At 51.7% G+C, this 42,369-nt stretch carries 27 protein-coding genes, 1 tRNA gene, 1 pseudogene and 1 riboswitch; of the genes and pseudogenes, 15 read left to right on the forward strand and 14 right to left on the reverse strand.

What is annotated here, in order from left to right:
* Positions 1-206 precede the first annotated feature (206 nt).
* Positions 207-1,457, reverse strand: a complete 1,251-nt coding sequence (locus GEI7105_RS31345) for a tetratricopeptide repeat protein (protein WP_017662021.1) — start codon at positions 1,455-1,457, stop codon at positions 207-209.
* Between the two features lie 16 nt (positions 1,458-1,473).
* Here GEI7105_RS31345 and GEI7105_RS0119030 point away from each other — a divergent pair, with 16 nt between their 5' ends.
* From GEI7105_RS0119030 to GEI7105_RS0119055, 5 genes are all read left to right on the forward strand, one after another.
* Positions 1,474-2,697 (forward strand): esterase-like activity of phytase family protein, encoded by a 1,224-nt coding sequence (locus tag GEI7105_RS0119030; RefSeq protein ID WP_144053871.1) that lies wholly within the window; start codon positions 1,474-1,476, stop codon positions 2,695-2,697.
* A 213-nt stretch (positions 2,698-2,910) separates the two neighbouring features.
* The gene (locus tag GEI7105_RS0119035) at positions 2,911-3,513 is read left to right on the forward strand and encodes a chromophore lyase CpcT/CpeT (RefSeq protein WP_026097785.1); all 603 of its coding nucleotides are present in this window, start codon (positions 2,911-2,913) and stop codon (positions 3,511-3,513) included.
* A 149-nt stretch (positions 3,514-3,662) separates the two neighbouring features.
* Positions 3,663-4,814, forward strand: a complete 1,152-nt coding sequence (locus GEI7105_RS0119040) for an NAD-dependent epimerase/dehydratase family protein (protein ID WP_017662024.1) — start codon at positions 3,663-3,665, stop codon at positions 4,812-4,814.
* 90 nt (positions 4,815-4,904) lie between these two features.
* Entirely contained in the window at positions 4,905-6,038 is a 1,134-nt protein-coding gene (locus tag GEI7105_RS0119045) for a glycosyltransferase (protein ID WP_017662025.1), read from the forward strand.
* Between the two features lie 415 nt (positions 6,039-6,453).
* On the forward strand, positions 6,454-8,478 hold the full coding sequence (locus GEI7105_RS0119055; protein WP_017662027.1) for an elongation factor G: 2,025 nt from the start codon (positions 6,454-6,456) through the stop codon (positions 8,476-8,478).
* Positions 8,479-8,603: 125 nt separating this feature from the next.
* Here the strand turns inward: GEI7105_RS0119055 and GEI7105_RS33695 are convergent, their stop codons facing one another.
* Together GEI7105_RS33695 and radA are read right to left on the reverse strand one after the other, a co-directional pair.
* Positions 8,604-15,029, reverse strand: coding sequence for a PAS domain S-box protein (locus tag GEI7105_RS33695; RefSeq protein WP_144053872.1), 6,426 nt, complete (start codon positions 15,027-15,029; stop codon positions 8,604-8,606).
* A 181-nt stretch (positions 15,030-15,210) separates the two neighbouring features.
* Positions 15,211-16,926, reverse strand: coding sequence for a DNA repair protein RadA (gene radA / locus GEI7105_RS0119065; protein ID WP_017662028.1), 1,716 nt, complete (start codon positions 16,924-16,926; stop codon positions 15,211-15,213).
* 155 nt (positions 16,927-17,081) lie between these two features.
* Between radA and rpaB the strand changes: the two genes are divergently transcribed.
* The 5 genes from rpaB (at position 17,082) to GEI7105_RS0119090 (ending at position 21,417) form a co-directional block, all read left to right on the forward strand.
* On the forward strand, positions 17,082-17,813 hold the full coding sequence (gene rpaB, locus GEI7105_RS0119070) for a response regulator transcription factor RpaB (RefSeq protein WP_017662029.1): 732 nt from the start codon (positions 17,082-17,084) through the stop codon (positions 17,811-17,813).
* Positions 17,814-18,055: 242 nt separating this feature from the next.
* Entirely contained in the window at positions 18,056-18,715 is a 660-nt protein-coding gene (locus GEI7105_RS0119075) for a cofactor assembly of complex C subunit B (RefSeq protein WP_017662030.1), read from the forward strand.
* Complete coding sequence (locus GEI7105_RS0119080; protein WP_017662031.1) at positions 18,716-20,380, forward strand: glycosyltransferase family 39 protein; 1,665 nt, start codon at positions 18,716-18,718, stop codon at positions 20,378-20,380.
* Positions 20,381-20,526: 146 nt separating this feature from the next.
* Positions 20,527-21,114 carry a hypothetical protein gene (locus GEI7105_RS0119085; protein WP_017662032.1) on the forward strand — a complete coding sequence of 196 codons (588 nt, stop codon included), beginning with the start codon at positions 20,527-20,529 and terminating at the stop codon, positions 21,112-21,114.
* 221 nt (positions 21,115-21,335) lie between these two features.
* A tRNA-Leu gene (locus tag GEI7105_RS0119090) sits at positions 21,336-21,417 on the forward strand.
* Positions 21,418-21,667: 250 nt separating this feature from the next.
* On the opposite strand, the gene GEI7105_RS0119095 is transcribed toward GEI7105_RS0119090, so the two are convergent.
* The gene (locus GEI7105_RS0119095; RefSeq protein WP_017662033.1) at positions 21,668-23,467 is read right to left on the reverse strand and encodes a M3 family oligoendopeptidase; all 1,800 of its coding nucleotides are present in this window, start codon (positions 23,465-23,467) and stop codon (positions 21,668-21,670) included.
* A 656-nt stretch (positions 23,468-24,123) separates the two neighbouring features.
* On the opposite strand from GEI7105_RS0119095, the gene GEI7105_RS38640 reads away from it, so the two are divergent.
* Positions 24,124-24,273, forward strand: coding sequence for a hypothetical protein (locus GEI7105_RS38640; RefSeq protein WP_017662034.1), 150 nt, complete (start codon positions 24,124-24,126; stop codon positions 24,271-24,273).
* A gap of 154 nt (positions 24,274-24,427) precedes the next feature.
* On the opposite strand, the gene GEI7105_RS0119105 is transcribed toward GEI7105_RS38640, so the two are convergent.
* Complete coding sequence (locus tag GEI7105_RS0119105) at positions 24,428-25,891, reverse strand: tetratricopeptide repeat protein (RefSeq protein ID WP_017662035.1); 1,464 nt, start codon at positions 25,889-25,891, stop codon at positions 24,428-24,430.
* A gap of 770 nt (positions 25,892-26,661) precedes the next feature.
* On the opposite strand from GEI7105_RS0119105, the gene GEI7105_RS31355 reads away from it, so the two are divergent.
* On the forward strand, positions 26,662-28,476 hold the full coding sequence (locus GEI7105_RS31355) for a sensor histidine kinase (RefSeq protein WP_017662037.1): 1,815 nt from the start codon (positions 26,662-26,664) through the stop codon (positions 28,474-28,476).
* Positions 28,477-28,654: 178 nt separating this feature from the next.
* On the opposite strand, the gene GEI7105_RS31360 is transcribed toward GEI7105_RS31355, so the two are convergent.
* The 4 genes and pseudogenes from GEI7105_RS31360 to GEI7105_RS41290 form a co-directional block, all read right to left on the reverse strand.
* A protein-coding gene (locus GEI7105_RS31360; RefSeq protein WP_375339026.1) for an IS5 family transposase occupies positions 28,655-30,138 on the reverse strand; the annotation gives its coding sequence in 2 pieces (ribosomal slippage) (positions 28,655-29,520 and positions 29,520-30,138; 1,485 coding nt in all).
* A 438-nt stretch (positions 30,139-30,576) separates the two neighbouring features.
* Positions 30,577-32,484, reverse strand: a complete 1,908-nt coding sequence (locus tag GEI7105_RS31365) for a response regulator (RefSeq protein ID WP_017662038.1) — start codon at positions 32,482-32,484, stop codon at positions 30,577-30,579.
* A gap of 89 nt (positions 32,485-32,573) precedes the next feature.
* On the reverse strand, positions 32,574-33,722 hold the full coding sequence (locus GEI7105_RS0119130; protein WP_445958304.1) for an adenylate/guanylate cyclase domain-containing protein: 1,149 nt from the start codon (positions 33,720-33,722) through the stop codon (positions 32,574-32,576).
* Positions 33,720-34,088, reverse strand: a pseudogene (locus tag GEI7105_RS41290) (response regulator); the annotation flags it as partial. The pseudogene GEI7105_RS41290 and the gene GEI7105_RS0119130, both read right to left, overlap by 3 nt.
* A gap of 879 nt (positions 34,089-34,967) precedes the next feature.
* On the opposite strand from GEI7105_RS41290, the gene GEI7105_RS31370 reads away from it, so the two are divergent.
* Positions 34,968-35,465 carry a hypothetical protein gene (locus GEI7105_RS31370; protein ID WP_144053874.1) on the forward strand — a complete coding sequence of 166 codons (498 nt, stop codon included), beginning with the start codon at positions 34,968-34,970 and terminating at the stop codon, positions 35,463-35,465.
* A gap of 333 nt (positions 35,466-35,798) precedes the next feature.
* Here GEI7105_RS31370 and GEI7105_RS0119140 read toward each other — a convergent pair whose 3' ends face one another.
* The 4 genes from GEI7105_RS0119140 to GEI7105_RS0119155 all read right to left on the reverse strand — a co-directional run bounded on the left by GEI7105_RS0119140 (position 35,799) and on the right by GEI7105_RS0119155 (position 38,550).
* Positions 35,799-36,620 carry an energy-coupling factor ABC transporter ATP-binding protein gene (locus GEI7105_RS0119140; protein ID WP_017662041.1) on the reverse strand — a complete coding sequence of 274 codons (822 nt, stop codon included), beginning with the start codon at positions 36,618-36,620 and terminating at the stop codon, positions 35,799-35,801.
* The gene (gene cbiQ / locus GEI7105_RS0119145; RefSeq protein ID WP_017662042.1) at positions 36,610-37,407 is read right to left on the reverse strand and encodes a cobalt ECF transporter T component CbiQ; all 798 of its coding nucleotides are present in this window, start codon (positions 37,405-37,407) and stop codon (positions 36,610-36,612) included. Before cbiQ ends, GEI7105_RS0119140 begins: the two co-directional genes overlap by 11 nt.
* Before the next feature lie 69 nt (positions 37,408-37,476).
* On the reverse strand, positions 37,477-37,791 hold the full coding sequence (locus GEI7105_RS0119150; protein ID WP_017662043.1) for an energy-coupling factor ABC transporter substrate-binding protein: 315 nt from the start codon (positions 37,789-37,791) through the stop codon (positions 37,477-37,479).
* 3 nt (positions 37,792-37,794) lie between these two features.
* Positions 37,795-38,550 (reverse strand): energy-coupling factor ABC transporter permease, encoded by a 756-nt coding sequence (locus GEI7105_RS0119155; RefSeq protein ID WP_017662044.1) that lies wholly within the window; start codon positions 38,548-38,550, stop codon positions 37,795-37,797.
* Positions 38,551-38,915: 365 nt separating this feature from the next.
* Positions 38,916-39,135, reverse strand: a riboswitch (cobalamin riboswitch).
* A gap of 523 nt (positions 39,136-39,658) precedes the next feature.
* Between GEI7105_RS0119155 and GEI7105_RS33700 the strand changes: the two genes are divergently transcribed.
* Together GEI7105_RS33700 and GEI7105_RS31385 are read left to right on the forward strand one after the other, a co-directional pair.
* Positions 39,659-40,861, forward strand: coding sequence for a pentapeptide repeat-containing protein (locus GEI7105_RS33700; protein ID WP_017662045.1), 1,203 nt, complete (start codon positions 39,659-39,661; stop codon positions 40,859-40,861).
* A gap of 123 nt (positions 40,862-40,984) precedes the next feature.
* Positions 40,985-41,440, forward strand: coding sequence for a pentapeptide repeat-containing protein (locus GEI7105_RS31385; RefSeq protein WP_017662046.1), 456 nt, complete (start codon positions 40,985-40,987; stop codon positions 41,438-41,440).
* Between the two features lie 209 nt (positions 41,441-41,649).
* On the opposite strand, the gene GEI7105_RS40015 is transcribed toward GEI7105_RS31385, so the two are convergent.
* The coding region (locus tag GEI7105_RS40015) for an ISL3 family transposase (protein ID WP_017662047.1) at positions 41,650-42,369 on the reverse strand (720 nt) is incomplete at its 5' end.

Here is a 42,369-nt window from a genome sequence, read left to right on the forward strand (position 1 = left end):
AAGTCACGCACCCTACGGACTGTTGGCGGTGTACATTGGCGGTGCGTGACGAGCGCTCGGTCTCAGGATTTACACCCGATTTTTCAAGTCACGCACCCTTGTCTGTTGGCGGTGTACATTGGCGGTGCGTGACGAGCGCTCGGTCTCAGGATTTACACCCGATTTTTCAAGTCACGCACCCTACGGACTGTTGACTGCTTCGCGGTTTACTGTAAATTTGGGGCGGACATTTCTTGCATGACGGTTTCGATGTTCACTTGAAAATAGGCTTCTCGATTGCCCAGTTGTCGCGCCAGTTCTAGGCCGCGTCGGAAGGCTTCTAAGGCGGGGCCGTAGTTTTGGCGTCGCTGTTGCAGTTTGCCGATGCGATCGTACGTAACCATCAAGCCGTAGGTGTCTCGCGCCAGTTGGTGGACGTCAAGTTGGGTGCGATAGACCTGAAGTGCCGCGTCGAATTCGTTATACCGTTCGTAGAGCAAAGCTAGGCGATCGAGGGCTTCTTGGGCGCGGTAGAACTGCAAGGCTTCCCAGGCCAGGCGATAGGCGTCTTGAAACTGCGTCACGGCGGCGTTTAACTGTCCGATCGCAGCATAATCGTCGCCGATCGCGAGCTTTAATGCCGTGACTTTGGCAATATCGTTGAGAGTGCGGTAGTAGGTTTCTAATTCCTGTTTGACGGCGATCGCGTCTTCGTATCGGCGGAGTTGGTCGTAAATATAAGCCAACTGCGTTAAATAATAGGCTTCTGACAAGCGATCGCCCCGAGAAACCGCCATCTCCCGCAGTTCGCGATAAGCCGCCGCCGCTTCCTCGTAATCCAAATCCTGCAAAGCGATACGGGCGATTTGCCGCAGGGTTTCTTCCTCCGTGATGGGATCGTTGCGATCGCGGGCGATCGCTAACACCCGTTCGAGTAAGTCCAAGGCTGCCTGACGGGCCCCGACTTCTTCGTAGGCTTGGGCTAAACGCTGCAACACCTCCACGTTGGGGGTTTCCCGTTCCTCGAGCTGTTCGGCTTGCAGTTGGCGCAACCGCTGCGTCATCACTTGCGCTTGATAGAAGTTTTCCTGCTGCCATGCGATACTACCGACGCGAAGCAGAGCTTCCAACTCCGCTGAAGTCCCTAAAAACCGCCGCAAGCGGATTTCGCGGTTCCACAACTCGAAGGCGGTGGCGGCGTCTCCTTGCGCTAAAGCCGCTTGTGCGCGAGCGTTGAGGGTATCGAGAGCGCGATCGAGCTGGCGTCGTTCCTCCGGTTTCAGTTCCGTTGCTCCCTCCCACACCGCTTCAGGAATCAGGGGATCGGGTTCCGTCAGTTCTAGGGGACTGGGGGGAAAACTGTTTTCGGGTTCGGCGCGAACCCCAAGCGCAAACGTCAAACTCCCGAGGAGCGTCGCCACAGCGAGGACGTTGGCTGATACAGTAAGAAACCGAAATCGCAAATGCAAAAAAGCCATTGATGTGGGGTCGATCGTGCTTGTAAATCAGTTATTGACCGTGCTGCGCGTCCGACGCCGCGCCTTGTTCCGAGTTGTCGGACTGTTCTGTGTTGCCGTTGCTGCGAGTTCCCTCGTCGGATGTAGTTTGCCGCAAGTCCAAGCCGAAAATCGGCTGTTTCTCGATCTGTCGGTGGATTATCTCGACGACTCCCAACTGAGCGAGATCGAGTTCGAGGGAACGCCAGTCGGCGGACTGTCCGCCCTGACCTACGATCGCCAACAGGGAGTATTTTATGCCCTCTCAGACGATCGCGGGATGTTAGCTCCGGCTCGATTTTATACTTTAACCTTGACCCTCGACAGCAGCGACCCGAACTCGCCCGAGATTGCCGACTTGTCCGTGACAGATGTTACCGAACTGACAGACGCATCCGGGGAACCGTTTGCTCCCGGTGCGATCGATCCCGAAGGATTGGCGTTGTCTCCCGACGGAACCCTGTTCGTATCTAGCGAAGGCGTCGCCAGCGAGGGCATCGCGCCGTTTGTTGCCGAGTTCGATCGCTCCGGTCAGCTAATTCGCCAACTCCCCTTACCCGAGTATTTTATTCCCGACAGTGTCGGTGAGGCGCAGGAACTGGGCGTTCGGGACAACCTAGGATTCGAGGCATTAACCGTCGGCGGTTTGGGAAGTGGGGAACCCTATCGGGTGTTCGCCGCCACCGAATCGGCACTGCAACAAGATTTCGATCCCGACACCGACAGCATCGAGACGATTAACTGTCGTCTGTTACATTACGTCGTTATCGCAGAGCGATCGCAAATCGTCGCCGAACACCTGTATCGCCTCGATCCGCCCCCGTCTTCCCTGACGATTAGCCACGGCTTAGTCGAACTGCTGTCTCTCGACGGTGCGAGCGCTTTAAACCTCAATGGAAGCGGCTATTTTCTGGCGTTAGAACGTAGTTTCGGCGCGTCTGGGTTTGGGGCAAAACTGTTTCAAGCTAACATTGGCAGTGCCACCGACGTTTCGACGCTCACTTATTTACGGGGCGATCTCGACGGCATCGATCCCTTAGCCAAACGGTTGCTACTGGATTTAAACGAGTTAGACTTCGATCTCGACAACCTCGAAGGGATGACCTTCGGTCCTCGTTTACCAGACGGTTCCCAGAGTTTGTTGTTCGTTAGCGACAATAACTTTCGCGACGAACAGAAAACAGAGATCTTGCTATTTCGGTTGCGTAAAACGCCGTCATAATTGACAATTGACAACGTTTTTTACAGTCACCAGTCCGTAGGGTGCGTGACTTGAAAAATCGGGTGTAAATCCTGAGACCGATCGCTCGTCACGCACCGCCAATGTAGCCGAAGTCAGGTCAATACTTCTCCCCTTCTCCCCTTCTCCCCTTCTCCCCCTCTCCCCCTCTCCCCCTCTCCCTTACTCCCTTACTCCCCCTCGACTTATTTGCCCATGACACATTCGACAGATTTAAAAACTTTAGCGAGTTGGATGGCTTCAGATTTCAGCAACCGCCAACAAGCCTTTGAGAACCCACCCTTGTTCGCCCAAGTCCGGGCTTGTATGCGTCCGCTCCCGCCGGACGTCTTGTCGGGGGTGAGTTTTTATTTAGAACAAGCTTACGAATACGCCCTCAACCGTCCCTATCGAACACGAGTGTTGAATCTCCAAGTCGTTGGCGACGGAGACGAGAAAAAAATCGTCATTACTAATTACGCGATCGCCAACGCCGAAGAATTTTTCGGAGCCTCCCGAGAGCCACAGCGGTTGAGTTCTTTAACGAGCGATCGCCTCACCGCCCTATCGGGTTGTAACTTTATCGTAGACTGGACGGGACGAAGTTTTAAAGGAACCGTCGAACCCGGAAAAAGATGTCTCGTCGAGCGAAACGGGAAAACCACCTATCTCGATAGCACCTTTGAAATCTCAGCCACTCACTTTACGACCCTCGATCGCGGTTACGATCCCGATACGGGCGAGCGGGTTTGGGGATCGGTGGCCGGTGCGTTTGAATTCGAGCGTTTGACGAGTTTCGCCAACGAAGTTCGCACGTGAGGAGTCGCCAGAGAGCGCCCGTACCCGAGCTGTAGTTGCCGAGGTCGTCGTGTCGTCTCCCTGTCGGTTTTCCCCCATCGATGAATGTGTCGCAAGGTACACCAAACCTGGTAGATTTAGCGAGTATCGGTAAGCAATCTTGTAACAGCATGAAAGTACTAGTAATTGGCGGTGATGGATATTGCGGTTGGGCAACCGCGCTGTACCTGTCCAATCGCGGACACGACGTAGCGATCTTGGACAACTTAGTACGGCGTCACTGGGACAACCAGCTACAAGTTGAAACCCTGACGCCCATCGCCCCGATTCAGCAGCGGATTCAGCGTTGGTACGAACTCACCGGGAAGACGATCGACCTGTATATCGGCGATATCAACGATTACAGCTTCCTGCTCGAGAGTATGCGCCAATGCGAACCCGAGGCGGTGGTTCACTTCGGCGAACAGCGTTCGGCGCCGTTTTCGATGATCGATCGCGAACACGCCGTCATGACGCAAGCCAACAACGTCCTCGGCAACCTGAACTTGCTGTATGTCATGAAGGACGAGTTCCCCGATTGCCACTTGGTCAAATTGGGAACGATGGGCGAATACGGCACGCCGAACATCGACATCGAAGAAGGCTACATTACCATCGAACACAACGGGCGTAAAGACACCCTCCCCTATCCCAAACAGCCGGGAAGCTTCTACCACCTCAGCAAAGTTCACGACAGCCACAACATCCACTTTGCCTGTAAGATTTGGGGCTTGCGTGCCACGGACTTGAACCAAGGTGTGGTTTACGGCGTGCTAACCGAAGAAACGGGTATGGACGAAATGCTCGTCAACCGTCTCGACTACGACGAAGTGTTTGGAACCGCTCTCAACCGCTTCTGCATCCAAGCCGCGATCGGTCACCCGCTGACGGTGTACGGTAAAGGCGGACAAACCCGAGGCTTCCTCGACATTCGCGACACGGTGCGCTGTATCGAGATTGCCATCAACAATCCCGCCAACGCCGGAGAGTTCCGCGTGTTCAACCAGTTTACGGAAATGTTCAGCGTGGCCGACTTGGCGATGAAGGTGAAACAAGCCGGAATTGCGATGGGATTAAACGTGGAAATCCAAAACCTGGAGAACCCCCGCGTCGAACTCGAAGAACACTACTTCAACGCCAAAAACACCAAGCTCATCGACCTCGGGTTACAGCCGCACTACCTGTCCGACTCGTTGTTAGATTCGTTGCTGAACGTGGCGATGAAGTATAAAGAACGCGTTGACAAGAAAAACATTCTGCCCAAGGTATCTTGGCGTCGATAAGGAGAAAACGGGTGTCCGATACCTCGGTTTGTCCCGTGCTGTCAGGCTGGGGCGATCGATCGCCGAATTTTTGAAAACGACCGGTAGACCATGCGTATTGCCCTATTCACCGAAACATTTTTGCCGAAAGTCGATGGCATCGTCACTCGTCTGCGCCACACCGTCGAACACTTGCAGCGGTTGGGCGACGAGGTCTTGGTGGTTTGTCCCGACGGAGGGTTGACCGAGTATAAAGGGGCGCAAATTCTCGGCGTACCGGGATTTCCCCTGCCTTTGTATCCCGAGTTAAAGTTGGCCGTTCCCAACCCCTCGATTCGTCCGGTGTTAGAGGAGTTCGCGCCGGATTTGATTCACATCGTCAATCCGGCCGTGTTGGGGTTGGGCGGACTGTACTATGCCAAGTCGATGAAAGTGCCGCTGGTGGCGTCGTACCACACCCATTTACCGCAGTATCTCCAGCATTACGGGTTGGGAATGTTTGAAGAGGTGCTTTGGGGATTGCTGCGGGGCGCCCACAACCAAGCTCAGTTGAATTTGTGTACGTCGACGGCGATGGTGGAGGAGTTGAGCGCCCACGGTATCGAACGGGTAGACTTGTGGCAGCGCGGCGTAGATACAGAGATGTTTCAACCGCACTTGGCCAGTCAGAAAATGCGCGATCGCCTGAGCCAAGGTCATCCTGACGCGCCGCTGCTGCTCTACGTCGGTCGGTTGTCGGCGGAAAAAGAGATCGATCGCATCCGCCCCGTGTTAGAAGCCATTCCCAACGCGCGACTGGCGTTAGTGGGAGACGGCCCGCACCGTCAGGCACTCGAGGAACATTTTGCCGAAACGCCGACCAATTTTGTCGGGTACTTGAAAGGATTGGAGTTAGGGGCAGCTTATGCCTCGGCGGATGCCTTTATTTTTCCATCCCGCACAGAAACCCTAGGACTCGTGCTGTTAGAAGCGATGGCGGCGGGTTGTCCGGTGGTGGCGGCGGGAACGGGCGGTATTACTGATATCGTCACGGACGGCTCGAACGGGTATCTGTTCGAGCCCGCCGACGAAGAAGGGGCGATTCGCGCGACGCAACGCCTGCTCGATAACACGCAGGAGCGAGAAACGCTACGAGCCAACGCACGTCGAGAAGCCGAACGTTGGGGTTGGGAAGCAGCAACTCGCAACCTGCAACAGTACTATCGCCGTGTCGTGACGGTCGATCGGCTTCCGTCGGCGGCGTAAGAGATTGAGATCCGAGCGTTTTAACAAAATCGACGTTAATTCTGTCAATTTTTTACTAATTTGGAGTAGAGTGTCTGTTTGGATGCCTCTACTCTATTTTTTTGAGATGCACCTCAAGGAAGATCCTGTTCCCCGTTCCCCCTTCCCTCTCCACGATCGACTGTTTTACAAAGATTATATAAAATTGATTTTCCTCAGCATTCCTTTACACTTCTTGAAGATAGTGTTAAGACAAGCTGCAATCTCGATGAAGTTTCGTCTGAGAGTTAGATAATAAAACTAGAAAAACAGTCAACTGAGATTTAAGGGGATCGTCGAGTAAAACCCGGACTGTATCGAGGGTTGAGTCCTGACGATCGCGGTAATTCTCAGACGAACCAACTATCTCAAACCGATTATATTTGAGGAGAAGGTTATGACCGAAACCGTTCGATCGAATTGGCGAAATATTGCAATTGTCGGTCCCTACTTAAGTGGAAAAACAACGTTACTCGAAAGTCTATTGTTCGTAACGGGGGCAACGACGCGTAAAGGCAGCGTGGCCGAGGGAAACACTGTCGGCGACAGCGCCCCAGAAGCACAACAGCGACAAATGAGCGTGGAAGTGTCCGCCGCCTGCACCGAGTATGGCGGCGTTAACTTTACCTTTCTCAACTGTCCGGGGTCGATCGAGTTCGCCCAAGAAACCGATAACGCCCTCATCGGCGTGGGTTCGGCGGTGGTCGTCTGCGAACCGGACGTCAGCCGCGTTCTAACCCTAGCGCCGCTGTTTAAATTCCTCGACGATTGGGAAATTCCCCATATCGTTTTTATCAACAAAATGGATCGCCCCACCTCCAGCTTTAGCGAGGTGTTAAACGCGTTGCGCGAGGTGTCGTCTCGTCCCCTGGTTCCCCATCAATATCCCATTCGCCAAGGGGAAAACGTCACCGGATTTATCGATCTCGTCAGCGAACAGGCGTTTCAATTCCACGAAGGAGCGCCGTCAGACCCGATTCCGCTGCCGGAAAGCCTTAAAGAAGAAGAACATATCGCGCGGCAGGAAATGCTCGAAAGCCTTGCCGACTTTGACGATCGCCTGCTCGAAGAACTCCTCGAAGACATCGAACCGCCCCAAGAGGAAATCGTCAAAGACCTGAAAATGGAACTCGGTGCCGACCTCATCGTTCCAGTGTTTCTCGGCGTGGCCACCGAAGATTACGGCGTGCGCCACCTGCTCGATGCCTTGCTGCGGGAAACCCCCGAACCCAGTGAAACGGCCAAACGTCGCGGCATCGACGCCAAACCCGATAAACCCATCGCCCAAGTTCTCAAAACCTACTACACTCCTCAAGGGGGCAAACAGTCCCTCGTGCGGGTGTGGAACGGTACGCTCACCGATGGCATGACCCTCGACGGCAGCCGCATCGGAGGGATTTACCGCCTGATGGGAAGCGACCAAAAGAGCTTACAAGAAGCGCAAATCGGCGAAATCGTAGCATTGGGACGGCTCGACACCGCCCAAACGGGAGACACCCTCAGCGACGATGGCAGCGTGGAACTGCCTAAAGCTCAAGCGTTAGCGCCCGTGTTTGCATTGGCGATCGCCCCAGAACGGCGTAAAGACGAAGTGAAAATGAGTTCGGCCCTGTCGAAACTCGTCGAAGAAGATCCCGCCTTGACCTGGGAACAACACGCCGACACCCACGAAATCATTTTATGGGGTCAGGGGGAAATTCATATCAAGGTGGCGCTCGATCGCCTGCGGCGGAAGTACAACCTTCCCATGACGACGCACCTGCCGAAAGTTCAGTACAAAGAGACGATTCGGAAATCGACTTCCTCGATTCACGGACGGTACAAACACCAAAGCGGCGGACACGGACAGTACGGCGACGTATATCTCGACATCAAACCTCTCGAACGGGGATCGGGATTCGAGTTTAACGAAACTATCGTCGGCGGCGTGGTTCCCAAACAGTACATTCCCGGCGTCGAAATGGGGGTTCGGGAGTATCTCGATAAAGGGCCGCTCGGATTCCCCGTCGTGGACGTGGCGGTGACGCTGACGAACGGTTCCTATCACTCCGTCGATAGTTCCGAACAAGCGTTCAAACAGGCGGCGCGCGTGGCAATGCAGGCGGGAATGCCCCAATGTCAGCCCGCGTTACTCGAACCCATCGCCTCCGTGGACATTTCTACACCGAACGAGTTCACCTCGAAGGTGTTACAACTGATTAGCACGCGGCGCGGACAGATTCTCGGCTACGAAGCGATCGCCGGATGGAAAGGCTGGGACAAAGTCTCGGCGTACCTACCGGAGTCGGAAATGCAGGATTTGATCGTCGAACTGCGATCGCTGACAATGGGAGTCGGCTTCTTCAACTGGCAGTACGATCGCTTGCAACAGGTTCCCGAAAAACTGGTCGAACGGATTCTGTCGCAGTTGTCTGACGAGTAGGGAGTAGGGGAGCTTCTTCAGGGAAGAGTGAAGAGTGAAGAGTGAGGAGAGCAAACAGGAAACAGTGTCTCATCATCTCATCCCCTCACTGGTGACTGGTGACTGGTGACTGAAACACTGTTTCCCTATTCCCCGTTCCCTGTTCCCCGTTTCCTGAAAAAGTTCTCCGGCTTTTCCACTCGAAGCTGTTCGAGGGCGACTTTGACGGGTTCGAAGCAGGACATTAAGCGATCGAGGGCTTCAGAAAGCACCTCTAAATTTCCCGAGACAGCTTCGCGCTCGATTTCCGCGCAAATTTCCGAAACCTGAGTTGCGCCGACGGTGGCACTGGTAGATTTGAGGGTGTGGGCGGTGCGTTGGAGGGAAATGGCGTCGTTGGAAGCGATCGCCTCCCGCATCACGTTTGAGAGCTTCGGAACTTCCTTGAGATAGAGATCGATCGCCTCGACGAAAGTTTTAACGTCTTGTTCTCCGAGTAACTCTCGCAAGACCTGCAACGCCTCGCGATCGAGAACCTCTTCGACCTCTGCCGTTTCCGCTGCCGAAGTACGTTTGCGAGTGTCAGTTTCCAGTGCGGGATCGGTCGGCTGTGACGGCACGTCCGAAGGGGCGATCGCACATTGGGCTAAAGCTCGTTCCAACTGATTGGCACGGATCGGTTTGCTGACGTAATCGTCCATTCCCGCCGCCAAACACGCCTCGCGATCGCCTTGCATGGCGTTGGCCGTCATCGCCACGATGCGGGGTCTGGGAAACGGAATCTTCACCGAACCGTTCGTCAGGCGTCGCGTCGTCTCCAACCCGTCCAACTCCGGCATTTGCACGTCCATCAGCACCACATCGTACGGTTGTCGCTGCAAAGCGTCGAGAACCTCCAAACCGTTGGCGGCCACGTCGGCGCGATATCCCATACGTTCCAAAATTCGCAGCGCCACCTTTTGATTGACGGCGTTGTCCTCAGCCAATAACACTCGCAACGGCGATCGCGTCACCTCCGACGACGCTTGCCGCTGGCTCTCCCCCCCAGACGGCTGCAAACGCGCCTGACGGGGTCGAATACTCTGAGGGTGTCCGCCGAGGGCTTTCGTCAGGACGTTATACAACTGCGATTGCTTGATGGGTTTGTTGAGAAAGGCCGTAAAATTCAAATCGACCTCAGCCGAACCGATTTCCGGAAAGCCTATCGAGGTAAACATCACCAAGGGCAAGTCTTTCCCCTGGGGCAGCGATCGAATGGCTCTGGCCAGCGCGACCCCGTCCATCTGGGGCATTTGCATATCCAACACGGCAATATCGAACGTTTCGCCCCGCTCGAGACGTGCCAGCGCGTCTCGTCCCGAAGCAGACGCATAGGGCTGCATTCCCCAACACTGGGTTTGGCGCGTCAAAATTTGGCGGTTCGTGGCGTTGTCGTCTACGATCAACAACCGCTTGTTCGACAGTTGCTCTTGCGGTTGGCTCAAATCCACCCATGTCGAACTCGGAAGCACCACCGCGCGAATCGTAAAGTAGAAAGTCGAACCGACTCCCACCTCGCTCTCGAACCACATTCGACCGCCCATCAACTCACTCAAGCGTCGGCTGATGGCCAGCCCCAACCCCGTTCCGCCGTACTGTCGCGTCGTCGAGGCATCCACTTGAGAAAAGGGTTTGAACAGTCGAGTCATGCGGTCTTGCGGGATGCCGATCCCCGTATCCCGTACCGAGAATTGCAGTTCGACGGTTTCGGGTTGTCCGTGGGGGGTCGGGGTCGTTCTAGGGCGTCTCGACACGGCGACGACCACCTCTCCGACTTCCGTAAACTTCACCGCATTGGCGAGCAAGTTGACTAAAATCTGACGCAGGCGCGTCACGTCGCTCGAGATAACGGTCGGCACGAGGGGATCGATCGAACACACTAGCTCTAACTCTTTCTGAGCCGCTTTCGTCACCAATAAATCGAGAGCGCCTTCGACACAACTGCGTAATTCAAAGGGGTGTTCCTCGAGTTCCAAGCGTCCAGACTCGATTTTCGAGAAGTCCAGAATATCGTTGATAATCGTCAGCAGCGCGTCGCCGCTGATGCGGATCGTTTCGACGAAATCCCGTTGGTCGGGGGTCAAATCCATATCCAACAACAGGCCGGTCATGCCGATAACGGCGTTCATGGGCGTGCGGATTTCGTGGCTCATCGTCGCAAGAAACTCGCTCTTGGCGCGGTTGGCGGCTTCGGCGGACTGTCGCGCCTGTTCGAGGGCGGCGTTTTGTTGCGACAGCATTTGTCGCTGTTGTGTTTCGGCTTCTAGCAAGCGAGCTTGAGCCAGGGCGATTCCCACTTGGTCGGCCACGGACTCGACGAGTTCGATTTCGTCGGGCGTCCAATGGCGGAAGCGCACGCACTGGTGCAATCCGATCAGTCCGTTAACCGACCCTTGGTAGGAGGTTCGAATCGCCAACATGGATTTGAGGTTGATTTGGCGACACAGCGGCGCAATGGGTTTGAGAAGGGGGTCTTCGTAAACGTTGGGCGAGGCGAGGGCGCGATCGCTTTCGATCAGTCGCGTCATGTAAGCGTTATCGGCGATCGGCACTTCCAAATGCAAGATCGAGCTACAGCGATGACCGAGATATTCTGCCACAAAGGGCGCTTGAGGGTCGGGATCTTCCCGGTAGGTATGCAGCAGACAGCGATCGACCTCTAGCGCTCGACCCAAGAGCGTACAGGTAATTTGAAAGATTTCTTGAGTATCGAGTTTCGAGCGAATGTCTTGAGTAATTTGTTTGAGTAAAAGCGCCCGTTGAAACGCTCGCTGTAACTTCACGCCGGCCTGGTTGCGTTCGATTTCGCCGCCGACCCACTGCGCCATTAACCGCAGCAGTTCGCGATCGCCGGTCGTAAACGGAACCGTGCGCCCCTCTGGACTCGAAAAGCTAATGGTTCCGTACAGAGCGCCCTCGACGAAAATGGCCGTCCCGATATAGGCTTGCAAGCGGCGGTTTTGGTAGGCAACGGTGTCGCACCAGGGAGACTCGGACATTTGTTCGACGGCGACGACTTCGTTTTGACCGGCTTGCAAGTTGTCGAAGACGATTTCGTCGTAGGTTTGGCGCAAATCTAGGGCGTCTCCTTTCATTGGAGCTAACGCCGCGTTGCTCTCGGGAAGTCGAATCGCTAACAGTTCGTAGCGGTTCGCGTCGATGCGCCCCACCGTCCCGATTTCCATGCCGAATCGCTGACATCCCATTTCCAACATCCGCCCCAAGCGAGCGTCGAAATCCAAGTCGCGATCGGCCGTCACTTCGTACAGGGCGCGAATGGTGGCTTCGCTGTCGCGCAACCGCGCCTCAGCTTGTTCCCGTTCTCGCAGTTCGGTTTGCGCTTGGGCGTACAGTTCCGACTGTTGGATGGCAATGGCCAGTTGAACGCTCAACTGGCGCAACAGTTCGGTTTCCGAGTCTTTCCACTGGCGGGGACTGCGACAGTTGTGGGCGATTAGCAACCCCCACAGTTGCGGGGGAGTTTCGTGGAGGTGAGGGTCGCGATCGACGCTCGGTTGCAGCAGAACGGGAACGACTAAATTCGCCCGAACGTCTAGCTGGCGGAGTAAATCGACGTGACACTGGGGTAACTCGCTCGTCTGAATATCGACGATCGCTCCGATGCGACCCTGTTGGTAAGGGGAGACTTGAGTTTTGCCGAAGCAGGGATCGTGGATGTAGCGTCCCAACAGTTGGGAAATTCCCGGTTCTACGGACTCGACGACGACGCGACCGCCCCAATTTTCATCGAAGCGGTAAATCACCACGCGATCGGTTTCGAGAAAATCGCGAACTTCCTTGACGGCCGTTTGCAAGACGGAGTCTAAATCCAAGGACTGGCGAACGCGCTGGGAGAGGGTCGCTAACAGGCGTTCTCGACGCAGTTGTTGCTCGAGGGCATCTTCGGCGTATTTGCGATCGCTGATATCTTCGGCGATTCCCACGACGCGATAGACAGTTCCGTCGTCGTCGGTTACGGGAAAGGCGCGATCGCGAATCCAGCGCACCCGACCGTCAGGAGGAACGATACGGTATTCCTCGTTGTACGTCCCGAGAGACTGCTTGGCGAACGCCGCCACCACGCGATCGCGATCGTCGGCGTGTATCGCGTCGACGAAGGCTAGCGGACGTGCGTAGACGGTTTCTCGCGCCATCCCCCAAATCTGCTCGTAAGCAGGACTCAAGTACAGCATCTGGTTTTTGCGGGGATCGGTCATCCAGAAGACGCTTTCGATGTTCTCGGCGAACTGGCGGAAGCGTTCTTCGCTTTCCTGTAAGCTTTCTGTGGCGTGACGGGCTTCGGTCACGTCGCGACAGGCACACACGAGAATTCCGTCTTGCGTCAGGGATAACGAAACTTCTTCAAAAAAGCAGGTACCGTCTTGGCGTTTGGCGATCGCCTCTCCCCGCCAGTGTCCCTCGCGCACCAAGATCGGAAACACGTCCCGTTCGAGACGGGCGATCTCGTCGGCATCGTAGACAGTATGCCAGGTTTTCCCTATCAGTTCTTCAGGGTGTTCGTAGCCGAAAATCTTGAGGTGGGCGTCGTTGAGATAGAGATACTCGCCGTCGGCGTTGAGAATCGCGATGCCGTCCATCGCCACTTGGACGGCCAGCAACTGCTGGCGCAGGGTTTCTTCGGTCGTTTTGCGATCGGTAACACTCAAACCCGCCCCGCGAAAGCCGACGATTTCCCCGGTTTCGTCGAGGAGTGGGACGCCGTTGACTTCTTCCCAGACTACGGTTCCTTCGGGGGTCACGTCCCGATGCTCGAATTTGAAGCTGGTTTTGCGTTCGGAGGCGTCTCGGACGATCGCCTGAATGCGAGGGATATCCTCTTCGGGCATAAATTCTAGAGGAGAGCGACCGAGGAGCTGCTCGGGACTGTAGCCTTTGACAGCTTTGACCCGATCGGTGAGGAAGGTATAGATGAGATCGGCATCGACTTCCCAGAGGTATTCTCCTGCTGCGTCGGACACGTCGCGGAACCGTTGTTCGCTTTCTCGCAGGGCCGCTTCCCATTGCAGGCGTTCGGTGACGTCGCGGTTGATGCCGAGAGTACCGATAACGTTGCCGCTGTCGTCGGTGAGGAGAACGACGAGTGTTTCGCACACGCGGGAGGTTCCGTCTTTACACGTGAAGGTGACTCGTCCCGTCCAGCGACCGTTAGCGATCGCCCCGTCGAGCATGGGTCGGACGAAGTCGTCTCCGTCGGGATGGAGTCGGCTGAGGGACGCTCCGAGGATTTCGGATTTGCTGTAGCCGAAGAGGGTCTCGGCGGCAGGGTTCCAATCGACGATCGCCCCTTCGCTATCGGTGAGGACGACGGCGTCGGAGATGTTTTCAAAGGTGAGGGCTTGACGGCGCAGTTGGGTTTCGATTTGTTTGCGATCGCGGATGTCGCGTACGAAGACGCAGTTGAGGGCGCGATCGCCGAATTCGAGATAGTTGAGGCTGACTTCGACGGGGATCGATTCTCCGTCTCGGGTACGGTGGAGGGATTCGAGGGTTAGGGAACCGGTGTGGTGTAGGAATTCCCACCGATCGTTCCAGTCGGATTCTTCGAGGGTTTCGTCGATATCGAAGACGCGCAGGGTTAACAGTTCGGCTTGGGAATACCCCAGAAGGTGACAGGCGGCGTCGTTGGCGTAGACGACACGGGCATCGGCATCGATCCAAAAGATGGGATCGGCGGCGCGATCGACGGTAAACTGCGTTAAGCTCAGGGAGTCTTCCGTTTGCTGGCGTTCGGTAACGTCGCTGAAGCTCCAAACGTATCCAGCGAGGCGATCGTCGATCGAATAGGCTCGAGAGGAACGCTCGAAGACGCGCCCGTCTTTGAGGGTCAGGCGATCGACAGATATCGGGTTGGGATTCGCGTACAGTTCTTCGACCCGAGATTGAAAGCTTTCGACATCCTCGAGAAGTTCGAGAACGTGGTTTAAGGCCCGGCGATCGTCCCCCGCTTGCAAGATGTCGTCGGGGATTCCCCACAGAGCTTGAAACTGAGGGTTGTAGGCGACGATGTGACGGTCGGTATCGACGATGAGAATACCGCCTTCGGTAATGTTGAAGAGGGCTTCGAGGATCGCCTGTTGTTGGTGAAGTTGGCGATGGGTTTCGCTGGGGGGGGTCTCGAGCTGTTGTGAAGTTTCCCGTTCGCGATCGCGCTGCGACCCCGGAACGAGACTTCGCAGCAGGGGGAAGCGGGGGACAGCAGCCCCGAGAACGAACAACAGCATCGAAGCACCGGCGAGGTCGAGGAAACTCGAGAGCCAAACGTCGGGATTTCCAAAGTCCCAAAGGTCGAGCGTTCGGCTCGTTCCCACGAGGGCGAAGACGGCCGCCACCAGCCAGAGGAGAACGGGTCGCGCGGTGTCTCGCCGACTCATGAAGACGGCGATCGCAGCGGCGAGGAGCAGGTAAGAAAGAGCTAACGTCCCGTCGGCTAGACCGTGAAGCCAAGCCCAAGGTTCGCTTGCCAAGACGATGGGATTCGAGGCAGGGAGATCGAACGAACGCAGGACAAGCATAGGGAACTGACTGAAACCGATCGAGAGTAAAAAACTGCGATCGCGAGATCGCGATCGGAATGACAAGGTACTAACGTAGCACTCGGGCGATCGCACGGAGAATCCTGTCTATTTCTATCGTGACATACGCGCTCTCTGAGAGTCGCGGGTACAAATACGGAGAAGTCGGGATCGACGGGGGTTAAAACAGGTCAGTTTCCGCCGAACGGTTGTCCGAGGTCTCTTCCGGGCTGTTTTCGTCGTCGTCCCAATCGTCGTCGATCGCTTCTGCATCTAGCACCATCGGTATAATGTTGCCGTTTTCGGAGCTGCTGTTTTCGGGGCTGCCGTTTGCGCCTTCGGCGTCGGCGTGACTGGGAATGGCTTCTAAAATCGCGTCGAGAACCCGCGCCACGGGAACCAGTTTCAACCCCAAGTCGGGGGGATTTTGACCTCGGGGAACGATCGCCCGTTTGAATCCGAGTTTAGCCGCTTCCCGCAACCGCAATTCTAACTGCGACACTTGACGGACTTGTCCTCCCAAGCCCACTTCGCCGATGAGGACGGTGTGGGGATCGACGACGCGATCGCGAAATCCCGATACCACGGCGATGGCGATGCCTAAATCGGCGGCGGGTTCTTCGACGCGAATGCCGCCGACGGAAGCTACATACGTATCTAACTTCGAGAGGGGAACGCCGACTCGCTTTTCTAACACGGCGAGAATTTGTTGCAGGCGGCTGCTATCGACCCCCGTGGCACTGCGACGGGGCGATCCGAAACTGGCCGGACTCACCAAGGCTTGTAACTCGACGACGAGGGGGCGCGTGCCTTCGCAGGCGACGATGGTGGAGGTTCCCGAGACGCTTTCGTCGCGACTGCCGAGAAATAACTCCGAGGGGTTGGCTACTTCCCGCAAGCCGTTCGACACCATCTCGAACACGCCGATTTCGTGGGTGGCTCCGAAGCGGTTTTTCATCGATCGCAGCAGGCGGTGACTGGCGAAGCGATCGCCCTCGAAAAACAGTACGGTATCGACTAAGTGTTCTAATACCCGAGGACCGGCGATCGAGCCGTCTTTGGTCACGTGGCCGACGATAAATAAGGTAATATTTTCTCGTTTTGCCACCTGCATCAACGCCGAGGTACATTCTCGTACCTGTGCCACGGAACCGGGAGCGGACGTTAGCGAAGCGAAGTAAATGGTCTGAATACTGTCGATAACTGCTAAATCGGGTTTGAGGGATTCTAATTCCCGTAAAATTATCTCTAAGTCGGTTTCGGGAAGTAAGAAAAAATTGGTTTCGACTTCCGAAGACGGGCGATCGTCTGGGGTTTCGTCCCGTTCTGTCCGAGGTTCTATGTTTTTTTCTAACCTTTCAAACGATCGATGCTCCGAGCCGTTCTGCTCCTCTTCCTCTGCCTCGTCTGCGTCTTCTTCCATCGTCGCCACCAGGAGCCGCTGCGCCCGCAACTTGATCTGCTGTCCCGACTCCTCGGCTGAAACGTAGAGAATGCGGGTGGTTCTTGCCAACTGACTGGCCGTTTGCAACAATAGTGTCGATTTCCCGATTCCCGGTTCGCCGCCGATCAGAACCAGAGAGCCGGGGACGATGCCCCCACCGAGGACGCGATCGAGTTCTCCATATCCCGAGGGCGATCGCGTGACGCTGGCGTCGGCAATTTGAGAAAGTAACACCGCCGCTCTCGGCTCTCCGTCCGATTTGTCCGCAGACTTACCCGGCGTCAGATCCCGATTCCACGCCGCCGCACTGACCGGACGACTCGAGGCTAACATTGTCGGCGGCTCGGTTTCGCTCAGAGAGTTCCAGGTGCCGCAATTCGTACAGCGTCCGAAGTACTGAGGAAACTCAGCACCACATTCATTGCAAATATAATACGTTCGAGACTTGGCCATAGTGACGGCGACAGCGTGCCTTCAATCGTTAAAAAACCCTGAAAGATAGCCCAGCAAAGGATTTCAACTGAGATTCGACCGCTCGATAGGGTAGTATCTTAATGTAGAGTAGCAAAATTTAACGATCGATTTGAATTAAAGGGGTTTGAAGGACATTGGATAGTCAAAAAGAAAAAATTCTCGTGGTTGATGACGAAGCGAGCATTCGCCGTATCCTCGAAACGCGCTTGGCCATGATCGGTTACGACGTGGTAACAGCAGCCGACGGTGAAGAGGCGCTCGATACGTTTCGCGATGCCCATCCCGATTTAGTCGTCCTAGACGTGATGATGCCCAAATTGGACGGCTACGGTGTCTGTCAAGAACTTCGCAAAGAATCAGACGTTCCAATTATCATGCTTACCGCACTCGGCGACGTGGCCGATCGCATCACCGGATTAGAATTGGGTGCCGACGATTACGTGGTCAAACCGTTTTCGCCTAAAGAACTCGAAGCTCGGATTCGCTCGGTCTTGCGCCGCGTGGATAAAACCAACAGTTCTGGAATTCCGAGTTCGGGTGTCATTCAAATCAACAGCATTCGCATCGACACCAACAAAAGACAGGTGTACAAAGGCGACGAACGCATTAGGCTCACCGGCATGGAATTTAGCCTGTTAGAGTTGTTAGTGAGTCGTTCGGGCGAACCGTTTTCGCGATCGGAGATCCTTCAGGAAGTGTGGGGATACACCCCAGAACGTCATGTGGATACGCGCGTGGTAGACGTTCATATTTCCCGCTTGCGAGCGAAACTCGAAGACGACCCGAGCAATCCCGAATTGATTTTAACGGCTCGGGGAACGGGATATCTGTTCCAACGCATCATCGAACCGGGCGAGGAAGCGTGAGGAGAGGGGGAGAAGGGGAGAGGGGGAAAACTAATATTCAAATAGCCTTTCGGATTGTTCGTTATCTGTTCCCGATTTGCGTCTGTCTATTTCGATGCCTCAGCTTCCCGTTTGCAGTTGCCCGTTTTTAGTCTCCAAACCCTCCATTTTCCCGGTTGCGATGGTGAAGTCTCCCAAATTCCCAGTCTCAAGTCCATTCGATTTCCTAGTGGTCGTTTCCGAGTCTTCTGTGCCGATTCTCCATGTCTAAATCTGATTCGACGGTAGTATTGCGACGGTTGCCGATCGTCGTCGGTGTGTTGGCGGGAACGCTGCTGTTCGCCAACCGCCTGTTAACGCCAGATGCCGAACTGACGAACTGGCAATCTCGCTCTGATGCGGTGGGGGTCGTTATCAGTGCGCTGTTGGTGTTGACGGGGTTGTTGTGGCAGCGGGTTCAGCCGAAACCTCCCGAAGCCGTCGTTCTCGAAGGTGAAGAAGGGTTTGAGTTGGCGTCGGATTTACCGGATGCCGTCAAAACGGAGTTGGCCTGGGCTTCTCATTTACTGCTGACGAATACCGTCACGAAGTCGATCGTGGTGTGGTACGACGATCGCCTGTTGTTGCGTCGCGGCGTCTTGGGACGCAACGCCCACGTCAAACCCGGCCCGATCGTCGAACGGGTGTTAGACAAGCAAAAACCCGTTTATTTGGTCAAGCTCGATCTCTATCCGGGTAAAGTTGAATTCGATTATTTGCCCAATAACACACAAGGCTTGATTTGTCAACCCCTCGATCGTAAAGGCGTGTTGGTGTTGGGAGCCAACGCCCCGCGCAGCTACACACAGCAAGACGAACGCTGGATCGAAGGCATTGCAGAGAAGTTAGCTGCAACGCTCGATCGCGAACTCACTGTGTCGTAAATGCAGCGTCGTCATTCGACTCACCCAGCCGTGCGAGCGATCGCCGTTTGCCTCGTCCTCGGGGTAGGAGCGGCGTTGCGGTTTTGGAACCTCGATTTCAAACCGCTCTGGCTCGACGAAATTCTCACCGCCGGGTTCAGCTTGGGACGGTCGGGATCGGAGGTTCCCCTCGATCGCTTCCTGCCCGTAACGGAACTGCGGGAGTGGTTTTCCCTCGACCCCGACGCCACCTGTGCCGACATCAGCCGCACCGTCACCACAGAATCGACCCATCCGCCGTTATATTTCTGTTTGACTCATCGCTGGTTGCAGTGGAGTCAGGTGAGTTTTGACAGCTTGACGTGGCAGTTGCGATCGCTCCCGGCGATGTTGGGGGTTTCGGCGATCGCTGCCGCGTACTGGCTCGATCGCCTGGCCTTTTCCTCCCGAACTGGCCTTGTCGCCGCGACGCTGATGGCAGTTTCGCCCTTTGCCGTGTACCTGTCTCAAGAAGCGCGACACTACACCCTACCGCTGTTGCTCGTGACCCTAGCACTGGGGGGACTCATCCAGTTCGTGCGCCATCTCGTCGAGGGCAAGTCACTCCCTTGGGGAACCCGCTGGGGATGGATAGCGGCCAACACCCTCGGCTTGTACGCGCACTATTTCTTTGTCATCGCTTACGCCGCACAGTTCGCCACGCTGGTTAGCGTTGTCATGACCCGACGCCCTGCCAAAACTGCTCGCCTGACGTGGCTGACGAACGGGCTAATTTTTCTAACTCCCCCGTTGCTGTTTCTACCCTGGTTGCCCCAACTGCTGAGTCACGTCGATCGCCCGGAAACGGACTGGTTTCGGCCGTTCGAGCCGAGTTGGACCGATGGCTTTGCCCCCCTGGTTCAAACCCTCGCCAGTTGGGTGGTGATGGCGATCGCGCTTCCGGTGGAAAACCAACCCCTGGCGGTTGCCGTACCGATGGGAGTCGTCATCCTGGGTTTTACCCTGTGGTTGGGGCGCGTGGCGTGGCAAGGATGGCGCGATCGATGGCGACGAGACGACGGACGCTTAGAACTGTTAACGCTGGCCAGTTTCACCGTTTGGACGTTACTGGCCTTCGGCGCGATCGTCTACGGTTTGGGTAAAGATATCACCACCGCCCCGCGATATCACTTCCTTTACTACCCTGGGATCTGTGCCTTACTCGCGGCGGCGTTGACCTCCCGAGGTTCCCCACGTCGCCGAGGGGTGGCGATCGCGATCGTCGGATTGCTCAGTTCGGCGTGCGTCGTCAACAACCTCGCCTTTCACAAACCCTATTATCCCCGTCAAATCGCTCGAAGCTTCAACGTAGACCCCGAGTTACCCACCGTTACCGTCGTCGGATATCAGAACTTACAAGAAATCGCCTTGGGGTTGAGTTTTGCTCTAGAATTGCCGCCGACATCGGAATTCGGCCTGTTCGATCGCGCCTCGGGATACGACGCCCTCTGGCAAACCCTCGCAACCCGTTCTCTCTCGACGGTTCCCCCGTTAGAACTGTGGGTTATCGCGCCGGGACTCCGACAAGCTGAATATCCCGAAAGGTTAAATTTTTCGGAGGTTTTCTGTCAGCGAGATATCGGCGAATATCACCGTCTCGGGATTCCCTACCAACGCTATCGATGTAGCCGCAATTTTCCAGGCTAACTACAATGACTAACAGAGCCGTCAATCTCTACTGAGGCGATCGCACTGTCTCGACTCCTCCTCATTCCCCAATCTTTTCGTCTCACCCGTGCCTCTCTACCGAGTCAACCCTACGATTCCTCGACGCCCTATCTTCAACCGCCATCATGCCTGTTAAAAAATCCCATTACGAAAGCGCCCTCGCTCACTATTGCGAAACTCACGCCGCCGTCGAACTGCTCCGACAACACCGCCCCTATTTTGAAGCGATTCCCAGCTTGCGTCGTCCCGACGAAAGTGCGATCGTCTTGCCCTTTCCGCTAGTGCGTTTGCGGGAACCCATCTCTCAATCGGGATTGAACAGTTTGAACGTTCGAGCCGGTGAAACGGTCTGTCTTCCTTGTGAATTGGGGATGTTCATGTGCGAGCCAGACTGGAAAGTAAAAATCGGCATCGAGATTTTTATCTTCGTTCATCGCCCTCAAGAAGACTTGTCGGATTTGCTGTTGCGTTGGCGACAAACCCAAGTGTTGCTCGATAAGGGCTACGAGTGGGTGATGCCCCACCGCTACCGTCATATTTACGGCGACGCCGCTCAGCGTATTTTTCCCTTGTTCGTGCTGTTTGACGAAACCCCCGAACGGATCGTCAGAGGGTTGAACGGGGCAGCGTTACCCTTCGTTATCGAACGCTCCGACCGGAGCCAAAGCGATCTCGAGGAGGAAGTGTTTTCCGCCGAAAGCCCCTCCCTGTAGCGGCGTGAGAGCCACAACATCTTCTCGCAGCAGACACCTCGACCTCGGGCGATCGCCTTCAAAAACCGTATTGTTTCGAGTGTAGGCTTCGTGCTACAATGAGATAGTGGTGACTGTCAGTCAAACAGCACTGTTGTTTGATTCCGAAAGACAGTTAACTCGAGGCGCAAACGTCTCGGGTTTGGTGTCTCTAGAGCGACAGCGACAGTTAGTCCTCAGACGCGGACGTGGCGGAATTGGTAGACGCGCTAGATTTAGGTTCTAGTACCGCAAGGTGTGAAGGTTCAAGTCCTTTCGTCCGCATTTTAAAAATTTCGATCCAAAATTTCGACCGAATACTGTTAGGGCTTACGCACTTCAGCGTTAACCACACTAAATGTAGCGATCGGTGGGCATTGCCCACCCTACAAATGGTGTAAAGGCGGTCGTTATGACTTCGAGAGTCAGCGTTACAACTGCCTGCAAAAGGCTCTGAAGCTGTCAGATTCCCAGCATCTTTAAGATGCCGGGGATCTTTTAATAACAGGCAGATTTTCTAACAGCTTGCCTCGAATTACAAGGTTTGTTCTAACTGATTCAACAACCCTCGAACGTACTCCAACGCATTTTGAATGGTTGCCGTATCTTCCAAATCCACATCGACAAAATGACGCAGAGCTTCGACCTGGTTCCACTGACTGCCCGAGGCCAACAATTCCAAATAACCTGGAACGAAATCTTTACCCACTTCCCGATATTTTTGATAACAGGCCAAACTGACCAAGGTTGACGCCGTATATTGATAGCAGTAGAAGGGTTTGAAGAAGACGTGGCCGATCCGCGCCCAGTCGTATTGATGTTCGTCGAGGAGTTCTACCGAATCCCCACAGAGCTTGCGATACAAGTCCATCCAGGTGTCGTTGACGAACTGGCGATCGAAACTGCTTTCTTCAGCGCGATCGTGAAGCATCAACTCCAAGCGGCTGATGGTACTTTGCCGGAACAACAAACTCAACTGATCTTCGAGTTGTCGGGTAATCAACGCGCGGCGTAATTTCGCATCGTCTCCAGCTTGGTTTAACAAGTGGTCTAACAATAACAACTCGTTAAACGTCGAGGCGACCTCTGCCAAAACCAGCGGCGGATTGCTGTTGAAATAGGATTGTTGGCGATCGATCCAATCAAAATGCAGCCCGTGACCCATTTCGTGAGCCAACGTAAACAGTGAAGTGTAATCCTCCGTGTAGGACATTAACAAATAACTGTGTTTCCCGTGGAAATAGGCACAGAACGCACCGCCTCGCTTCCCAGGACGCACTTTCGCATCCACCCAATTATTGAGGAAAAATTCTTCGGCCCGCCGTGCGTAGTTGACATCGAATTGTTCTAAGGCTTCCAACAACGTCGTCACGCCCGTTTGATAATCGATGGGGGGTTCGGTTTCCGTCGTCCAAGGGGCATAAATATCGCAAATGCGAATTTTTTGACCCAAGGCTTTGCCTTTTAAACGATAGTAACGATGGAACAAATCGAAGCGACTTTGCATCCCGTCCATAATGGCACGAAAGACGGGTTCGGACACTTCGTCGGCGACGAGTTGCTTGTGCAACGTGGATTTGTACGATCGCATCTGACTTTCGATGCGATGGTCTTGGGTGACGGCGTTGAGGATGTAGCCGTAGAGGGAATTGTGCTGTTTGAGAACCCGACGAACCGACTGATAGGCGTTGAGGCGAGTATCGGCGTCGGGGTGAAACAGCAGGGCACTGAGTTCGGCTTCCGTGTCGGCGGTTTTCCCGTCGGGAGTGGTGACGGGATCGTATTCCTGTTCCCCCAGGTGAACCGATCGCAACTTCACGAAAGCTTCTCGTCCAGTTAGCAGATCGCGGTTGCGGGTTTGTTCGACTTCCTCGGTGAGGGTGTGGGGGCGAACTTCCGCGATGCGATCGAGATAGTGGCGATAGTTCTTCAGTTCCGAGGATTGTTGCAGTTCGTTGAAACTCGTTTCCGCGATCGCTTGCAGTTCGAGATCGAAAAACAACAGTTGGTTGTCAACCTGCGTCAACGCCTCCATCACCTTGTCTTCAAACTGATGGGCTTCGCTGTCGCGGGTGTCGGCGGCGAATTTCAAAGCGGGGAAGGCGTAGAGATAGCCGGATTTCTGGTGAATCGATTCGAGTTCCCGCAGACAGTCGGCGACTTGGACGGGAGACAGTTGCGCCACGTTTCCGCGATACTGTTCCCGAAATGCCGACGCTCGCTGTTGCAAGTTTCGCAAGTCTTCTTCAAACTGAGGATCGTCGAATCCCGCGTATAGATCTCGCAGATCCCATTCTTGCGTGTCGGAAATTTGCTGAATCGAGGATCGAACCAAGGCGGACTCCTTTTGTGGAAAGCGATCCTTTCTATTGTAAAGAGAGATGGGGAGTCGTAGGGTGCTGTGACGCGGGCATTAAAATCTCGCCGAAATCCGGTGAATGGAATTTACCGCGTCACGCACCGCCCCCAACCGGGGAGTGATGAGGAGAGGAGATGAGGAGAACACCACATCACCATCTCACCCTTAGTGGTGCAGAAAAGTCCTGAAACCCTTGTTAGAAAAGATATCGCCGTATTAAAGGTTTGGCCGCAAAATCCCAGATCGGTAAATGGCTGCCGGAGATCCCCGGCATCTCCGAGATGCCGGGGATCTGGCTCGAGGACTAATACAGATCTTATGTGTTTTGTCAATCCCAGATCTCGAAAAGTTTTCTGCACCACTAAGCCATCTCACCTCATCAACCCGATTAGGAATTTTGCCACGAATCATTTAATATTGGTATTGTTTACAGTCTTGTTATTATTTAAAAGCCATCAACTGATATTTCGATATTATTGAATAGCTTTAGATTGTTTAAAATTCAATAAACATAAAAACCAAGCTTGTAAAAGCATATAAATAAATCCAAATTTTTGTAAATAGAGCCAGTATTTAAAAATCGCCTATGATACGCTGAAACCACAATTTATTGATTTTGGTGCAAAACCATCATGGCAGATACAATTAAAATGGCCGAGCCTTTAAGAATGGCTGATGCTGACCCTAGCAAAATCAAATCTGCTAATACGAGCGTTGGCGATGAGTGCCTCAAATCTTCGAGCGCCCTGTACGCCAAGCTGTCTAAATACAACAAAAAATAGATAGCCTTTTCAAGTTTTCACTCACCAGTAAGGATACGATACTATCTATTGGCATTCAGTTTATCCTTGCTTTATTCAAACTCAACACACTAATTTGCTTGCAAATTAGTGTGTTTTTATCAGTGCTTCGATCGCCACTAATGGAGAGTAAACTTTAGCAATTTTGCGAATCGAGATAAGACTGCAAGCGATCGCGAGAGAGTTTATTATTTTGTAAGTCTCTAAAATGCTGCCGGACTCGTTCGGCAGAGGGTGTTGAAAGATTTGGAAAGGGAACGAATCCTCGTGGAACGTTGGCTTCTTGCGTCAAGCCAAACCAATTAATCGGCTCCGTTTTACTCTTTTCGAGTGATTCTCCCGTATAGATTGTAGATAGTGGTCGATCGGCTGCATCGAACGCCGCTAAAACGCGACGTAAATGAGGGCTGTTAAGCTCGCCGATGATGTTGACAAATAAGAGTGGGGAAGTTTGGCGGATGGTTTTGATAAATTCCTGACTCGCAAACGAAGCGGGAAAATCTGCATTGCCCTGGTAAACGTCACATTGAAGGAAGTTAAACCGTCGGCGATTGGCGTTCAAAAACGCGATCGCATCAGCTTGTATAATTTCCAAACGACCCGTATCGATATAATGCTGAACTAACGGAAAGAACGTCAAACACATCCGAATTACCACCGGATCGATTTCTACGACAGTCAAGCGCAACTTGGGAAAGCACGCCAAACTCATCGTGACTCCCGCACCCGCACCGAGTCCTAATACCAATCCCGACGATTCGGGCATTTGACAGCCAACCAAGAGAAAAGCAGAGGCAAAATAACTTTCAGATAACGGCCCCGGACCGCAGCGACAGTTCGCCTCCCATTGGCAAGCCGAGGGAGATTTGGTCGCACTTCCTTGGGACTGTTCGCCGATACATAAAAAGCGCGTTTCCGGCTCGTCCAGAACCCACACCGTACCGAACAATCCTTCTTCTTTGGCTAAAGTGACTGTTTCTTGAGGGTTGAGTTCGCGCCATTTTTCGTAAGTGGCTCCGGCTTCCTGTCGTCGATCGAGCTGCATCAAGATCCGGGCTTTATTTATCAGAGCTTCTGAATCTTCCGGATCGAGTTTTAAAACAGCTTCGTAAGCCGCTAAACTCTCGCGATAGCGATGCTGCTGTGCGTAGAGGACACCCAAATTGTAAAAGGGTAATAAGATTTGAGGAAAGCGATCGCTCAAGTCTCTATTAATCTCGATCGCGCGATCGATATTGCCCTGATGCCGTGCAACCGAGGAGTCAACCAGACCTTCTTCCAACCACGGATCGAGAAGCAATCCGTCTTCTCGCGCTCGCTCGATCGCCTCTTGAGAACTCGGAATCTCGGCGTTTTCCTCAGACCAACAATCGTTTAAAACAATAAAGAATTCATTCAGATAGCCACAGGAACAGGTTTTAGAAACACTTTTAAAAAGAATCGCTCCCACTTGTTGCTGGGGAACGTCGGGGAGGCGATCGCTCTCGATGACAGCCTGACAAGCCGCACAGGGATGATGGTTATAGCAAGAGCGCGCGTCTTCCTCCGAACTCGGTCGATAAGCATTCTGCAAAGACAATCCAGGACGATAAGGAAACATAGGGAGTATCGTGAGTTTTCTGGATATACGATGATTTTCTATTTTTAAATAACACGAAAATCGAAATTTTAGCACTAAAATCCTGAATTTTGTGTCATCTAATCTACATTGATATTACAAACTTAGAATCCCCAAACCCTATCTATGAAATTGTCTGAATTCAACGAGCTTACCCTGAGCGCGATCGAGTATGACTTCAGATTAAACCTCATGCGATCGCAGATTGCCATAACTAACTGGCGATCGTCGCCGCATTGCCGATCGCGTACCCAGATCCCAAATGGGATATCAGGCGATCGAGATCGATAATATCCGTGAAATCCACAGCCTTGCTTACGTGATTTTACTGAACTTTGCTTCCGTTAAATTACAGTTGACTGATATCCTCAATACAATATACGATGACAGATATATTAACAAACAATGAAATAAAAATTAAAAATTGCGAGTTTTTATATATCGCTTAGAAATCATTTACAGTCGATCGTTTCTCGAACGATAGTCGTGTCAGACTACCAAGAGGAGAAAACCAATTCAATCGGTACATCTCAAAAATGTAAATCGATCGGATGTAAGCTTTAGTACTCGATTTAGCTGCTGTTGGGTTGCAGCTTCGCTCGACCCCTGGACGACAGCGTTGCCGAAGTCCAACCTACCCCAGGCTCCTATTTTCACAAAAGTTGAGATGCACCCAATCCAATGGTAGAGAAAGACTCGAGGGGGGGACTGCGATCGACAGAACTCGCGTATGACTCCAAGAAACACGACCCATGAATCGCGATCTCTTATCCCTCAAACAAACTACACCTCTGAACTCCCATCGCACCAACCGAATGGAAGTGGCTTCACAATGGCTCGATCGACTGTTTCGTTCGGCGAGTATTCGTAATAAAATTGTTGCCGGATATCTCGTTGCCATTGTCATCGCTGGATTTTCAACCCTGTCAGCGCGGCTAGTTGAAGAATATGCCAACGAAGTCGTCGAGGAACGTGCCGAAACCGTGGAAGAGCGAGCCGAGACGCTCAACAAACTGAACCTAACTCTCCTCGAGATTCACGACGTTCACTATCGTCTGCTGGCGACGCTCGATCGCCCCGATTCACTCGAGGGCAAAATCGAGCGGCTCATAGCCGATCGACGCATCTTACAGCAACTTCTTCAAGAGACGAGAGAGTGGTCTGATGAGACCGAAAGCGGACTCGACGATCCGTCCCTACATCGCGTGCAACAGCGCTTTTCCCAATGGCTCGACGTCGCCGAACCGACAGTTCGCGACTATACCCAACAACTGTTTGAAAGTGTCTCTCTCCTCGAAGACACTGCGTCAGATCCCGATCGCCTCGAGTCGGGACGACAAGCGTTGATGCGCTTGAACGAAAGTGACATTACGGTTGTTTTCGGCGATCGCCTCGACACTCTGGTTCAAATTACCTACGACTACACGAACGCCAAAGAAGAAGCCGTTCACGAGGCGTACGAAGGCGTTGAAGAACTCGAAAGCCTCATGCTCTCCCTCGGACTGCTCGTCACAGTGGTTAGTGCGGTGGTTTTAGCTCTGTTTATGGGCGCAGCCATCGCTCGTCCCCTCGAACAAACCACCGAGATCGCCAAACGTGCCATTGCCGAGTCGAATTTCAAACTGCAAGCCCCCGTCATCACCGGTGACGAAGCCGGACAACTGACAGTCAGTTTAAACCAGCTCATGCAACACGTCAGCACGATGTTGAGCGAAATTCAAAAAGCACAAGTCCAACTGGTTCAAACTGAAAAAATGTCCAGTCTGGGGCAGCTCGTCGCAGGCATCGCCCACGAAATTAACAATCCTGTCAACTTCATTCACGGAAACATCGTCCATACCCAAGAGTACGCCGAAGACCTGATCGAGCTGATCGCACTGTACCGTCGAGCTTATCCCCAGCCGACGACAGAGATCGAAGCTGCCCTCGATCGCATCGACTTAGACTATCTCATCGCAGACTGGCCGAAACTCCTCAAATCAATGCAGTCTGGAACGGAGCGAATTGACAAAGTTGTTCGCGTCTTGCGAACGTTTTCGCGATTAGACGAATCGGAAGTCAAACCAATCGACCTACATGAAAGTCTCGATAGCACGCTGCTCGTCGTCAACAGTCAACTCAAAGTGACATCGCCGAAATTTCATCTCGAAATTGTCAAGAATTACGGAACGTTACCCAAAGTCGAATGCTACGCAGGGAAGCTCAATCAAGTCTTTCTCAATCTCATCGAAAACGCCATCGACGCACTTCAATCTGACCCCCAAAACGATCGCCCAATTCTAAACATTTCAACAGACTGTCGAGGAGGTAAAGTCTACATCGAAATTCAAGACAACGGCTCGGGAATTCCTCCAGAAATTCAAAACAAAATCTTCGATCCCTTTTTTACGACCAAGCCAGTCGGTCGAGGTACGGGTTTGGGACTATCGACTTGTTACGACATCGTTCGCCAACACCAAGGACAGATCGAAATTAGTTCTCACGTCGATCGAGGCACGGAAGTTACCGTTATTTTGCCAGTGAAACCCGTATTTCTGTCGCCCATGTCAGTTTTAAACATATCTTAATTTAGTTGTATAACAAAATTGATACAAAAAGGAAATCGGGAACAGAGAATCATGTTTTTTCTAGTGTTTTAATTTCTAGTATTTTAATTTTTGATGATTCATTTGGGACTGCTATATAGGGTTTGCTGAAAAAGTTATCAAAAGCTGGGGGTGGAAAATGAACAAGAAGCCGTCTTACTCAAGGTATAAATCTGAATTGACTTAACTCGTCCACTTTATAAGTTACAATAATATTTCTCGACAAAATTATGAAGTTTGGGAAAAATTGACACAAAAAAAGACAGTAAAACTGCCGGCTCAGCTTCACCAGGTTCATCACTAAAAAGGTCAGAGCGATGGAGGTTTCCGAAGTATTAGGCAGTTTAGCCATAACACGACTTAAGCTGAATCTTCTTTTGGCTTGTCCAAATTTCCCCTCGATTGCATTACGAATGCGCTCATCTTCCTGGGCTTGTTTTTTGGCTTCTCGGCTGAGGTTTTTAGGAGGTCTTCCTAAAGGCGGTCCGCTGAGACGAATTCCTCTTTCTTTACACCAAGCTCGATTAGCTCGGGTTCGATAAATTCGATCGGCGTGAACCGATGAGGGGTAAACTCCCATATAGTCTTTGTAAGCTTCGACTTGCGAGATTAAATCTCCACTTTCATTATAATTATCCCAACTAATTTTTTCGAGAAATACATATCCTTCTACACAACTGACTGATAACTTAGCCCCGAATTCCGTAGGACTTGCTGCCTTGCCTCTGACGATTGGACGGAGATGAGGTTGTGTTAAACTGACGATGCGATTTTCGATTTTATTTTTATGATTTGACCACATCCACTGCTGTTGACGGGTAATTTCACTGGAGACTAATAAATTCCTGTATTGCCTTCGGCTTAAGCATTCTAGGCTCGCTCCTTTCTCAATTAATTTCTCAATGTTTTGGAAGTTTCGTTGAAGATATTGGAGTTGTTTTTTGACAGCATTTCTTCTTTCTTTGCGAGAGGGTCTCCTCTTTTTGGCAAATTTGAGATACTCTTTTCGGGCGAGTTTTCGGTGGGTTCAGGTTTTTTAGACAGTTGGCCCTTCAGGGATTTATATAAAATGTCTAGGATGAGTTCGGTGGTTTTCCTCGCTTGATTTAACAGTTCGACATCGGTGGGGTATTTGATATCGGCAGGTGCGACGGTCGCATCGATTAAGAGTTTCCCTCTATTTTCTTTTCTTCTTTCGACTCCTTCTGACTTTTTTGTGCTAGATTCCTCCCGTTGAAATCCTCGAGCTTGTCTGACAATTCTTCGATTTATTTTTTGAAGTAGAGAGCGACCAATCCTTTGCCGAAAATGAACCATCATTGAAGCATCAAAAGGCGCTTCATTTCGATAACTCTTTTCCCCGATAAAATACTGTAGGTAAGGGTTTTCTTTAATTTGTTCGACAGTTTCTCGGTCGCTTATTCCCAATTTTTCTTTAATAATTAAGGCTCCCAGTGCCATCCGAAATGGTTTCGCTGGTGCTCCCATTTCCTCAGAAAAATTCTGGGCATATTCTTCCTCAAATTCTGCCCAGGGAATGAGGTTCGCCAAAATTACCCAACGATTTTCTTCACACAACTTGCCTTCAAAAGGAAGTTCAAAGGCTTCTTCGGGCGCGTCAGGATTTTGTGATTTTCGATACATTTTTTCTTGCCGGATGCACGGGAATTTCCAATTTTACCTCTTTTTCGGGTTCTCGAAGCCACGTCAAGACTCCTCTAAGCCTTACACCGTAAGCTTTTCACTTCTTTTCAGCAAGCCCTATATATTTTATTTCTAACAAAACCTGAATTTGGGATGAGTTGGGGAGAGTGCGAGCTAACGTAATAGACACTCTAGCGATTGCAAAAGCTCGTATCTGGTAAATTAATATTAGTGAGATGCACTCCATTTCAAATACTGATTTTTCCCAATCCGAAAAGCTCTTCCATCCCCCTAACCCCCTTCTCCTTTAGGGGAGCTAAGGAGGGATGTTGTGAAAACTTCTTAAAGCCCCGCGTATCGGTAAAGGAGGGAGTATTAAAGCAAAATTTGGGTCGGTACGATTTTGAACGAGTCAGTCTCAGCCGGATGTTTTGTGCGTTAAGTTCCCGTTTTTTCCTCGTCTTCCGAGAGCGTTTCTTCCTGGGGAACGAGGGCAAAAATCTTATCGAAGCGAAAATCCTCGAGCCAAACCGTCAATCGCTCGGCTAAGGCGGCCGACTCCTCGGGGATTTCATCAATGAGCGAACGAACGATCGCATCGTTGGCGGACATCGCCCCATATCGCAGTCGCATCCGCCACTGAACCGGCATCGACGCCAAATCTTCCGAAGTCAGTTCCAGAGAGGGAAGCACGCTCTCCGACGCCGTGTCCTCTACCATCTCGTACAGGTAGCGTACCCCCAAATGTCGGGCGATTTTCTCGAAGATCTCCTCTTCCCGAAACGGCTTACGAAGGAAATCGTCGCATCCGACAGCTAACACCGACGCTCGTTCCTCCTCAAACGCACTGGCGGTTAAGGCAACGATCGCCGTGGGACTTTTCGCCCCCGTCTTCTTCTGCTGGGCTTTAATCTGTCGCGTCGCCTCGTAACCGTCCATCACGGGCATCCGCACGTCCATCCAAATCAAATCCGGTTGCCACGCCTTCCACTGTGCGATCGCCGCCTGGCCGTCTTCGGCAGAGCGCACCTCGAACCCCGTCACTTCCAACAATTTCACCAAAAACTGACGGCTTTCGCGGCGATCGTCGACGACCAACAATTTAGGAACGGGGCGATCGGCGAGCGGTCTGACGACGCGGCGTTTGGGGGTCTCGGACGAGTCGCCGATCTCGATCGGCTGCGTTTCCACCGGTACGATAATATCGAACTGAGCGATCGTCCCGACCCCGAGAACGCTATCGAGGGTGATGTCTCCCCCCATCAACTGCACCAACTGACGGCTAATCGGCAAGCCTAACCCCGTTCCCTCTTCCGAACGATATCCGGTTTGCGTTTGCACGAACGCCTCGAAAATCGTTTCTAACTCCTCTGGAGCGATACCGGGGCCAGTATCCTCGACCTCGAAATACAAGCGAACGCGATCGCCACTTTGGGGAACCGCCCCCACTCGTAACGCGACGCTTCCAAACTCGGTAAACTTAATGGCGTTACTGAGCAAGTTGATCGCCACTTGCCGCAACTTCCCCTCGTCTGTACGGATGCACGGTGGCACGTCGTCGCTACAGTAAACCTCGAAACTCAACCCTTTCGCTTGCGCTCGCCACGCCAACATATCCGTGACCCCTTGCAAGAGGCGATCGAGACGCACCGGGGCTTCTTTAAGCGTGACTTTTCCCGCCTCGATTTTCGAGAGTTCTAGCACGTCGTTAATCAAGGTCAACAAATGCTCGCCGCTGCGACAGATAATCCGTAAATACTCCCGTTGTTCCTCGGTTAGCGTTTTATCCCGTTCCATCAATTGACTGAACCCCAAGATCGCGTTTAATGGAGTTCGCAGTTCGTGACTCATCTTCGCCAGAAACTGGCTTTTGGCCTGACTGGCACCTTCGGCGTGACGTCGGTTCCGAATTTCTTCCTGTAAGCGGCGGCTGCGATCGGCTAGAGCCTGGGTCAAACGTCGCATTTTCAAATGCAATTGCAAACGCGCCAGCACTTCGTCCCGTTGAAACGGCTTGGTAATGTAATCGACCGCTCCGAGAGACAAGCCTTTGACTTTATCGACGGGATCGGACAACGCACTCATAAAAATCACGGGAATTTCCCGCGTGAGGGGGTTGTTTTTCAAACGACGGCAGGTCTCGAATCCGTCGATTCCCGGCATGAGAATATCGAGTACGATCAGGTCGGGCAGTTGTAAGGCTGCCACTCGTAGCGCACTTTCTCCATCTTGAGCGACGCGCAACGCAAATCCTGCCGCTTCTAAGTGAGCCGACAAAACGCTGAGGTTTGTTGGGTTGTCGTCTACGATAAGGACGACTGCATTGGGTTGGGGTTCGGGAGTCATCGATCGCGCAGAAGAGGAGCAAGGAAGCAGAGAAGAAACAGTTAACAGGTAACTGTTTTCACGGGTGACTGGTGACTGTCTTCATCTTCTCATCTGCGTCCGACGAGCCAATAAGTCGTCATTTCCCCTTTACCTTTGACAGAGACTAAACCCCGCTCTTCAAACATAAAGCGATCGGTGAGGCGATGGTACGTATCTCCCGTGACTTGAATGCGCCCCGGAATTCCCGTCGATTCCATGCGACTGGCGACGTTGACGGTATCTCCCCAGAGGTCGTAAATAAACTTTTTAATGCCGATGACACCGGCGACGACTGCACCGCTGTTGATGCCGATGCGAATTTGAATCGGCGTATCTGAATAGGGTTGAAAGGATTCGATCGCATCGAGCATATCTAAGGCCATGTTCGCGATCGCGTCGGCGTGGTCGTCCCGAGGCACTGGGAGTCCACCGGCGACCATATACGCGTCTCCGATGGTTTTAATTTTTTCGAGGCCGTGTTTTTCGGCCAGGCGATCGAAAATCGAGAAAATTTGATTGAGGAGATTGACGATTTCTACCGGAGACACGCGAGATGACAGTGCGGTAAATCCGACGATATCGGCGAACAACACCGTGGCGTCGTCAAAGCGATCGGCGATCGCACTTTCGAGTTGTTTGAGGCGATCGACAATGGCTCGCGGCAAAATATTGAGCAATAAGTGTTCGGATTTTTGCTTTTCAGCTTTGAGGGCTTCATCGGCCAGTTTCCGTTGCGTAATATCGTCGAGAACCCCTAAAATTCCGATCACTTCCCCTTTTTCGTTATGAATGGGCAGTTTGTTGATGTCGAGCCATACTCGCTTCCCGTCCGGTCCGGTTTTTTGCTTGGTGGCGACGATGTGAAGCTCGGGAGTATCGGAGTCGATAATTTTTCGGTCTTGTTCGCGAAACTGGTCGGCAATGGCGGGATCGGCAAACATATCGTAATCCGTTTTTCCCACCACCTCGTCGGGACTGCTGAGTTGAGCTGCGTCGGCCCAGTTTTGGTTGCAGCCGAGAAAGACTAAATCCGTATCTTTCCAGAAGACCTGTTGCGGAATGTTATCGAGGATCAGCCGCAAGTACTGTTCTTTTTCTCGTAAGGCGGCTTGTGCGCGAGAGCGATCGCGAATTTCTTGCTGGAGCTTGGCATTTTGTTCGGCCAGTTGCTCTTGCAGTCGCTTGAGTTTGAGTTGGTTTTCAATCCGCGCCAGCACTTCAGCAAACTGAAACGGTTTAGTAATATAATCGACCCCCCCCGACGAAAACGCCTTGACTTTGTCCATTACGTTGTCGAGCGCACTGATGAAAATGACCGGAATTCCTTGCGTTTTAGGATTGGCTTTGAGACGGCGACAGACCTCGAACCCGTCGAGTTCCGGCATATTGATATCGAGTAAAATCAAGTCGGGCGGTTCGGTTTCGGCGACCACCAGGGACATCTTCCCCGTCGTTACGCTGCGGGTTTCGTACCCTTTACGGGACAGCATCCGAGAAAGCAACCGTAAATTTTCGGGCCGATCGTCAACGAGTAACAACGTGGCTTTTGGCTCGGTAGGAGAGTCTGGGGAAATGTGGGTCATAGTACCTGACGAAAGAAGCTCGCTCCACTACTGCGATCGATCGCACTTTGTTCTCCACCTTGTCTCGGGGCGTCTTGACGACCGGCCAAGATATCCGAGGAGTCGCACTGTCAATGCAATTAAGGGGTAACACCCTCTAGGGTAGTCTAGAGGAATCGGCCGAGAATATCGATATGGCTAAACTTACCCGCGCCCTTGCAACGGGCGAGCGTCTGAAAAGACATCACGTCTTTCTACATATAACTTAAGGCTTGCAAAACCGTCACGAACGGGCAACGGCGAACGACCTCTGGCTGGGTTGAGGTTCGAGCGAATACCGATGCTGAAAAACGAGTCGAGTTGGGTTCATCTCAATGGATGTAAAAATATGAATCTGGGATAGGTTGGACTTCGGCAACGCTGCCGTCCAGGGGTGGAGCGATCGCGAAACCCAACAACAGCTCAATTCACTGCAAAGACTCCGATCTGATAAATTTACATTTTTGAGATGCGCCCTTCGAGTTGTTTTGTTTAGGGCGGACGCATTGACGCGATTTATCCGACAGGCGCAGTTCCCAGCTTGCTAAATTGTATCGAACTTTAGCTGTTAACACTATCTGTAGCGCAAAGGATACCAATCTTTCTCTATATTTAGTGTGTATGGGCGTTAATTGTGTCAGTTTTGTTAGAGTATAACACGCTCGATTTCATGGGTTCGGTCTGTTTTCAATCTGGTAACGACTGACGAACTCCGATCGCCGTTTGAGAACGCGATCGCATTCTTCTTCTCGCCTCTTGTCAAAGTGAGTTTTCTCGATTAGACTCGACGAAAATTTCAGTTTATTTCTCATCGTTGAGGATAAATTCGTGATAAAAACCCTGAATTGGTTGGCTCTAACAATGTCTATGTTAACAGTCGCCTCGTTCCTGTTAGCAATTGGAACTTGCCCTACACTCTCGCAGCAAGCCCAGGCTGCCGAAATCGATCGAGATAACGATGCGATCGCACAAGGATACGAAGAAGACTTCGACGAAGAGGAATTCAGCGAAGAAGACTTCGACGAAGAGGAATTCAGTGAAGAAGACTTCGACGAAGAGGAATTCAGTGAAGAAGACTTCGACGAAGAGGAATTCAGTGAAGAAGACTTCGACGAGGAAGAGTTTGACGAAGGCTTCGACGAGGAAGAGTTTGACGAAGGCTTCGACGAGGAAGAGTTTGACGAAGAGGAATTCAGCGAAGAAGACTTCGACGAGGAAGAGTTTGAAGAAAGCTTTGACGAGGAGTTTGACGAAGAGGAATTCAGCGAAGAAGACTTCGACGGGGAGTTTGACGAAGAGGAATTCAGTGAAGAAGACTTCGACGAGGAAGAGTTTGAAGAAGAGGAATTCGAGAACTAGAGAACTCTAGAAAATCTACTAAAGCGATAGATTATAACGACTCGGTATCTCTAAAGATACCGGGCTTTTATATTTTTTTATTTCCAGATTTTTCCAAATATAGCAACTCAAAAAATCGTAACTTTAGAAAAACTTCAGAGAATTCTCTTCATGCAAGTATCATATGGAATCCGAACTCAAATACTGGTTTTACCCAACCTGACAAGTCCCTCTATCCCCCCAACCATCCCCCCTTCGCCCCCCTTTCAAAGGGGGGCGAAGGGGGGATAGGGGACTAAGGGGGGATGTGGTGAAGATTTCTTGAAACTTATTCTATCGGTAAAAGATGGAGTATCAATACTCTTCACAACTCGATCGCTTCACGATCTGAGAACGTATCTTGTCCGCTGAAATACCGTTGTCTTCCAACATTGTTAGTAAATCTACCGCTAACGGTAAGCCAAGCCCTAGGGTTCTGAGTTCTTGGTGTCGATCGAACAGGTCTTCAGCGGGGCCTTCAAGAACGATGCGTCCGCAGTCCATTACCATCAGCCAATCCGCCCAAGCATAGATAAAATCCAGGTCGTGAGTAGCGATTAAAGTCGTCGTTCCAGCGACGTGAATGCGTTCGAGGCGGCGAAACAGCGTGCGGGTTTGCGCCGGATCGAGATAAGCCGTCGGTTCGTCCATCAGCAGGAGTTGCGGTTGCAAAACCATCACATCGGCGATCGCCACTCGCTTCTTTTGACCCAAACTCAGATGGTTAATCGGCGTATTCGCCAACTCCAACAAATCGAAATCCTCTAAAGTCCGCTGCACGCGATCGGCAATCTCCGATTCAGGTAATCCCAGATTACACAGACCGTAGGAAATATCCTCTTCCACCGTCGTCGCCACGAGCTGATGTTCCGGGTCTTGGAACACCAAACCCACCTGCTGGCGCAGCGTCCGCAGAGATTTGCGGCTGTAATCTAGCGGTTTTCCCTGCCAGTACAACTTACCGCGATCGGGACGAAACAGACCGTCCGCCAACCGTAACAGCGTACTTTTCCCGCAGCCATTGCGACCGATGAGACCGCAGCGGCGACCGGGAGGAATGCGTAACGAGAGTTCTTGTACGGCGGGTTTTTTGGCGCAGGGATAGGTGTAAGTGACGCGATCGAACTCAATTGGCATAATAGATTCCCGTGGCGATCGCCAACAACAGACACCCCGCCATCGCTTCCGTACTGTAACGCCAACTGGGTTTGTGACGGCGAGCGTGCCAAACCTGCAACTCTCCCGTAAAGTTCCGCGACTGCAACCCGAGAGAGATTTGGCGATAACTATCCAACGTTCGCACCACAAGCTGACTGACTACCAGTCCCAAACTGCGAAGACGAACCCGCCAAGTCAGATATCCCCCACGCGATCGCTGAGCCGTCACCAAGTCCGTGGCCGTTTCCGCCAACATAAAAATAAAACGATACATCAGTGCCAACAATTCCACCATCAAGCTGGGACAGCGAAGTTGGCGCAACACCCGCAAAATCTCCACAAACGGAACTGTCAACAAAATGAAATACAAACAGGAGGTCAGCGTCAAGGCGCGAGCGAACACCTCACTCGCCTGTTGCCATCCTTGCACGCTGAGATAGAGATAAACCGGCCCGACAACAACCCCTTGCATCACATCCGGTTGCACCGCACTCCAACGACTCGTCGCCGTCACCCCCAGCAACAACGCCGGAACGCTCGTCAGCCAAAAGCTGAGGGGCAACAGTAACAGTCGAGCGTAAATCTTCGCCGGAATCTTTGCGTAGCCGACAATCCACACCGCCAGCCAAAGGGCGATCGCACCTTGAACCCAAGGCACAGACCCATAACCGAGAATAAAGAGAACGGCAGCAAAACTCAACTTATGCTCGGGAGGCAAGTGTCGAAGTCGGTTGGTATAGACGAGAGAATCAATCTGATGGTGCATCACCCTCAAGCCACGTCCGCCGCCGTACCCGCCGCCAGGACATCGTTTCCCAGAGCGTTCGGGGATTTATCATTCTTTGCCAGATTGTTTGCGCTCCGTTCGTCCTCGATAAAACCCGATCGCATAGCCGATAACCCCCGCACCGATGGCGGCTTGAGAGACAAACAGCAAACTTTCGATTTCACCGCTCGGCGGCTCGAACACCCCTCCAAACCAGGGTTCGTAATCCGGTTGAATTTCGCCAATCGCCTCTTCTGCTTCGCCGTCAGCCCCGCCGTATTCGCCTTTGACGAAAATCAGGGGAAGTACCGCCAGGGCAATCACGGTAAAAACGATGAGCCAGTTTCCTTGTTTTTGGGGTTTTTGTGTGGGTTGCGTTTCCATCTCTTAAGCTCCTGTTTTCAAAACCTTTAACGTCTGTAATTCCTCGGTGGCGTAGGATTGCAGCCAATTCCAGACCAACACCGTCAGGAGACCTTCGCTGATGGCGAGGGGAATTTGAGTGAGGGCAAAAATCCCCGCAAACTTCACGAAAGCGGCGACGAAACCCCCGCTGGCAGCGGGAAAAGCCAAAGCCAGTTGAACCGAGGTGACGATGTAAGTAACCAAGTCTCCCAAAGCCGCAGCTAGGAACACGGCGAGTTTTTGCTTGCCGCTGTTGGCAAAGAGGCGATAGACGCCGTAAGCTACCCAAGGGCCGACGATCGCCATCGAAAAGACGTTCGCGCCTAGTGTCGTCAAACCGCCGTGAGCTAATAAAACTGCCTGGAAAATCAGGACGAGACTGCCAAGAACGGTCATCACCGACGGTCCGAACAGAACGGCTCCCAATCCCGTCCCCGTGGGGTGGGAACAGCTCCCCGTCACTGAGGGAATTTTCAAGGCGGAGAGGACGAAGCTAAAGGCTCCAGCTAGAGCCAGTAACAGTTTGAGTTCGGGATTTTCGCGAGCAATGCGAGCCAGCGATCGCAATCCCAAAATGAAAAACGGTAAAGATACAATCCACCAAAATGCAGCCCAGCCAACGGGTAAAAATCCTTCCATAATGTGCATGGCTTGGGCGGGTGGAGCGGCTCCCACAACCAGGTAAAGGCTCAAAGCCGCCATTGCGACTAACTGTAAGATTCGAGGGTTTGGTTTCATTGATGGTTCCTGAAGCGGTTGATTTGAGTGGGTTTGGGTTCAAAAGTTCTTCACTACATCTCCCCAACCCCCCTTCTAAAGGGGGGCTTAGGGGGGGGATAGAGGGTCTTGTCTGGAGATGAGGAACTGTTGTTTGAAATTCGGATTTTGTATGAGACGATCGTGATAACGGTAATTTCTGACAATACGTGAAGTGACTAAGACGAGCGAACTCATCTGAGCTTCAACGCAATTTTTTAAAACGACCCGTCTGATGCAAGTTTTTCTACTCGTTTCGGAGTTTTGTAGGGATTCTCCAAAAACGAGAAAATTGCGATCGCGTAAATTCTAAAGCTGTTATCATCCGTACCTCGCAGATGTTGAAAAATACAAACCACGTATCGGCGGGCATTCTGACTGAGAAAAAGAGAGGGTTCGATCTTGGATAAAAGATCTTAAGCTCAGATTCGTTAGATTTCCAAACTTAGGCTCTCAACCTTCGACTCTTTTTCATTACAGCTGCGGGACAGCGGCAGATTTGCACTGCTCTTTCCCCGTTTTCTCTAGGGGCTGCTCCCCCCTAGAACCGATAATCTTCCACATCCTATCATCTAAGAAACCCTGTGGAGCCTTCGAGATCCGAAAATCAACGGATCTTTACCGTTTTCGACGAGGGGAGGTGCGATCGCTAGAGTTAAGATTGTTTACATTTCGATAAAATGTAACATATTATTCACAAAGATTGACAATCACATAAATTCGTAGTAAATAATCGTAAAAAATAAAGAAAAGCTAGAAAGAGAAATAGTTAGAATGAGTGGGAACCTCGAAAAATTCATTATTTGAGTTCAGATTAAAAAAATAAAATGGTCTTTCATATCCTTAGTGGTGCAGAAAAGTCCTGAGACCCTTGTTAGAAAAGATATCGCCGTATTAAAAGGTTGCCCGCAAAATCCCAGATCGGTAAATGGCTGCCGGAGATCTGGTTCGAGTTCAAATACAGATTTGATATAGCCAGCCCAACTGACTCGTAAAATATTGTAATCTGAAAGTACTTTAGCACGGCGATCCCAACTACAGAGAGTGTTCACAACTCAAATGATTTTGCTATGGCAATAGAAAAAAACTGATGGCAAATGCAGAACAATTAAATCGATTGAAGACAAAAGAAGTAGAAGTCTGGAATCAGTGGAGATTTAGAAATTCTGGAATACAGATAGACTTACAGGAAGCCGATCTCAAGAAAGCCAGCCTAGAGAGAGCCAACTTGAAAGAAGCTAACTTGAAAGGAGCTAACCTACAGAGAGTCAAGCTAAAAGGAGCCAATTTGGAGAGAGCCGTTCTGAGGGAGGTGAACTTGAAAGGAGCTAACTTAGAGGGAGCCAACTTACGAGAAGCCGAGTTGGAGTATGCTGACTTGAAGGGAATAAACCTGGAGGGAGCGATCTACACACCAGAAACGAAGTGGCCCAGTGATTTCCAGCTTGAAGAGCGAGGTATGTACTCAATCGCTCCTAATGCTGAGTTGGAGGGAGCCGATCTACAGAGAACCGAGCTTCAAGGAGTGAATTTACAGGGAGCCAATCTAAAGGGAGCCAACTTGAGGACAGCCCGTCTGGGAGGAACCGATCTAGCGAGAGCGAATCTGGAAAATGCCAACCTGGAGAATGCCAACCTACGGGAAGCGAATCTGGAAAATGCCAACCTGAAGGGAGCAAATTTAAGAGGAACTGATTTGACGAGAGCGAACTTGGGAGAGGCGAACCTTTATCAAGCCAGCTTACGGAGAACCAAACTACGGGGAGCTTTCCTGTGGAGAGCCAATCTAGAGGAAGCGAACCTGGAGTATGCCTATCTATGGGAAGCCAATCTAGAGGAAGCGAACCTGATGAGAGCGAACTTAAAGGATACCACCTTGGAGCTAGCTAACTTGACGAGAGCGAATCTGGAGAGAGCGGATCTGGCGAGAGCTGAGCTAGGGGAAGCAAACCTGACGAGAGCGAACCTGGGGTATACCTACCTGTGGGAGGCTGAGCTGACGAGAGCCAATCTGGAAAAAACGAACCTAACGAGAGCGAACCTAGAGAATGCCACCTTAAAAGGAGCCTTCCTATGGGAAGCCAATCTGGAGGAGGTTAATCTAAAGGGAGCGAGTCTAAAGGGAGCAGCTTTGTGGAAAGCGAATTTGAAAGGAGCGAATTTAGAGGGAGCTGACTTACAGGAAGCTGAGTTAGAGGAAGTGAACCTGAAGGGAGCGAACCTGGATGAAGTGATTTATACAGGGTCTTCGGAGTTTGTGGTTATAAATGTATACCATAATACAAAAAATTGAAAATTCGAGAGCCAAAACCCTTGAAATCTCGTGAAGTTAGTTTTTCTGTCACCCTAAACTCCGAAGAGCCTTTATACACCAGAAACGAAGTGGCCCGGTGATTTCCAGCCTGAAAAGCGAAGTATGTACTCGATCGCTCCTAACGCTGAGTTAGAGAGAGCCAATCTGGAGAGAGCAGAGCTGAAGGGAGCGAATTTAGAGGAAGCGAACCTGAAGGAGGCCAACTTAAGGGGAGCTGAGTTGGAGAGAGCTAATCTCTGGAAAGCCGATTTGTGGGAGGCCAACCTAGAGGAAGTGAACCTAAAGGAGGCCAACCTAAAAGCAGCTAAGTTGGAGAGAGCTAATCTCTGGAAAGCCGATCTAGAAGGAGCGAACTTGAAGGATGCTAATTTAAGGGGAGCGAACCTGAAGGGAGCTTGGTTGAGAGCCGTAGAAAATCTCACCCCAGAACAAATCAAAGCAGCGTGTAACTGGCAGAAAGCCATTTTAGATCGAGACTTTCGAGTAAGACTAGACGAAATATCGGAACCTAAAACACCGTTCAAGCAAAGATTTTCTGAATCTTCACTAGATGAGTGAGTGTTCGATCGCTCGAACCCCAATCGCTCTGATGCTCAAACACTTCACCTTTTGATTTTTTCTTTACAAATACCTTTTAGTTACGTTTCTTCAATGGTTGAAATAAAATTCCGATCTGGTCGTTTAACTCCTGCGGAACAGGCAATCATAACGGCTGGCTTTTCTCGTCATTCCGGGTCTTCGCAAAACAAGGTGATAAGAAAAACTTATTAAGTAAAGCAAGACAGAAAGCGCATTCGCATATTTTCAAAATTTATAAAGCCATAAGCTTGACGCTTTATCAGTTTAAGACGATTATTAATACCCTCCATAACACCATTGGTTGTTCGGCTCAAGAAATAATTACATATTGTGTTAAGATGATTGCGAATTGTCTTGACAGCATCACCATAAATACTCTGTGCTTTACACAGCCATTCTTTAAATTTATTTTTTCCGCTCTCTGGGTCTTGAGTTGTTTCATAAATTTCTCTAAAATCCTCTTTAAGCTGATAAGCTTTTCGTAAACGTTTTGACTGTTTTAAAACGGCCTCTAATTTTTCCAATTCCTCTTCTTTTAAGTCTTTTTGGTTTTTCAGCAATAACCATTTGGCTCCTTTGATTTTGATTTTAAACTTCACCTGCTTTCGGATTTTATTTAGATTGTCATTCACCGCTTTCATAACGTGAAATCTATCGACGACAATTTGGGCATTGGGAAACACTTTTTCGATAAGCTTTGGAAATCCTCCCCACATATCTACACTGACTTCTTCGACTGCCTCTCTGACCTCTAACGGTTGCTGTAGAAGAACTTCAGCGATTTCTTCTTGTTGGTGAGAGTCGATGACTTCTATCAATTCTCCTTTCTCTAAATCGCTCACTACCGTCACTAAATTTTTGTGACCTTTATGTTTTGCTATCTCGTCCAAACCCAACCTTTTACTTGT

Source organism: Baaleninema simplex PCC 7105 (genome assembly GCF_000332355.1).
In the GTDB taxonomy this organism is placed as follows: domain Bacteria; phylum Cyanobacteriota; class Cyanobacteriia; order Cyanobacteriales; family Geitlerinemataceae; genus Baaleninema; species Baaleninema simplex.

What these genes read in the sequence shown, in the direction of transcription:
- GEI7105_RS0119085 (WP_017662032.1), top strand. Translation starts at nt 20,527, where the DNA reads ATGCCTGTTAAAAAATCCCATTACGAAAGCGCCCTCGCTCACTATTGC.
- GEI7105_RS0119055 (WP_017662027.1), top strand. Translation starts at nt 6,454, where the DNA reads ATGACCGAAACCGTTCGATCGAATTGGCGAAATATTGCAATTGTCGGT.
- GEI7105_RS0119105 (WP_017662035.1), bottom strand. Translation starts at nt 25,891, where the DNA reads ATGTTTCCTTATCGTCCTGGATTGTCTTTGCAGAATGCTTATCGACCG.
- GEI7105_RS31345 (WP_017662021.1), bottom strand. Translation starts at nt 1,457, where the DNA reads ATGGCTTTTTTGCATTTGCGATTTCGGTTTCTTACTGTATCAGCCAAC.
- GEI7105_RS31355 (WP_017662037.1), top strand. Translation starts at nt 26,662, where the DNA reads ATGAATCGCGATCTCTTATCCCTCAAACAAACTACACCTCTGAACTCC.
- GEI7105_RS31370 (WP_144053874.1), top strand. Translation starts at nt 34,968, where the DNA reads ATGTCTATGTTAACAGTCGCCTCGTTCCTGTTAGCAATTGGAACTTGC.
- GEI7105_RS0119035 (WP_026097785.1), top strand. Translation starts at nt 2,911, where the DNA reads ATGACACATTCGACAGATTTAAAAACTTTAGCGAGTTGGATGGCTTCA.
- GEI7105_RS31385 (WP_017662046.1), top strand. Translation starts at nt 40,985, where the DNA reads ATGTACTCGATCGCTCCTAACGCTGAGTTAGAGAGAGCCAATCTGGAG.
- GEI7105_RS0119140 (WP_017662041.1), bottom strand. Translation starts at nt 36,620, where the DNA reads ATGCCAATTGAGTTCGATCGCGTCACTTACACCTATCCCTGCGCCAAA.
- GEI7105_RS0119150 (WP_017662043.1), bottom strand. Translation starts at nt 37,791, where the DNA reads ATGGAAACGCAACCCACACAAAAACCCCAAAAACAAGGAAACTGGCTC.
- GEI7105_RS0119045 (WP_017662025.1), top strand. Translation starts at nt 4,905, where the DNA reads ATGCGTATTGCCCTATTCACCGAAACATTTTTGCCGAAAGTCGATGGC.
- GEI7105_RS38640 (WP_017662034.1), top strand. Translation starts at nt 24,124, where the DNA reads ATGGCAGATACAATTAAAATGGCCGAGCCTTTAAGAATGGCTGATGCT.
- GEI7105_RS31365 (WP_017662038.1), bottom strand. Translation starts at nt 32,484, where the DNA reads ATGACTCCCGAACCCCAACCCAATGCAGTCGTCCTTATCGTAGACGAC.
- GEI7105_RS33695 (WP_144053872.1), bottom strand. Translation starts at nt 15,029, where the DNA reads ATGCTTGTCCTGCGTTCGTTCGATCTCCCTGCCTCGAATCCCATCGTC.
- GEI7105_RS0119075 (WP_017662030.1), top strand. Translation starts at nt 18,056, where the DNA reads ATGTCTAAATCTGATTCGACGGTAGTATTGCGACGGTTGCCGATCGTC.
- GEI7105_RS33700 (WP_017662045.1), top strand. Translation starts at nt 39,659, where the DNA reads ATGGCAAATGCAGAACAATTAAATCGATTGAAGACAAAAGAAGTAGAA.
- GEI7105_RS0119155 (WP_017662044.1), bottom strand. Translation starts at nt 38,550, where the DNA reads ATGAAACCAAACCCTCGAATCTTACAGTTAGTCGCAATGGCGGCTTTG.
- cbiQ (WP_017662042.1), bottom strand. Translation starts at nt 37,407, where the DNA reads ATGCACCATCAGATTGATTCTCTCGTCTATACCAACCGACTTCGACAC.
- radA (WP_017662028.1), bottom strand. Translation starts at nt 16,926, where the DNA reads ATGGCCAAGTCTCGAACGTATTATATTTGCAATGAATGTGGTGCTGAG.
- GEI7105_RS0119040 (WP_017662024.1), top strand. Translation starts at nt 3,663, where the DNA reads ATGAAAGTACTAGTAATTGGCGGTGATGGATATTGCGGTTGGGCAACC.
- GEI7105_RS0119080 (WP_017662031.1), top strand. Translation starts at nt 18,716, where the DNA reads ATGCAGCGTCGTCATTCGACTCACCCAGCCGTGCGAGCGATCGCCGTT.